The organism is Pseudarthrobacter sulfonivorans (assembly GCF_024391045.1).
In the GTDB taxonomy this organism is placed as follows: Bacteria; Actinomycetota; Actinomycetes; order Actinomycetales; family Micrococcaceae; genus Arthrobacter; species Arthrobacter sulfonivorans_B.
On record NZ_JANFCZ010000003.1, the window covers coordinates 1 to 57,407 of the forward strand.

General features: G+C 62.9%; 52 protein-coding genes, 1 other RNA gene and 1 riboswitch (1 of these 54 running past the window's edge). Of the genes, 28 read left to right on the plus strand and 25 right to left on the minus strand.

The genetic code is table 11. The annotated features are described in order from the left end of the window. Positions 1–1,196: 1,196 nt before the first annotated feature. Positions 1,197–3,224: an FG-GAP-like repeat-containing protein gene (locus tag NQJ30_RS02725; RefSeq protein ID WP_255768200.1), complete on the plus strand. Its 2,028-nt coding sequence runs from the start codon at positions 1,197–1,199 to the stop codon at positions 3,222–3,224. Positions 3,225–3,500: 276 nt separating this feature from the next. Here the strand turns inward: NQJ30_RS02725 and NQJ30_RS02730 are convergent, their stop codons facing one another. The 4 genes from NQJ30_RS02730 to NQJ30_RS02745 form a co-directional block, all read right to left on the minus strand. Beyond that, on the minus strand, positions 3,501–4,361 hold the full coding sequence (locus tag NQJ30_RS02730) for a glycosyltransferase family 2 protein (RefSeq protein ID WP_255768201.1): 861 nt from the start codon (positions 4,359–4,361) through the stop codon (positions 3,501–3,503). Beyond that, entirely contained in the window at positions 4,358–4,858 is a 501-nt protein-coding gene (locus NQJ30_RS02735) for a GtrA family protein (RefSeq protein ID WP_255768202.1), read from the minus strand. Before NQJ30_RS02735 ends, NQJ30_RS02730 begins: the two co-directional genes overlap by 4 nt. Positions 4,859–4,985: 127 nt before the next feature. Beyond that, entirely contained in the window at positions 4,986–5,942 is a 957-nt protein-coding gene (locus tag NQJ30_RS02740; protein ID WP_255768203.1) for an NAD-dependent epimerase/dehydratase family protein, read from the minus strand. Beyond that, complete coding sequence (locus tag NQJ30_RS02745) at positions 5,932–7,017, minus strand: glycosyltransferase (protein ID WP_308215146.1); 1,086 nt, start codon at positions 7,015–7,017, stop codon at positions 5,932–5,934. Before NQJ30_RS02745 ends, NQJ30_RS02740 begins: the two co-directional genes overlap by 11 nt. 120 nt (positions 7,018–7,137) lie before the next feature. Here NQJ30_RS02745 and NQJ30_RS02750 point away from each other — a divergent pair, with 120 nt between their 5' ends. The 4 genes from NQJ30_RS02750 to NQJ30_RS02765 all read left to right on the plus strand — a co-directional run bounded on the left by NQJ30_RS02750 (position 7,138) and on the right by NQJ30_RS02765 (position 12,662). Further along, entirely contained in the window at positions 7,138–9,441 is a 2,304-nt protein-coding gene (locus NQJ30_RS02750; RefSeq protein WP_255768205.1) for a hypothetical protein, read from the plus strand. A gap of 61 nt (positions 9,442–9,502) precedes the next feature. After that, positions 9,503–10,204: a glycosyltransferase family 2 protein gene (locus NQJ30_RS02755; RefSeq protein WP_255768206.1), complete on the plus strand. Its 702-nt coding sequence runs from the start codon at positions 9,503–9,505 to the stop codon at positions 10,202–10,204. Between the two features lie 2 nt (positions 10,205–10,206). Further along, positions 10,207–10,644, plus strand: a complete 438-nt coding sequence (locus NQJ30_RS02760; protein ID WP_255768207.1) for a DUF2304 domain-containing protein — start codon at positions 10,207–10,209, stop codon at positions 10,642–10,644. A 68-nt stretch (positions 10,645–10,712) separates the two neighbouring features. Continuing rightward, a complete protein-coding gene (locus tag NQJ30_RS02765; protein WP_255768209.1) occupies positions 10,713–12,662 on the plus strand; it encodes a DUF7657 domain-containing protein in 1,950 nt (649 codons plus the stop codon). A 39-nt stretch (positions 12,663–12,701) separates the two neighbouring features. On the opposite strand, the gene NQJ30_RS02770 is transcribed toward NQJ30_RS02765, so the two are convergent. Continuing rightward, positions 12,702–14,162, minus strand: a complete 1,461-nt coding sequence (locus NQJ30_RS02770; RefSeq protein ID WP_255768403.1) for a DUF2142 domain-containing protein — start codon at positions 14,160–14,162, stop codon at positions 12,702–12,704. Positions 14,163–14,278: 116 nt separating this feature from the next. After that, positions 14,279–15,148, minus strand: coding sequence for a glucose-1-phosphate thymidylyltransferase RfbA (gene rfbA, locus NQJ30_RS02775; protein WP_255768210.1), 870 nt, complete (start codon positions 15,146–15,148; stop codon positions 14,279–14,281). A 57-nt stretch (positions 15,149–15,205) separates the two neighbouring features. Between rfbA and rfbB the strand changes: the two genes are divergently transcribed. Then, positions 15,206–16,204, plus strand: coding sequence for a dTDP-glucose 4,6-dehydratase (gene rfbB, locus NQJ30_RS02780; protein WP_255768211.1), 999 nt, complete (start codon positions 15,206–15,208; stop codon positions 16,202–16,204). A 2-nt stretch (positions 16,205–16,206) separates the two neighbouring features. Beyond that, positions 16,207–17,610: a sugar nucleotide-binding protein gene (locus NQJ30_RS02785; protein ID WP_255768212.1), complete on the plus strand. Its 1,404-nt coding sequence runs from the start codon at positions 16,207–16,209 to the stop codon at positions 17,608–17,610. Positions 17,611–17,811: 201 nt separating this feature from the next. Here NQJ30_RS02785 and NQJ30_RS02790 read toward each other — a convergent pair whose 3' ends face one another. The 3 genes from NQJ30_RS02790 to NQJ30_RS02800 all read right to left on the minus strand — a co-directional run bounded on the left by NQJ30_RS02790 (position 17,812) and on the right by NQJ30_RS02800 (position 22,466). Continuing rightward, the gene (locus NQJ30_RS02790) at positions 17,812–18,375 is read right to left on the minus strand and encodes a GtrA family protein (protein ID WP_255768213.1); all 564 of its coding nucleotides are present in this window, start codon (positions 18,373–18,375) and stop codon (positions 17,812–17,814) included. After that, on the minus strand, positions 18,372–19,952 hold the full coding sequence (locus tag NQJ30_RS02795; protein ID WP_255768404.1) for a DUF2142 domain-containing protein: 1,581 nt from the start codon (positions 19,950–19,952) through the stop codon (positions 18,372–18,374). The genes NQJ30_RS02790 and NQJ30_RS02795 overlap by 4 nt, the downstream gene beginning before the upstream one ends. A 240-nt stretch (positions 19,953–20,192) precedes the next feature. Next, a complete protein-coding gene (locus tag NQJ30_RS02800; protein ID WP_255768214.1) occupies positions 20,193–22,466 on the minus strand; it encodes a GH25 family lysozyme in 2,274 nt (757 codons plus the stop codon). Between the two features lie 695 nt (positions 22,467–23,161). Here NQJ30_RS02800 and NQJ30_RS02805 point away from each other — a divergent pair. From NQJ30_RS02805 to NQJ30_RS02870, 14 genes are all read left to right on the plus strand, one after another. Further along, positions 23,162–24,385: a CpaF family protein gene (locus tag NQJ30_RS02805; protein ID WP_255768215.1), complete on the plus strand. Its 1,224-nt coding sequence runs from the start codon at positions 23,162–23,164 to the stop codon at positions 24,383–24,385. Further along, complete coding sequence (locus NQJ30_RS02810) at positions 24,385–25,239, plus strand: type II secretion system F family protein (protein WP_255768216.1); 855 nt, start codon at positions 24,385–24,387, stop codon at positions 25,237–25,239. Before NQJ30_RS02805 ends, NQJ30_RS02810 begins: the two co-directional genes overlap by 1 nt. Further along, positions 25,236–26,177, plus strand: a complete 942-nt coding sequence (locus NQJ30_RS02815) for a type II secretion system F family protein (protein ID WP_255768217.1) — start codon at positions 25,236–25,238, stop codon at positions 26,175–26,177. The genes NQJ30_RS02810 and NQJ30_RS02815 overlap by 4 nt, the downstream gene beginning before the upstream one ends. A gap of 80 nt (positions 26,178–26,257) precedes the next feature. Continuing rightward, the gene (locus tag NQJ30_RS02820) at positions 26,258–26,575 is read left to right on the plus strand and encodes a hypothetical protein (RefSeq protein ID WP_255768218.1); all 318 of its coding nucleotides are present in this window, start codon (positions 26,258–26,260) and stop codon (positions 26,573–26,575) included. 90 nt (positions 26,576–26,665) lie between these two features. Beyond that, positions 26,666–27,010: a TadE family protein gene (locus tag NQJ30_RS02825; protein ID WP_255768405.1), complete on the plus strand. Its 345-nt coding sequence runs from the start codon at positions 26,666–26,668 to the stop codon at positions 27,008–27,010. Between the two features lie 172 nt (positions 27,011–27,182). Further along, positions 27,183–27,572 (plus strand): hypothetical protein, encoded by a 390-nt coding sequence (locus NQJ30_RS02830; protein ID WP_308215143.1) that lies wholly within the window; start codon positions 27,183–27,185, stop codon positions 27,570–27,572. Between the two features lie 49 nt (positions 27,573–27,621). After that, a complete protein-coding gene (locus NQJ30_RS02835) occupies positions 27,622–28,068 on the plus strand; it encodes a pilus assembly protein TadG-related protein (RefSeq protein WP_255768219.1) in 447 nt (148 codons plus the stop codon). 62 nt (positions 28,069–28,130) lie between these two features. Further along, positions 28,131–29,246, plus strand: a complete 1,116-nt coding sequence (gene prfB / locus NQJ30_RS02840) for a peptide chain release factor 2 (RefSeq protein ID WP_255768220.1) — start codon at positions 28,131–28,133, stop codon at positions 29,244–29,246. Positions 29,247–29,438: 192 nt separating this feature from the next. Further along, positions 29,439–30,230, plus strand: coding sequence for a cell division ATP-binding protein FtsE (gene ftsE, locus NQJ30_RS02845; protein WP_255768221.1), 792 nt, complete (start codon positions 29,439–29,441; stop codon positions 30,228–30,230). After that, entirely contained in the window at positions 30,227–31,141 is a 915-nt protein-coding gene (gene ftsX, locus NQJ30_RS02850) for a permease-like cell division protein FtsX (protein WP_255768222.1), read from the plus strand. Before ftsE ends, ftsX begins: the two co-directional genes overlap by 4 nt. Before the next feature lie 29 nt (positions 31,142–31,170). Then, complete coding sequence (locus NQJ30_RS02855; protein WP_255768223.1) at positions 31,171–32,628, plus strand: peptidoglycan DD-metalloendopeptidase family protein; 1,458 nt, start codon at positions 31,171–31,173, stop codon at positions 32,626–32,628. Between the two features lie 87 nt (positions 32,629–32,715). Next, positions 32,716–33,186, plus strand: coding sequence for an SsrA-binding protein SmpB (smpB, locus tag NQJ30_RS02860; protein ID WP_255768224.1), 471 nt, complete (start codon positions 32,716–32,718; stop codon positions 33,184–33,186). Between the two features lie 100 nt (positions 33,187–33,286). Beyond that, positions 33,287–33,658, plus strand: a transfer-messenger RNA (tmRNA) gene (ssrA, locus tag NQJ30_RS02865). A gap of 244 nt (positions 33,659–33,902) precedes the next feature. Beyond that, the gene (locus NQJ30_RS02870) at positions 33,903–34,883 is read left to right on the plus strand and encodes a S1C family serine protease (protein ID WP_255768225.1); all 981 of its coding nucleotides are present in this window, start codon (positions 33,903–33,905) and stop codon (positions 34,881–34,883) included. Positions 34,884–34,885: 2 nt separating this feature from the next. Here the strand turns inward: NQJ30_RS02870 and NQJ30_RS02875 are convergent, their stop codons facing one another. The 6 genes from NQJ30_RS02875 to NQJ30_RS02900 all read right to left on the minus strand — a co-directional run bounded on the left by NQJ30_RS02875 (position 34,886) and on the right by NQJ30_RS02900 (position 37,876). Next, positions 34,886–35,023 (minus strand): hypothetical protein, encoded by a 138-nt coding sequence (locus tag NQJ30_RS02875; RefSeq protein WP_255768226.1) that lies wholly within the window; start codon positions 35,021–35,023, stop codon positions 34,886–34,888. 81 nt (positions 35,024–35,104) lie between these two features. Continuing rightward, positions 35,105–35,473, minus strand: coding sequence for a hypothetical protein (locus NQJ30_RS02880; RefSeq protein ID WP_255768227.1), 369 nt, complete (start codon positions 35,471–35,473; stop codon positions 35,105–35,107). A gap of 64 nt (positions 35,474–35,537) precedes the next feature. Continuing rightward, the gene (locus tag NQJ30_RS02885; protein WP_255768228.1) at positions 35,538–35,924 is read right to left on the minus strand and encodes a fluoride efflux transporter FluC; all 387 of its coding nucleotides are present in this window, start codon (positions 35,922–35,924) and stop codon (positions 35,538–35,540) included. A gap of 34 nt (positions 35,925–35,958) precedes the next feature. Further along, complete coding sequence (locus tag NQJ30_RS02890; protein ID WP_255768229.1) at positions 35,959–36,357, minus strand: fluoride efflux transporter FluC; 399 nt, start codon at positions 36,355–36,357, stop codon at positions 35,959–35,961. Between the two features lie 15 nt (positions 36,358–36,372). Beyond that, the gene (locus tag NQJ30_RS02895; protein WP_255768230.1) at positions 36,373–37,086 is read right to left on the minus strand and encodes a metal-dependent transcriptional regulator; all 714 of its coding nucleotides are present in this window, start codon (positions 37,084–37,086) and stop codon (positions 36,373–36,375) included. Positions 37,087–37,117: 31 nt separating this feature from the next. Continuing rightward, a complete protein-coding gene (locus NQJ30_RS02900; protein WP_255768231.1) occupies positions 37,118–37,876 on the minus strand; it encodes a class I SAM-dependent methyltransferase in 759 nt (252 codons plus the stop codon). Positions 37,877–37,972: 96 nt separating this feature from the next. Between NQJ30_RS02900 and NQJ30_RS02905 the strand changes: the two genes are divergently transcribed. Then, complete coding sequence (locus NQJ30_RS02905; protein ID WP_255768232.1) at positions 37,973–39,367, plus strand: MFS transporter; 1,395 nt, start codon at positions 37,973–37,975, stop codon at positions 39,365–39,367. 8 nt (positions 39,368–39,375) lie between these two features. Here the strand turns inward: NQJ30_RS02905 and NQJ30_RS02910 are convergent, their stop codons facing one another. From NQJ30_RS02910 to NQJ30_RS02930, 5 genes are all read right to left on the minus strand, one after another. After that, a complete protein-coding gene (locus tag NQJ30_RS02910; RefSeq protein WP_255768233.1) occupies positions 39,376–40,797 on the minus strand; it encodes an aminotransferase class V-fold PLP-dependent enzyme in 1,422 nt (473 codons plus the stop codon). Positions 40,798–40,832: 35 nt separating this feature from the next. Then, positions 40,833–40,946: riboswitch (SAM riboswitch) on the minus strand. Between the two features lie 160 nt (positions 40,947–41,106). Beyond that, the gene (gene hisN, locus NQJ30_RS02915) at positions 41,107–41,919 is read right to left on the minus strand and encodes a histidinol-phosphatase (protein WP_255768234.1); all 813 of its coding nucleotides are present in this window, start codon (positions 41,917–41,919) and stop codon (positions 41,107–41,109) included. A gap of 54 nt (positions 41,920–41,973) precedes the next feature. Next, positions 41,974–43,089, minus strand: a complete 1,116-nt coding sequence (gene rsgA / locus NQJ30_RS02920; protein WP_255768235.1) for a ribosome small subunit-dependent GTPase A — start codon at positions 43,087–43,089, stop codon at positions 41,974–41,976. Next, positions 43,073–44,464 (minus strand): 3-phosphoshikimate 1-carboxyvinyltransferase, encoded by a 1,392-nt coding sequence (aroA, locus tag NQJ30_RS02925; RefSeq protein WP_255768237.1) that lies wholly within the window; start codon positions 44,462–44,464, stop codon positions 43,073–43,075. Before aroA ends, rsgA begins: the two co-directional genes overlap by 17 nt. Positions 44,465–44,470: 6 nt before the next feature. Continuing rightward, complete coding sequence (locus NQJ30_RS02930) at positions 44,471–45,004, minus strand: DoxX family protein (RefSeq protein ID WP_255768238.1); 534 nt, start codon at positions 45,002–45,004, stop codon at positions 44,471–44,473. Positions 45,005–45,326: 322 nt separating this feature from the next. On the opposite strand from NQJ30_RS02930, the gene NQJ30_RS02935 reads away from it, so the two are divergent. Beyond that, a complete protein-coding gene (locus tag NQJ30_RS02935) occupies positions 45,327–46,157 on the plus strand; it encodes a sigma-70 family RNA polymerase sigma factor (protein WP_255768239.1) in 831 nt (276 codons plus the stop codon). Then, positions 46,154–46,414, plus strand: a complete 261-nt coding sequence (gene rsrA / locus NQJ30_RS02940; RefSeq protein WP_255768240.1) for a mycothiol system anti-sigma-R factor — start codon at positions 46,154–46,156, stop codon at positions 46,412–46,414. The genes NQJ30_RS02935 and rsrA overlap by 4 nt, the downstream gene beginning before the upstream one ends. A 141-nt stretch (positions 46,415–46,555) precedes the next feature. Here rsrA and NQJ30_RS19105 read toward each other — a convergent pair whose 3' ends face one another. From NQJ30_RS19105 to NQJ30_RS02960, 5 genes are all read right to left on the minus strand, one after another. Next, the gene (locus NQJ30_RS19105; protein WP_369299106.1) at positions 46,556–46,630 is read right to left on the minus strand and encodes a 50S ribosomal protein bL37; all 75 of its coding nucleotides are present in this window, start codon (positions 46,628–46,630) and stop codon (positions 46,556–46,558) included. A gap of 112 nt (positions 46,631–46,742) precedes the next feature. Continuing rightward, positions 46,743–47,357, minus strand: coding sequence for a PadR family transcriptional regulator (locus tag NQJ30_RS02945; protein WP_255768241.1), 615 nt, complete (start codon positions 47,355–47,357; stop codon positions 46,743–46,745). Next, entirely contained in the window at positions 47,357–48,199 is an 843-nt protein-coding gene (locus NQJ30_RS02950) for a DUF4097 family beta strand repeat-containing protein (RefSeq protein ID WP_255768242.1), read from the minus strand. The genes NQJ30_RS02945 and NQJ30_RS02950 overlap by 1 nt, the downstream gene beginning before the upstream one ends. Positions 48,200–48,371: 172 nt before the next feature. Beyond that, complete coding sequence (locus tag NQJ30_RS02955) at positions 48,372–48,971, minus strand: GDSL-type esterase/lipase family protein (protein ID WP_255768243.1); 600 nt, start codon at positions 48,969–48,971, stop codon at positions 48,372–48,374. Positions 48,972–49,091: 120 nt separating this feature from the next. Beyond that, positions 49,092–52,889 carry a multifunctional oxoglutarate decarboxylase/oxoglutarate dehydrogenase thiamine pyrophosphate-binding subunit/dihydrolipoyllysine-residue succinyltransferase subunit gene (locus NQJ30_RS02960; protein ID WP_255768244.1) on the minus strand — a complete coding sequence of 1,266 codons (3,798 nt, stop codon included), beginning with the start codon at positions 52,887–52,889 and terminating at the stop codon, positions 49,092–49,094. A 472-nt stretch (positions 52,890–53,361) separates the two neighbouring features. Here NQJ30_RS02960 and NQJ30_RS02965 point away from each other — a divergent pair, with 472 nt between their 5' ends. From NQJ30_RS02965 to NQJ30_RS02980, 4 genes are all read left to right on the plus strand, one after another. Next, complete coding sequence (locus NQJ30_RS02965) at positions 53,362–54,693, plus strand: hemolysin family protein (RefSeq protein WP_255768245.1); 1,332 nt, start codon at positions 53,362–53,364, stop codon at positions 54,691–54,693. Continuing rightward, positions 54,690–55,760 carry a hemolysin family protein gene (locus NQJ30_RS02970; RefSeq protein WP_255768246.1) on the plus strand — a complete coding sequence of 357 codons (1,071 nt, stop codon included), beginning with the start codon at positions 54,690–54,692 and terminating at the stop codon, positions 55,758–55,760. The genes NQJ30_RS02965 and NQJ30_RS02970 overlap by 4 nt, the downstream gene beginning before the upstream one ends. Positions 55,761–55,902: 142 nt before the next feature. After that, a complete protein-coding gene (locus NQJ30_RS02975; protein WP_255768247.1) occupies positions 55,903–56,889 on the plus strand; it encodes a metal ABC transporter solute-binding protein, Zn/Mn family in 987 nt (328 codons plus the stop codon). Continuing rightward, a protein-coding gene (locus NQJ30_RS02980) for a metal ABC transporter ATP-binding protein (RefSeq protein ID WP_255768248.1) crosses the window boundary here: on the plus strand, positions 56,886–57,407 show its 5' portion. It continues 306 nt past the right edge of the window; the window shows 522 of its 828 coding nt (coding positions 1–522); the start codon lies at positions 56,886–56,888; its stop codon lies off the right edge, out of view. The genes NQJ30_RS02975 and NQJ30_RS02980 overlap by 4 nt, the downstream gene beginning before the upstream one ends.

The window sequence follows — 57,407 nt, forward strand, 5'->3', positions numbered from 1 at the left end:
CAATGTGATCACCTTCCATAAAGGTCAATGGCCTCATATTCAGTTAACGTTATGGCCCTATTTTCGGTTGGCGTCAACACGGCGTCGCGGGCCGCGACGTGCTTGGCAGCAGTGTTATGCGAGCAGCCTGTGAGCTCCGCCTTGGCGCGCAAACGATCCGGCCAGATCGTAGGCAGCAAGAATCTCCATGATTTCTTCATCATGCTTCCTACAGCGCTTCTTCCCGAGCGACTTGGTGCGTCTAGACACCATCACTAAATCCCGGGGAGGAGTCCGCGGTGCTTAAGAAGCGACAGGTCCACTATGGAAGTGGGCCGATCTCATGCAAGCAATGTGCCATCCGGGGGGCCAGCAAAGCTGCGCTGTGTTCCCGATATCAGCGAACCGCTGTAGGCTCTGCCGACCCGTCGCTGGGCCCCACAGGTATTCTTTGCACACTACGCGCCCGGCCGTAAGGCCCGTCAGCTTGACTACTTGATTCACTTTGCGAGTACTCAGGGCAGGAATCTCTCCTACGTGCCTTCGATTGACCAGCTACCTGTCTTTTCCATCGATGCCACATTCGGGTAGCTACCCGGCTTGAAGGCCGTTTGTCACAGTGTCAGTCTGGTTACCAAAGTCGGCTCAGCCAAGATCGACCCGCAGCTTGGTCCACAGCGAAGCGCACGAGGGCAGTTGATTGGGGGGAACATCGTGGGGACAACCCCTGAATTATCACGCCCAGCCCTTCTGGGCGCCTTCAGAATATGCGGTGTCCGGCGGAACAGACTCTGGTTCGCTGTCAACTTGAGCATGCACAAGCCGTTGCGGGTCACAGCAGTTCAGGTCAGGATCTTGGACTCCCCATGGCCATACGCCGAGTCTGAAGTGATCTGGGGAACCTGGAACTCGTCAGGTTGGAACCTTCCAAATTGCGCCAGTCGGCATGGAACGCACCCTCCACTCCTAACCAGGACCAGAGGACCGTCACCCCCTACGTTGTCGCCGCCCGGCTGCAGCGCATCGAAGAAAGGGGTCGTCGGAGTCCAGCCGGTCATGCCAGAGGTTCAGGTAGTGGCACTCCCCTCACCCCACTCGGCTGTGTCGCCCGGCGCCGTCGGTCATCCGAAAGAACGGAGAAACTCATGACAGGAACTAGAACTAGCTTGGCGCGGGGGCGCAGCAAGCTAGTGACCATTGGGGTGACATTGGCGGCCATGGCCGCCGCAATGCTCACGCCTGGAGTGGCCAACGCGGTCACGGACAACCCCGCACCAGCGCCGCTCGTGTCCTTCACATTCGACGACGCCCAGGCCAGCGCGATTACGGCGGCGGCCCCCGTACTTCAGAAGTACGGGCTGACCGGTACGAGCTACGTGGCCACAGGCTGCGTCGGCATGACCACGGTGCCGAACACCTGCCGGGCCAACACCGATGTCCCCTACATGACGTGGGCCCAGATCACGCAGTTGCAGAACACCTACGGCTGGGAAATCGCGTCGCATACGGTTGACCATCAGTGCCTCGTAAGTGTCGGCAACGATTGCCAAGCGACCAAGCTGACGGCGGCACAGGTGGACGCCGAACTGGCTGACAGCAAAGCCGCACTGGCGGCGCAGGGTTTCAACGCGACTGCCTTCGCTGCGCCTTACGGCGACTACGACATGTCTACGGTCGCCGAGGTGGCCAAGTACTACACCTCGATGCGCGGCTTCGCTGATGTTGGCAACAACCCTTGGCCGCTCGGCGACCTCCTGCTGCACAATACGCCAGCCGTTGAGGTGACCACTCCGGTGGCCACGCTAAAGGCGAAGGTCGACGAGGCGATATTGAACAAGACCTGGGCAATCTTCACGTTCCACGACATCAGGACGAGCCCGAGCCAGACCCCTGACGACTACCAGTACGGCACTGCCGAGCTCGACCAGCTGGCCGCGTACGTCAAGACCAAGGTGGACGCCGGCCAGATCAAGAACGTCAACATCAGCAAAGGCCTCGTAACAGGGACGCCGAACCTGATGCCTAATCCGACGTTCAACAACGGACTCGGGGACGGCTGGCGCACGGACGCCCCGACGGCGGTCACGGTCGACTCCGGCAACAACGGCAGCTACCCGGACTCGGCGAAGTCCATCAAGCTCGTCTCCGGTGGTGCCACGGCCGTGCACCTGTTCTCACCGCTGGTCCCCGTTTCATCGACCACAAGCTATTTGTATAAGGCGTTCCTCAACGTAGCGGCGATCACCACCGGCGAGGTTAACTTCTACGTCGACGAGTACAACTCGGCAGGCACGTGGATCTCGGGGCAGTGGAAGAAAGTGGAGAATGCCCGGTGGGTGGAATCGATGAACTTCGCCTACACCCCGACCTCGTCCACAGTCGCCTCGGCCAGCATGCAGGTTGCGGTATCCGGCACGGGCGTCACGGCCTACGTGGACAACGTGCAGATGCTTACGTCCGCTGCTGGTACCACCCCGCCGCCCGCTGCAAAACGGTTGAATGATTTCAACGGTGATGGGAAAACGGACCTTATCGCACGGGACGCCGCCGGGGAACTCTGGTTGTATCCCGGTACAGGAACCGGGGACTGGTTCAAGCGGATCGACCTTGGAGCCGGGTGGAATGTGATGTCCGCGATTGTCAGCACCGGGGACTTTAACGGTGACGGAAAAGCCGACGTGATCGCCCGGGATAAGTCTGGTGAACTGTGGCTCTACCCGGGGAACGGGACCGGAGACTGGTCAACTCGCCAAAACCTCGGGGGCGGGTGGAACGTGATGACTTCCATTGTCGGTCCCGGGGACTTCGATGGAGACGGCAAGCCGGACCTAATCGCACGGGATTCCTCGGGTGAGCTCTGGCTATATCCGAACAACGGCGCCGGTGACTGGTTCAAACGCGTCGATCTTGGGTCGGGGTGGAACATCATGACCTCGATCGCCGCCCCAGGCGACTTCAACAACGATGGAAAGGTAGATCTCGTGGCCCGTGACAGCAGCGGCGAGTTCTGGCTCTACCCCGGCAACGGCAAGAACGAGTGGCTCAAACGAGTCGACCTCGGCGGCGGCTGGAACACCATGACCGCGATTACTGCACCGGGAGACATGAACAGCGACGGACTGCCGGACGTGATCGCCCGCGACAGCACCGGCGAGTTGTGGCTGTACCCGAACAACGGAACCGGCGACTGGTTCAAACGGATCGATCTGGGCTCCGGCTGGAACCCGATGACCGCTATCCTCTGACCAGAGCGAGGCGATGGACCCCGCAGCCGCGGCGGCCTCGTGTGAGCCGGGGTGATCTGCAGGAAGCTGCAGATCACCCCGGCTCATTTAAGTGCTCAAAATCACTACGTGCAAAGGAAGGGCGGACTCCCGGCGTTCCCTCGCTGGCACCAGGGTACTGGAGACACCGCCGGACGTCGTCACCAAGTGAGCTACGTAGAAATTCGTCAGGCATCACAGCCGAACTATAGGGCATCCCCAGTGGCATCCCTGGCCAAATAAATGAGCCAAATGAGGTTAGACGGTGCTCTCCACGGCGTGTTGATGACCCATGCGTCGGTTCAGACGGACATAGGCAAGTCGGCGAGCATATGACATCGCGATGGCCTTTGCATTGCCAACAGCCACGTCGAGCGGACTTAGCAACGAAGGGTCATCGTTGCGGAGTTGCTTATGAAATGCGATTGCCTGGTCGGACTGTTGACGCGCGAGCCGAACACTCCATTGGCTGGCACTGATCCTGAAGGAGGCAAGGGTTTCCTTCAGCGCCACGAAGTCGCCGTGCCGGCAGATACGCACCAGAGTCGCTTCATCAATGAGATAGGGGTGCGAGTTATCCCACCAGCCTTCTTGGGCCAGCACTTCGCGCTTGAACAGCGAGCACGCAGGTTCGCCAAAAATATTTGAGCCGGCAAGAACAGTTGCCCGAATGGCTTGGCGGCCGGAGATGCGGCCATTCACACCTTGCAGGCCGCGCCCTTTCAGGAAGAGCCTGCCGTCGGCATCGACCAAGTCACGGTGAGACGACACCATGACGGTACCGACGTTATCTTCCAGGGCCTTGACCTGAAGTTCCAGTGCATCTGGTGAGATGAGGTCATCACCACAAACCAGCTTCAGGTATTCACCGGTGGCCGCCTTGCTAACGCGATTCCAGTTGGCCTGAGCACCGCCGCCGGCAGGTGTAGGAGTCAGCACCCGAACCTTGGCATTGCCTGCAAACCGGGCAATGACGTCAGCTGTTCCGTCGATCGAGGAGTGGTCGGCAATGACCACCTCGTAGTCATCAAATGTCTGATTTAGCACCGAGTTCAGGGTCTCCTCGATGTACTGGACGTTGTTATACGCCGGGATGACGATCGAGACTTTGGGGCTCATGGGGTGCTTTCCTCAGTGGCTTTCTTCTTGGGGGTCACGGGTTCGGGGCTTCGACGGAAGGAGAAATATTTGTGGCCGAAGTAGTTGATTATTACCGTGACGCAGGTGATGGCGATTTGGGATGGAATCTGGGGGTACCCGAGCACCTCGTGTGCCACAAACAGCAGCGCCATGTTCGTGAAGAACATCGTCAGATTGACCAGAGTAAACCTTCCGAGGTCCAGCCAAAAATGGCCCTCAACTCGGAACACCAGCTTCCGGTACACGAAAAATACGGAGACAAGGGACACGACGAATGCGATGCTCAGTACGGCGGGCGAAGGCAATCCCGGGTACAGCCAGGCAATAACAATGAAGAGGGCGGTGCTGAAGGCCGTGTTGGCCCCGCCCACAAGGATAAATGCCACGCGTTCGTCCTTGATGATCCGCAAGAGGGGGCCGGGGGGGCCGCTCGGGATACCCTTGACAGCCTCGTCAGGCGCTTCAGGCTGCTTCATGGGACCCACCTACTCTCTGAATTTCGGGGCGATAAACCGGCAAAGACACACTCTAGACTACCGAAGTGCGACATGCCGGGCATAATGCGGTCGCCGGACCGGTGATGGGGTAGTGGTGAGCGATCGGTCAGAGGTGCCCCTCAAGGGCCAGTCGCTGAACCTCCTGCACCGTGGTGTTGATTCCCACGGCCAGTGGTGTGACGGGATGTGCGTCGAGTTCCGGCCATACAACGGATTTCATGCGAAGGTCGTGCGCCTGTGCTTTGGCGAAAGGGGATGCGCCCAGCACGATTAGTGGGCGGCGTTTGAAAATGGCACGACAAGCGCCTATTAGGTTTCCGATGGTGTCGGCCCGCTGCGAGGCAAGAATTTTCACCACAGTCTCACCGGGGCCGATGTCCGGACGCTCAAGGCGATCCAATCCATCGGCAATGAGCCGGCTCGCGTCGTCGATAAATAGGTAGTCCCGTAGGGTGTCGAGGGAGACATAAACCGAGACAGGCGCTCCAGTGAGATGGGCCTTCGCAAATACCGAAATTAGGCCTTGGGGCTTCTTCAGGTTCTGGCCTGGACCGTAAAGGTTACTGACGCGGCCAATCAGCGTGCGGACCCCGGTGCGCCGACCGAAGTCCGCCACTGCAGCTTCGGCGCGGAGCTTAGCCAAACCATATGGCGCAAGGGGTTGGACGGGACTTCGTTCGGTGAAGGGAGGACCACTGGAGCCGGCGTAGACTGCGCCAGCGGAGGAGGCCAAGAACATCGCGCCGTTCTGCCCGCCATCGGCGCAGAGCGTTGCCTGGAAGACCTCAAGTGCTTGCGTAAACATGGCAAGTTCCGCCGAGAGGGCATCCGGTGAAGTGCCTGTGACTCCGGCGCCTGCGCACCAGACAATTGTCCAACGGCCTGAGGCCGCTGACTCTCGAAGCGCCTTGGCGCCCGCTTGGAATGCCCTGAGCGCACCATCGGAGTCAGACCAGGGAATCTTACTTGTCAGAACCGGCAGACCCCGCGCCTGGAGTTCTCGTACGACGCCTTTGCCGAGAAGGCCCCCGGCGCCGATCACCCACGTGGACCTAGCCTGCATCAGTAACCGGGCCGGAGTGCAGCTTGGCCGGCGAGGCGGGTATGGTCTTGCCGAGTGGACCCAGGGCAGGGTCACTCACAATCAGGTAGGCGGGCTTTCCCATGGCCATATTAACATTTACGCCTACGTACTCCGCGATGACGCCCAAAGCAAAGAGGATGGCTCCGGTACTGACCAACAGGACGACCATTGTTGACGTCCAGCCTTGCTGCCCGGCTCCGTGGCCGGTGATATATGCGATCACGAAGTAAATGGCGAGTCCAACGCCAGCAAGAGCGAAGAGGGCGCCGACCAGGCTAACCAGGCGTAGCCCACGCGTCCCGCTCGAGATGACCATCCGCCAGAAGTGGGAGAGTAGAGAACGCAGGCGGTAGCCCGAGCGGCGGTCTCCCTCCTCACGCAGCATTACTGGGCAGGTTGCAGTTTTGTCGGCTATCCAGCCCATAGCCACGTCAAGATAAACGCCGTGGCCTGCGTAGGCAGCTACTGAGCGTGCGACTTCACCGGTAACCAGCCGGAAACTCTGGTAGCTCGTGGCGTCATCACTTGAAAGCAAGAAACGGACGGTTCGCTTGGCACTTTTGGAGGCCACGTTCCGCAGGAAACCGTGAGGTGCCGCGTTGCTGGGCATGGCGTACGTAACCGCGGCATTCTCGGCCATGGCTGTATCGAGCAGGTCTTCGATGGCAGCCGGGTCATGCTGCCCGTCCTCGTCCATGGTTACAACCCAATCGCCTCCCGCCGAGGCCATGCCGGCTAGGGTGGCGGCATGCTGCCCGAAGTTCCGGCTGAGCCAGACGCCTCGGACTATGTCGATAGAACTCGTGAGGGAGCGGATGACGGCGGCTGAATTGTCAGGGCCGTGATCAAAGACCAAAAGGACTTCCGAGATTTGGTAATCATGGCCGCCCTTCGTGGTTGACACTCGTTGGTATGGCAGGAGCTCGTTGACGACTCCAACCAGAGTCTTCTCGCCTTGGTACACGGGGATAACGATGGATATGCGATGGGGCGTCGAGCTAGTCTCTGGTTGAGGGAGTGTCATACTAAGAGATTCTAGCGGCTCCCATCCCATCAACGCCGCAGGCGGTTCCCCTTCCGCCCGGACCTCAAGGCCCGTCAGTGGCATGAGGGCTGAGAAAGTTCGCTCAGGTAATATGAGTCTGTCCCTCGCAAGCCAACCTGCGGCGGTCGCATGCCCAAACTGAAGGAACCCGAATTGCAGCCTTTCCTCCCGTCCTCGTCAAACAACAGGAAATGGCTATTGTTGACGGCTGGTTCGGTCGTCGTATTGAGTCTTATCCCACTGATTTTCTACAGCCGATTCTATTTCCAGGACGACACTGAGAATGGCGCCTACGGTGTGTGGTACCACCTTGGAGAAAGCCTGATTCAAGGCAAAATTCCGGTCCTGAACCCTTCAGTTTGGTCCAGCGGCAATTACATTGCCGAGGGGCAATGGGGCACTTGGAACCCACTGGTCATGCTTTTTGGCTTGCTTGCCTACATCAGCCCGAACACTGTCGTGCTGACAACCGTCCTCAAGATCGCCATGTTGGTAACCGCTGGCATGGGAACTTTTGTTCTGGCGCGAAGTTATTCGCTGTCCCCGGAGTGGGCGTTCATCGTCGGTATTGCGGTTCCACTAAATGGTTTTACGATGTACTTCGATGCGCCGTCCTGGGTGACAGGGGCACTTGTGTGGGCCATCTTCCCCTTCTTCTGGGCCGAACTCCGACAGCTCATGGCAGGCAAGAGGAACCCGTTCTGGGCATTCATCACCGGGTACCTGATAGTGACGGTTGGATACGTTGCGGGCACACTGGCCATAGGGTTCATCCTGCTCGCAGTAGGCATCGAGACTCTAATTCGCAAAGCATGGCGTCCGGCCATCCGAATCGCGCTGACCGGACTTTCCATGGCTCTTGTTGCAGTGGTTGTCTTCCTGCCTGGCGTCCTGACTGCGGCTGTTACGACTCGTGGAACAACGGGCATCTGGAACGACGATTACATGAGCATCGACTTCAACAGCCTGCTGATCGCGCCGATTGCTACCGCGTACCCCCAGCTTCTGTCCTGGTGGTGGTCAGGAACAGCTGCGACAAGCCCTGCGGCCTACATCGCCTGGTTCCTCCCGGCCATCGCGTTCGTGAGCTGGAGCAGATTCAAGCAGATCGCCCCTGAACTACGTGACCTTTTCCTTTTTCTGACGGCATCGGTGGCTTTTGTTCTGCTGCCGACGACCATCGGGCCTCTCCGCTACCCCGCCCGCTTCATGCCTTACGTGGCCACAGGTGCAGTTTTACTCGTGATCGTCTCCCTTGCCCGGGCCCGGCGAAGCAACATCGGGCGCCCCTCTCTGTATTTTGCAGTCGGACTAGTGATGTTGGGGTTCTACCTCGGGTGGGCGCAGGTTCCCGCCCGGTTTTCGTCGATTTTCGTTGCAGCAGTGGTTGTAATCGCGGCGTTGATCGCCCTCTGGTGGCTCCTTAACCATCCTGAGGTGCAATCTCACCGCTGGAACAGGGCTGGCTTGAGCGCTATGTCGCTGATTGCTATCGGCGCGCTGCTGGCAACAACAGGGACGACACTCCTACAGCATCGAACTTCCCCCAAGAGCTCGCTGTCGATTGCCAACCAACCCTCAGATGTGTCCACCTATAAGGGCGTGCTCAGCGGTGTAAAGAATGACGTACTCGTTGTCGGCGACGCACTTGACTATCCTCAGGAAAAGGCGACCTGGGAACAAACCCTCATGGCTAATGCCTGGTACCTCAGCGACGCCAGCGTTTTGAACCGCTACCAACTGGTTGGCTTCTCAACTTTCAATGATCTTCTTTGTCTGCGCTACTTAGGCGGTACGTGCCCCGAGCTGGCGGAGAGGCTATTTGAGACCAGAGCCGAGACGGGCTTGAAGCTTGTTGACGAGTTGCAGATAGATAACGTGCAAATTCTCAAGGAATCGTTTGACAAGCCCCAAGTGGGCATGGCATCGAATAACTACGTCTCCCGTGATGAAGAAGTCCGCATCCCTCCTTTGCCCACCGGTTGGCATGTCGCCAACGAAACCGAGGAAACTCTTTTGTGGAGCCGGGACGTTCCCATCGGACCGGCGGGTGGCGTGGCCTGGAGCCAATCCGGAACGCGCGTGAGTGAAGTTTCGAGGAGCGACACTCAGGTAGTCCTGAAGGTGGACGAAGTGCCAGCAGGAGGTGGCCATGTAGCACTTAGCCGGCTGCCATGGCCGGGCTACAGCGTCGAGGGGGCAGAACTTTCGAAACGGCCAGTTGGAGGTTACCTGTTAGGCCTGGAAATCCCTGCGAATTCGGACGGAAAACTTATCACCGTTAGCTTTGAGCCTCCAGGTTGGCGCATTGGAATTCCGGTCTGGGCCGTGGCAGTGGTTGGAATGCTGGTTTGGAGCCTGTTGGCTGTGCGACGCAAACGCAGGGATGCCAAAATACAGCCTGCGGACGGGCACCTTCAGGGGGTGATGTAGCGTTATGACTGAAGTTGGGAGCAACATGAGTTTTCCGTCCTTGACCAAAGTTTTGGTCATCATGCCGGCATGGAACGAACGCGAGTGTATTGGCAATACTGTCCGTGAGGTCATCGAACTGGAACGGAACTACGACGTTCTCGTCGTCGACGACGGATCGGAAGACGGCACCCCCGAACTTGCGGAAGCCGCGGGAGCCCACGTGCTTCGATTGCCATTCAACCTCGGAGTCGGGGGTGCAATGCGGGCTGGGTTCAAATATGCCCACCGAATGGGTTATGACGCCGTCGTCCAAGTTGATGCTGACGGGCAGCACGACCCTAAGGACATCCCGTCAGTAGTCGCCGGACTTGAACATTCTGATATTTCGATCGGTGCCCGGTTCGCGGACAAGGGGGAGTACACAGTCAGCGGGCCTAGGAAATGGGCGATGCGACTGCTGGCGGTCGTAATATCACGGATCGCCGGGACCGAGCTCACTGACGTGACATCCGGGTTTCGTGCCGCGAACACTCGCGCCATATCACAGTATCTGAAGCACTATCCTGCCGAGTACCTGGGCGACACTATCGATTCGCTCGTGGTGGCGATCCGCTCAGGCTGCGTTGTCTCGCAGACCGGGGTTGAGATGCGGCCCCGCCAAGGGGGACAGCCAAGCCACAACCCGGCGAAGTCAGCAATTTACCTGGTCCGGTCGATGCTTGCTCTGTTATTTGCCATGACCCGGGGCAAGGCCCGCTCCTCTCACGAAAGCGATAACTGACCGTGGAAAGCATTGCCGCTCTCATCTTCTCTCTGCTTGTCTTGGGAAGCGTCGTATTCCTGCTCCGCGGTAAGGGCCTACGGGAAAAGTACGCCTTCCTCTGGCTGCTTGTCGCCGTTGGGTGCCTTGTCCTCACTGCAATCCCGGGCATGCTGCGTGGAGTCACTTCCCTCATAGGGGTGCAGGTCCCGTCTAACCTGCTCTTTGCCGTGGGCATCATTTTCCTGACAGGCGTGGCATTGCACCTGTCATGGGAGGTGTCGGTGTTAGAGGAAGAAGCTCGCACTCTCTCGGAGGAAGCCGCAATTAACCGGGTACGTCTGGAGGAGCTGGAGCGTAAGATCGAGTTTTTGGCGGCCACTGTTGGCGATTCGGGCCGGGCAGCACCGACCGCTACGTCTACTACGCCCAGAGGGCAGTCACAACGCCGAACTGATTGATCTCCAGGATTTCAAGGACTAGAAGCCTCCCAGCATGGTGTGGAGCGTACGGAGGAACTTAGTTGAAAATGCGATTTTCCACGCCTATTGACGAGGCGGCCCGCAAATTCCAGCTGTGGATTTGTGTCAATGACCGTGCCTTGCGCCTCATCACGCTGCTGGTCTTCGTGGTCTTCGTTCTGTTCGGGATCACGACGTCGTCCGTCGGTATTTCAGAACTCCGGCAGGATCCGGCCAACCCGTTGGGATGGCAGTTCGGCACGTCCCGCGCCATCCGGTCGGATGAAATTCACGCGTTTTCGGCCATTGTCATCTCCATCCTGGCCACTCACGGCGCCCCAAGCCTGAGTCCGCTGGCCGCTCGGGCAGATCTCGTGCACCGGTTTCCGACCGACGGTTTCTTTGAGCAGTTCGTTTTTTTTGATTCGACCATGCTCCGTGCCGCCACGGTCATTCCAGAACAGATGCTCTTCGCCGCGCACTGGTGGCTGCCGTCGCTCATCCTGCTATTGGCCATGCCAACCTGGTTCCACCAGCTCGGACGCTCCCGCCGGTTCGGCTGGCTCGCCGCGGTACTGATCGTGCTTTCGCCGTCAAGCGCGTGGTGGTCGCTGATGCCGGTAGCGCTGATCGCCTACACGCTGGGTGGCTGTGTGCTGATGATTGCCGCGTTTGAGCGTTTCGCGAAGGGGCAGCGACTCGCTCCGGTATTGCAGGCCGTTGTCGGCGGTATCTTGATAGCGGGCCTTCCCACCTTTTATGCTCCGTGGTCGCTGCTGCTTGGACTGCCAGTCCTCATTGCCTCAACTTTGTGGATCCTGTTTCGCCGTGCCGGCTGGGCGCCCCGTTTAAAATCCACTCTTATCACAGGCGGTACGGCTGCACTGTTTGGCTTTGGAACCCTGCTTGAGAACAGGGAAGGGCTCCAGGCGCTGCTAAACACGGTCTATCCTGGCTCGCGGCGGGTGGAGTCAGACCCACAGCCCTTGGGCCGCCTTCTCGGTGCGCCAGCCCTCGGGCCGTTGCAATACGGTGATCCCGTAGGCATCAACGCTAGCGAATTGTCATCGTCGTTCACCGTTTTCTTCGTCTGGATCCTCGTGATCGTTCTGGCGGCACAATGGCGGTTTGCGTTTAGGGAAAACATCGTCGAATGGACGTTCGGGACGTGGTCTGCGTTATGGATTGTCTGGATTACGGTGGACCTTGGACCCGTCAGTCAAAAGTTTCCGCTGCTCAATCTCGTCACACCGCCGCGGGCAGGTCAGGTGGTGGGCGTGCTCGCGGTTATCCTCCTTGGCCTCCTGCTCAGCCGGTGGATGGCGCCTGTGTCCTGGCGTGTCCCCCTCGTGGCCGGTGCCACATGCGGCCTGGCCACAGGCTATGCGGCGTCCCTGCTGAAGGTGTCGGATTTGCCGTCGCTGTCACCCGCGCTCATACTCGTCGTATCGGTCGGAATCGCCGTCGTGGTTGCCGCCATCACGAAGTATCCGCAGCGACTTTGGCCACTGGCTCTCTGTATTGTGCTGGCGGCGCTGCCAGTGGCCCGGGCGAATCCGGTGCTGGCGGGGCTGGGCGATCTGCGCGCATCGGAGACCGCCCGGGCGATAGCTGCCCAAGCACCTGCAGCAAGATCTGAGGGAAAACTCTGGGCCGCGGATACGCCGTCGCTGAACACCCTCCTTCTGACCAACGGAATGCCTTCGCTCTCGGGGCTCCAGCGGTCCGGCCCGGACGTCGTGGCCTGGCAAAAGCTGGATCGCACATCGGAATTCGCCAACAAGTGGAACCGCGGGGGTGGCTACATCTTCTTCGCTTGGGCTCCCGGCCAGCCGACGTCGTACGAGACAAACGACTTCGACGCTGTCGGGGTGAGTATCGATCCCTGCACTCTCAAGGGCGCGTGGCAGAACCTGGACCGGATCGTCTCTTCCAGGCCGCTTGAGGCACCCTGCCTGACTTTGGACTCTGAACTCCAGTGGCAGGGCAAGGCTGCTTACATCTACGCGGTCCGCTGAGGTTGGGCGGCTTCACCGGAAACCGGTAATATAACGCCCTCAGGCGGAAGAAGCCACCGGCTCGGCCCCGCGCCGCTCCGCGCGGACAGCACGGCGTAGCAGCCAGAGCGCCAGGATCAGGATCCCTGCGAACCCGGCAAGGCACAGCAGCGTTCCGCCAGGGGGCTGCCACGACGGGGCAGTAACCATATCCAGCCACCGGCGGTCCACTGCCCACCCGGTCACATATCGCCTCAGCGTGTGCGCGAAGGTCCAGAATTGGAGGACCGCAACGAGGACCGCCGTCGCATTGAGGATCGCCATGGCCTGCGACGAGAACCCGCGGGCATCCATTCGGTCTAAAGCAAGGCCGCAGACCATCAGCAGCGGTACGAAGACGGCAAGGATGTATCGGCCCTGCCAGATGATCCCGATTGTAGCGACGGCCTGTGCTTGGAGGAGCGGCGGGAGTAACAGTAACGAGGCGAGCAGGAATATCGTTGCGGTCCGCGCGCGGCCTTTGGCCAGTACGAGGGCGGCCATCACGAGCAAAGTTCCGAGCCCCAGCCAGAGCACAAACGCGCCCATGGGTGCAGGGACTTCCAGCCAGCCAAACTGCCCTACATATCCGGTGGCGTAGTCAAACGTCCGGTCCAGCATGATCTCGGCTCCGGTAAGCGGAGACGATCCGGCAGCCTCGAACGGATTGCTGGAAAGGCTGTCATGCCGGGTTATCCAGTACAGCGCGAAGGCGCATGACAGACCAATCGCCGCGGATCCGGTCCACACCCAGGCGTTGCGGCTCAATGCCTTGATCTGCGGCCAAGTGCCCAGAATGCACGCGGTGGTGGCCATAAGCGCCAGCCAGAGGAGGGAGAGACCCTTCGTGTTGGCAAGCACGCAGGCGGCCGCCGTGATGACGGGCACGTAACGCCGGTAGGCTCCGGGGTCAGCGGAGCGTTCCAGAAGCAAGACAAGGTTGGCCAACAGAGCGGCAGACGTGGCGTACTCCAGGGAATTCGGATTCACGGTCCCATTAAGGAAAAGCACCATGGGTGTCATCGCGGCGGCAGTCGCTGCTACGGCCCATTTCCTGCGGCGTAACCGCGAGAGCGCCGAAAAGGCAGAGGCGAGGAACAAACAGCTGAGTAGGGCACTGACGAGGCGCATCCCGTACACAGCGGCGGCGCCGTTATTCAGCAGGGACGGCAGCCCAACGACAGCGTAGTAGAGCGGGTTGTAGTTGCCGGCGGAGGTTCGGGCGTCCACCAGTAAGCTCTTGTCCCCGCTGAAAGGCGGGACGCAGGAAGGAGTAATGTCTTTTTTCTGGGCGAAGCAGCCAAACGTGTCGTAGTAGCCGATGCCTGCCGGTACCGTGACGAGTTGGAAAGCACCGCCGTCGGGCATTTCACGGCCGGTCAGTTCACCACGTACGACAGCCGCCGCCTTGATGGCATGTGCAGGCTCGTCGGGCGCCCCCATCAACGGGGTCGCGAAGGTCCAAGCGCCGGAAAGACCCATCAGCACCAAAAAAATCCACCAGAACGTTCGACGTCGGCCTGTGCCTTTCAGGCGTTCAGCCGGGTGAGTGTCGTCCGCCCTTTCACGTTCCAATGTTCGAGCCACTGCCGCTTGGGTCAACGACCGTTTTCCAGCAGGCCAAGGAGGTAGCTTCCGTAACCACTCTTCATGAGCGGTTCGGCACGTTCCCGGAGCTCGTCGTCGCTGAGGAAGCCAAGGCGCCAGGAGATCTCTTCAGGGGCGCCGATCTTCAGGCCCTGACGGTTTTCCGTCGTCCGGACGAAGTTGGACGCGTCGTTCAGATCGTTGAACGTTCCGGTGTCCAGCCATGCCGTGCCGCGGGGAAGGATTTCAACGTGGAGCTTCTCGCGTTCGAGGTATGTCCGGTTGACGTCCGTAATCTCCAGCTCACCGCGAGCTGACGGTTTCAGGTTCCGGGCGATCTCAACGACGTCGTTGTCGTAGAAGTAGAGACCGGGCACGGCGTAGTGGCTCTTGGGCTTCGCAGGTTTCTCCTCCAGGGAAATGGCTTTGCCGCTGGAATCGAACTCGACCACACCATAAGATTTCGGGTCGGACACCCAATATCCAAAGACAGCGCCGCCATCGATGTTTTCGAAACGGCGCAGCTGGGTACCCATGCCGTGACCATAAAAGATGTTGTCGCCGAGAACCAGCGCCACGGGTTCATTCCCGATGTGCTCGGCTCCGAGCACGAACGCTTGGGCGAGGCCATCGGGGGAGGGCTGCTGCAGATAGCTGAGGTTCACACCAAATTGCGAGCCGTCTCCCAGGAGGCGCTGGAATTGTTCGGCGTCGTGGGGAGTGGTGATGATAAGGATGTCGCGGATGCCTGCCAGAATCAGCGTGGACAGCGGGTAATAGATCATGGGCTTGTCGAAGACCGGCATGAGCTGCTTGCTGACGCCGAGTGTAATGGGATGGAGCCTCGAGCCGGTACCGCCGGCCAAAATGATTCCGCGCATACAGGCCATCTTCTCTGCTAACTCCTGCATCGGCCAAATCCGGTAACCTTTGAAACTATGCAGCGACTACTAGTTACCGGCGGCGCCGGCTTTATCGGCTCCAATTTTGTCCACTACATAATGTCCCACACGGACAACTTCGTGACCGTGCTCGACAAGATGACGTACGCGGGCAATGCTGAGTCGCTCAAGCATCTTCCGGCCGACCGCTTTCGGTTCGTCAAGGGGGACATCTGCGACCAGCCGCTGGTCGATGATCTGGTGGCCACTCACGACGTGGTGGTTCATTACGCAGCGGAGTCGCACAACGACAACTCCCTGCATGACCCGCGGCCATTTCTGGACACCAACATCATCGGGACTTACACGCTCATCGAGGAGGCCCGGAAGCATGGCAAGCGCTTCCACCACATCTCCACCGACGAGGTCTACGGCGACCTGGACCTCGATGACCCGGAGCGGTTCACCGAGGACACCCCCTACAACCCGTCCAGCCCGTACTCCTCCACGAAGGCCGGGTCTGACCTGTTGGTCCGGGCGTGGGTGCGTTCGTTCGGTCTGCAGGCGACCATCAGCAACTGCTCGAACAATTACGGGCCGTACCAGCATGTGGAGAAGTTCATCCCGCGCCAAATCACCAATGTCATCGACGGGATCCGGCCCAAGCTCTACGGCAAGGGCGAAAACGTCCGGGACTGGATCCACGCCAATGATCACTCCTCCGCCGTCCTGGCGATCATCGACAAGGGCATCATCGGGGAGACCTACCTGATCGGCGCCGACGGCGAAAAGAACAACAAGGACGTCGTCGAGCTCATCCTGAAGCACATGGGCCAGCCCTCGGATGCATACGACCATGTGGTCGACCGGCCCGGTCACGATCTGCGCTACGCCATCGACTCCACGAAGCTCCGCGACGAGCTCGGCTGGCAGCCGCAGTTTTCGAACTTCGACGCAGGCATTGAGGACACCATCAATTGGTATCGGGCCAACGAGGACTGGTGGCGGCCCCAAAAGGCCGCCACGGAAGCCAAGTACAAGGAGCAGGGCCAGTAGGAATGGAGTTCCAGAAAAAGCTCTCCGTCACGGAGACCCCAATCCCGGGGGTACTCCTCTTCGACCTGCCGGTCCATGGAGACAATCGCGGCTGGTTCAAAGAGAACTGGCAGCGCGAAAGAATGCTGGCCGCCGGCCTCCCCGATTTCGGGCCGGTCCAGAACAACATCTCTTTCAATGACAAAGCCGGTACCACACGGGGAATCCATGCGGAACCTTGGGACAAGTTCGTCTCGGTGGCTTGTGGACGCATTTTCGGAGCCTGGGTGGATCTGCGGGAAGGCCCCACCTTCGGAGCGGTCTTCACCGCCGAGCTGGATGCTGGCAAAGCGATCTACATTCCACGCGGGGTCGCCAACTCGTACCAGACCCTTGAGGACAACACGTCGTACGTCTACTTGGTCAACGATCACTGGTCCGCGGATGCGGAGTACACATTCCTCAACCTCGCTGACGAGACTGTCCGAATTCCGTGGCCAATTCCACTGGACCGGGCCGAACTTTCAGAAAAGGACAGGGCGCACCCTCGGCTGAAAGACGTGGTGCCCATGCCGCCGCGGCGCACGTTGGTGCTGGGCGCCGGTGGACAGCTGGGCAAAGCCCTGCGGGCCGCGTATGCCGGCGATACGAATGTGGAGTTCGCGGACCGCGGCGACTTTGATGTCGCCGATCCTGCATCGTATGCCGCTCGAAACTGGCGGCGGTACTCCGTCATTATTAACGCGGCTGCCTACACCGCGGTAGACGAAGCGGAAACGGACGAAGGGCGCGGTGCGGCCTGGGCTCTCAACGTGGCTGCCGTCACAGAACTTTCGAGAGTTGCAGTGCGTTACGGAATCGTGCTGGTGCACATATCCAGTGATTACGTTTTTGACGGCACCTTGAAGAGCTACAGTGAGGACGAGAAACCGGCGCCCTTGGGAGTCTACGGCCAAACGAAGGCCGCGGGAGACGCCGTCGCCAGCGTTGTCCCCCGCCATTACATCGTCCGTACAAGCTGGGTTATCGGGGAGGGCAGCAATTTTGTGCGCACTATGACGGTGTTGGCGGCCAAAGGAGTCACCCCGACGGTCGTTGATGACCAGGTGGGCCGGCTAAGCTTCGCCGAGGACCTTGCCGCGGGCATCAAGCACCTCCTGAAGGTTAAGGCGCCTTTTGGCACCTATAACCTGACCAACGACGGCGCGCCCCAGTCGTGGGCGGACGTTGCCGCTGAGGTCTTTGAACTGGTGGGGGCCTCCCGCGGAGATGTCACCGGAGTCTCCACCGAAGAATATTTCCGGGGAAAGGCGGCGGCACCCCGGCCGCTCAACAGCGTCCTTGCTTTGGACAAGATCAAGGCGACCGGATTTGCGCCGGCAGACGCCTCACAGCGGCTGGTGGAATACGTACGCAACGGTCTATAGCGGAACGCCGTTGGAAAGACGGTACCGGTTCGCTGCCGCCGGTGCATCGGTACCGACGAACCTGAACTGGCGGCAGGTCGTTGCATCCGCACTACTTGTATTCAAGAGCTGCTCCACGGGAGTCTGAACGGATCTCTCAGTCCAACTTCCGGGAGCAGCAAAATTCTTGCGTCCAGGCCTGGGTGATTGGCCCACGCGCTTCTAGGCGGACTCTGCCTTGGTCCGTTCTGCCTTCCCGGTAGATGCGGGCTTGCCCGTCTCCTGGGCGTAGTGCTGGGCGTCGTCGCCCTCAGGAAGCAGATGCTTGTGCTCATGGGGGCTCTGGTGGGTCGATTTCCTTCCAAAGACCCAATGCTGGTACAGGTAGAAGTTCCAGATGGTCATGGCAGCTGTGGAAATGACTTTGCCGCCCATGTACCCCAGAATCGTTGGCGTCAGCAATTGCACGATGAGCACAGTTGCCAGGGTATTGGCGACCACCAGTATTCCGTATCGGATCATGCTGACATGGGTCCGATGTGAGGATTCGAATGAGAACTTCCGCTGCACCAGGAAATTGAAGATCAGGCTGCTGACGAAGGCCGTGGCGCTGGCAATACCGACCTCCCAGTGGAAAACCTCGTGCAGCAAAACGAGGAGGCCAAAATCGACACCGAACGAGAGCCCGCCTACGATCAGGTAACGGACGGCGCTGTGGCCAAAGATCTTACCCAGCAGCCCCCGGGTTACTTTCGCCGACGCCTCAGGGCGAACCGTCCGCCTCACGGCTTGGCCTGGCCTGCGGGCGCAAGTCGTTCGCTCGCGCCGGCTGTGGGTGCCGGACCAGGGTTGTGGGGACCCGTGGCCGCAACGGACGGGCCCAGGGGGTTGGCTTCTTGTCCCATTTGGTCGGTTTCCTTTGAGAACACTGCTCCAGCTGCCGAGTTGGAGCGAACATGGCGCAGCAGCAGGAACATGCCCAGCAATGTGCCCGCGGTAAAAACCGTAACGACGGGCAGGGTCCCCAGCGGGGGTTGCCACTGCGGGTTGCCGATCATGTCAATCCAACGAATGTCCATGGCCAGCCCAGTGCTATAGCGCCGCAGGACCCAGACGAACGTCAGGACTTGGCACAACGCGAGCAGGACAACGAGGGTGTTGAGGACGGGCACGGCGGGTGCGGGCCACGGCCTGCGATGCGCATTGTCCAGCGTGACTCCTGCGACCATGAGGCATGGAATGAAAATCGCCAAAATGTAACGTCCCTGCCACACCATTCCCTGTTCGGTGATGATAACCGCCTGCAGCAAAATAGGGAGGACAAGCAGAGCCGAAGAAGCGAAGATCGTGCCGACCCTGTAGCGGCCGCGGCCGTAGATGATTGCCGCGAGGGCCGCGGAGAAGAATACCGCGGTCCACAGGGCCATGACGCCGGTGGGTGCGTCCAGTTCGAGCCATCCGAATTGACCAATGTAGCCCTGCATGAAGAGGAACGTTCTGTCGATCATGATCTCAGCGCCGGCATCAAAGCCCAGCCCGGCGCCGTCGAACGGTTTGCTGTCGAGACTGTTGTGGCTGGCAACCCACCAAAGCGCATAGGCACACGATGCGCCGATCACCACAGCGCCTGCCCAAACTGCCGGACGCCGCAGCAGGGCCCTAAGTTCGGCCGCTGTGCCGAGGATGGCGACGACCAAAACGACGACGAGTAGCCAGAGCAGTGACAGGGCCTTGGTGTTGGCAAGCAGCGCTGCTGCGATTGTTGTAACGGCCACGGGCACAACAATGGAGCGTCCTCGGAGGGAACCCTTCAGTAGGAGAAGCAGGTTTGCCGCGATCGCTGCTGTGGTCCCGTATTCGAGGCTGTTCGGGTTGACGGACCCGTTGAGGAAAAGTGTCATGGGAGTAACACTGGCGGCCAGGGTAATAATTGCCCACTTGTACCGAGGCAATCGGGACAGTGCTGAAAATGCGAAGGCTAAGAAGATACTCGTAAGCAGTGCGCTCACCAGCCGCATACCGTAGACGGCTTTGAATCCGCTGGTGAGCAGCGAGGGCCACCCGACGGCAGCGTAGTAGACAGGGTTGTACAGGCCTGCAGTCGTCAGGCCCGACACTATCTCGGTCGGGTCGCCGGGGATCGCTGGCGAGCACTTCGGTGTTACCGCGAGGTTCCGCACAAAGCACGTGATTTGGTTGGTGTGCTCTATATAACGGGGCACCTGAACTGCAAGGAGGGGCCCGCCCTCGCCTGTCTGAGCACCGACAAGTTCGCCGCGCACCACGGCAGCAGCCTTAACAATGTGAGCCGGCTCGTCAGGGACTGATGAGAGCGGGGACGCCAGCGCCCAGCCGGAGCTCATCACGAAAATGACAAGTAGCGGCCACCAGAACCATCTGCCACCGGGGCGGCGGTCCGGTGAACTCACGATGGCGTGCTTCAAGGTGGGGGCTCCTCAGGGAATAGCGGTCGGCGCCCGTGCTGCTGACGGGTCTGCCTCAAGTCATGGCTCTAAGTAGTCTAAGCCAGTCCCCGCCGCCGCCTGCGCCGGGTCGCCCCCACGGAGGTTCCCCGGACCATCTGTCCGGGGAACCTCCGCGACTCAGGGCACTATTGCCAGGGTGCGGGGAAGGTAACCTTCGCTGGGCTTCATGCCGGTGCCTGAATAGGCCCAGAGGGAGCCGTCCGGCCGCCGTGCCACCAGATCCGGGTTGCCGTCGCTGGTGAGGTTCCAGCCATTGAGGATCCGGTCGTACACGTTCCAGCCGGTTCCGATTCGCACGGTGGCCCCGGGTGTACCAGTGCCGTCTCCGGGGTAGAGCCACAATGTGCCGTCGGGCATGCGGGCCATCAGGTCGTTCTTACCGTCCGCATTGAAGTCGCCGGCGCCGAAGAGCTGGTCGAAGGCGTCCCAACCATAGTCACCGACCTTGACAGCACCCTGATAGCCGCTGTTTATAGCATCGACTTTTCCAGTTCCTTTATACAGCCACAGAGATCCGTTGGGCTTCCGGGCGAGGAGGTCGTTTTTACCGTCGCCGTTGAGATCTCCGACGCCGGTGATCGTGTCGAAGGCGTCCCAGCCGGCCAAGCCAATCTTTATTGCGCCAGCGTAGCCGTTGCTGACCGAGTCCACGCGTCCAGTTCCCGGATACAGCCATAGCGTGCCGTCCGGCTTCCTGGCAACGAGGTCGTTCTTACCGTCGCCGTTGAAGTCGCCCACTCCGGCGAAGGCGTCGAAGGCCTCCCATCCGTAGTCACCGATCTTTTTCGGAGTTCCATAGGCTCCTATCCCATTGCCGGGGTAGAACCACAGGCTCCCGTCGGGTTTGCGGGCGAGTAGGTCTCCCTTTCCATCCCCGTTGAAGTCCTGGACCGACACAAGCGCGTTGAAGGCGCCCCAGCCGTATTCCCCGATCTTGCGGACGGCCTCGTAGCCCTGGTCTTTCATGGCGGTTCCAGCGTATAAGAAGACAGCGCCCGTGGGGTCGCTGGCCACGAAGTCAGCCATCCGGTCGCCGTTCACGTCTCCGGTCCCGACGATGTCGCTATAGATTTGCCAGCCTGTTCCGATCTGGCGTCCATTGACCATTACACCTCGACCAGCATTGGAATAGAACCAGAGGGAGCCGTCCGGCCGGCGGCCACCAAGATCATTGGTTCCGTCGCCGTCGAAGTCTTGGAACGCGACGAGCTGATCGAAGATCTGCCAGCCGAAGTCGATTTTACGGGCGCTTCCAGTCTGGCCAGTGCCCGTTCCCGAGTACAGATACAGGCTGCCATCAGGTGTGCGCGCGACTAGGTCTGCCTTTCCGTCGCCGTCGAAGTCGCGCACGCCCAATACAGAATCGAAGGCGTCCCACCCGTAGTCCCCGATTTTGACCGCCCGCGAGTACCCCTCGCTGGAGGAATTAACGATTCCGGTTCCGGCGTAGAACCATAGCGAGCCGTCCATCTTTCTCGCGACCAGATCGCTGCGCCCATCGCCGTTGTAGTCTCCTACACCCAAGACACGATCATATATTTGCCATCCGGAACCGATCACCCGGCCAGGTGAGTATCCGCCGGCCCCATTCCCCGCGTAGAACCACAACTGTCCGTCCGGCCGGCGGCTTATAAGATCGGCCTGGCCGTCACCATTGAAGTCGCCAGGTGCGATCGTTATGCGGGAACTATCGGATGGTTCGGGCGCAGGGCTTCCACCGGCAAAACGACGGAGGCCCTCGAGGTCACCGTTCCATACGTTTGAGTCACCCGCGAACGGACCGGTGCTGCTGTACTGCCAGATGCTGTAATTGCTCCAGCTGCCGGTCGGAACCGCGCCCGCATTGTTCGAGGGATTCATAGGATAAGACGCGACCCAAAGCGGGTAGTCTCCGAATCCAGAAGGATTGCCGAGGCACTGATTCCACCAGCTCGTGTTGGTGTAGATGACAGGAAGGCGGCCCGTCAGAGACTGCATTGTGCTTCCGAAATCGCGGACCCAGGTACTGAGCTGAGACGGGGACATGTCATAGCAGGTATTTCCCGGCCACCAGCCTGGGATGTCGGTGCGCCCCGCGTAGGGGTTGAACTCGAAATCGAGCACTGGCGGGAGCGTGTACCCGTCGGCCGTCCAGCCCCCACCATTCTGAACAAAGTAGCGGGCCTGCTCGGATCCTGAAGACCAGTTGGGGATTGCGAAATGATAGGCACCGCGGAACATGCCGACATTCCGGGAACCCTGATACTGCGAGCTGAATAGATCGTTCGTCAGGTAGCTGCCTTCGCTGGCCTTGACATAGGCGAACCTGGACCCCATGTTCCACTGCTGCTGCCAGTCGACATTGGGCTGGTGCCCGCTGACGTCCTGGCCCTGAACTCCGAACGTGGGCATCCATGTGCCCTCGGTGCCTAACGACTCCGTTGTCAGCATCCGCACGCTGGCCGAAGGGGAAGACGCTGTCACACGGGCAGAGCGCTGCCCCATCTCTGCGCCTGCTCCCACCGCGGCCGCCATGGACTCGTTGGATGCTGCAGGCAGGGGAGCGGCTGGTGCCGCAACTGCCGGCGCAGCCGGGACAGTAGATTCCGAAGTCACTGGCGAGGAGGATGCTACCGACTCAGGGACCGCCGTCGAAGGCGCCGGGGTCGGCGCAGCGACGGCTGTCGTCGACCCATCAGATGTGGGGGTAGGGCTGGGTTCCAGAGCAAAGGCGGCGCCTGCCAGGCCGGGGCCCGCCACAAGAGCGGCAGCCAGGACTGCTGTCCCCAGGACATGCAGCAGGGGACGGTGATTGTTAGGCTGGTTCCGCTTCATTTAGGCTCCGGGGACAGTAGAGCGCCGTTTTAAGCGCATCACTAGGGGTTGCAGTTCGTGAGACGGCGAACTGGGAATATCGGGCATTAACGCGCCTACCCTAACACTGCAGTGTCTGGTGCAACCAGTGTTCAGGGTGTTGCCAATGTGAAAGGTTTGACCCTTGTTATCCACAACCCTGCACATTTGACTTGGCTGCATGCTTCCGCCTGCCTAGGCTGTACCTCAGTTGAACTGCCTCCACCGGGGGCGGCAGTTGTATTGGGGAACTTATGGATGCCGTGCGCATCGTGGAAGACGAAGTCCGCGAGCTGATCCGACGTCGGGGCCTGGACCCTCTGCGGCAGGCCGGGGAAGTGCGCCGCCTTGTGGAGGCGGCTGTCAGTGACTACGACGAGCGGGCCCTCATGGGACCGCTGCCGCCGATAGGTCCGCTCGAGACCGCACGCAGGTTTGTTTTCGATGCCGTGGCCGGCTTCGGGGTCCTCCAACCGCTCCTGGACGACCCCTCCGTCGAAGAGGTCTGGATCAATGCGCCTAACGAAATCTATGTGGCGCGGAACGGCGAGTCGGAACTAACATCGCTCAGCCTCACGGACCAGCAGGTGCGCGACCTTGTGGAGCGAATGCTGAAGAGTTCGGGCCGGCGACTGGACATGTCATCCCCCTTTGTCGACGCCGCACTCCCTGATGGTTCCAGACTTCACGTTGTCATCCCGGACGTCACCCGCCACCACTGGGCAGTTAACATCCGAAAGTTTGTGGTGAAGGCCAGCAGACTGGAGCACCTGGTTGAGCTGGGTACTCTGACTCCACAGGCCGCCCGATTCCTTGGTGCGGCCGTTTCCAGCGGACTGAACATCCTGGTCTCCGGTGCCACCCAAGCGGGCAAGACCACCATGCTCAACTGCCTGGCTGCGAGCATTGGCAGCCGCGAACGGGTCATCACCGTTGAGGAAATTTTCGAACTTCAGTTTCCGCTCCGGGACGTGGTGGGACTGCAATGCCGGCAGCCCAACCTCGAGGGTGAGGGCGAGATTCCACTGCGCAGACTCGTGAAGGAAGCGCTTCGGATGCGCCCGGACCGGCTGGTGGTTGGGGAAGTTCGTGAAGCCGAGAGCCTGGACATGCTGATTGCTTTAAATAGCGGTTTGCCAGGGATGTGCACCGTCCATGCAAATTCAGCACACGACGCCGTCACCAAGATCTGTACGCTGCCGTTGCTTGCGGGCGACAACATCTCATCGGCCTTCGTCGTGCCTACGGTGGCGTCGTGTATAGACCTGGTGGTCCACTGCAGCCGGCACGCCAATGGTCGCCGGCAGGTCACCGAGATCCTCTCGCTCGGCCGGCGCGTGGAGAACGGCATCATCGAATCCTCCATGGTCTTCGCAATGGCCGACGGCCAGTTGCAGCCGAGAGCCAACAGCATGCCGTCGGCGGAGAAGTTTGCCGGGGCAGGGTACGACGTCGCGGCGCTGCTGGAGCCGCGCTGATGGCGCCGCTGCTCGGGGTACTTGCCGGAACGGGCTTCTTCCTCATCTGGTGGTCGTTCTGGGAAAAGCCGACGCCGGTTAGCCGCCGCCCCAGGGCCAGCCGCATTGAGGACCTGCTGGCCGCCGCGGGAATCGAGAAAGTAACGGCCGCCGGGCTTGTGGCTTCCTGCCTGGGTCTCGGCCTGTTCGTGGTGCTGGTCTTCTTTGTGATCTCGGGGTCCTGGCCCATGTCCGTGTGCTTCGGGTTGTTCGGCGCTTGGCTTCCCGTCAGCATTGTGCGCTGGCGGGCCAGCAGGAGGACGGCTGTGTTGCGCCAACTCTGGCCGGACGTGGTAGATCACCTTCGGTCGGCCATCCGCGCCGGCCTCTCCCTGCCGGAGGCTCTAATCCAGTTGGGGGAGAAGGGGCCGGAAGAACTCCGGCACGTGTTCCGGGACTTCGGTGCGGATTACCGAGCGGGTGGCCAATTTGATGCATCGCTCAACAAGCTCAAAAACCGGCTCGCGGATCCCGTCGCGGACCGGATCATCGAGGCCCTCCGCCTGACCCGTGAAGTGGGTGGCTCCGACTTGGGCAAGCTCCTCGGAACCCTGGCCGAATTCCTGCGTGAGAACGCCCGCACGCGCAGCGAGCTGGAAGCCCGGCAGTCCTGGACCGTTAATGCCGCTCGGCTGGCGGTTGCGGCGCCCTGGATAGTGATGCTCCTGCTGGCCACCCGTCCCGAAGCCGTGGACGCATACAACACCCCCATAGGTGCCGGCGTCCTGCTGGGAGGGCTGGTGGTCTCCCTTGTCTGTTATTCGATCATGCTGCGCATCGGCGCTCTGCCGCAGGACGAAAGGGTGCTCCGATGAGCGGAACCTCAGCGGCCGCCGTTATCTTCGGCATCGTCCTCGGCGTGGGCCTGTGGCTGTTGTTCGTCAGGCTCCCCTTCATGCGTCCACTCAGCTTTGCCGAACGCATTGAGCCGCAGCTGAAGTCGCAGAACCTGGAATCCCGGCTGCTGCGAGTCAGTGGACAGAACGCCACGCCCTTCGGGCCTCTGGAACGAATTGTGCGTCCCTTGCTTCATGACGGCCTCAGCGCCCTCGGCAGGCTCAACCTTGGTTCTAAGGCGCTGACCCGCCGGCTGGCGCAGGCGGGAATCAACAAATCACCCGTGGATTTCCGCGCGGAGCAGCTGCTGTGGGCTGTCGCCGGATTCGTCACATCATTGGCACTGGTGGTGCTGAGCGCAGTGGCCGGCCGCTTCACTCCGTTCCTTGCCGTGGTGGCCGTGCTGGGCAGCGCACTCGGCGGATTTCTCTTCCGCGACTTCTGGCTGGGCGTCCAGATCAGCAAGCGTGAAACCAGGATGATGGCTGAGTTTCCCAGCCTGGCCGAACTGATGGCTCTGGCCGTCGGCGCCGGCGAAAGCGCTACCGGAGCGCTGGACCGGGTATGCCGCAGCGCCAACGGCGAGCTGGCCAAGGAATTTTCCAAGATCCTTGCTGAAACCAGAGCCGGGAAACCCTTGGTGGAAGCGCTGCAGGAGTTCTCGGCACGGACAGACCTCGGCCCGCTCCTCCGATTTGTGGACGGCATCATCGTCGCCGTCGAACGCGGCACACCCTTGGCGGATGTCCTGAGGGCCCAGGCTCGCGATGTCCGGGACACGGCCAAACGGGACCTGATGGAATCGGCGGGCAAAAAGGAAATCGCCATGATGGTGCCCCTTGTCTTCGGTGTCCTTCCTTTAACGGTGGTGTTCGCCGTGTTCCCCGGCATTGCCGCCATCAGCATTGGCCTGTAGCCGTGACTTTCCCGCAGCTGTCACATACCCAACGACGTTTACCCTCTCGACCGCCGTACTACCTACTGAATGGAATCGAAATGAAGAATCTGGGAATCTCGACCAGCCTTTGCCTCGCTTTACTGGCAGGCCTCTGGGCATGGGCAGGCACTCCGGCACTGGGACGAAGTCGTCGTCTGGCCGATGTCGGCGTCGCGGCGTCCGGTGGTCGGGAGGTTGCCGACCACGGCCACGTCCCGGGCACGTCGCCACGTCCGGACCACCCCGAACGTGGCGACGTGCCCGGCTGGGTAATGATCACGCTCATGACTGCCGTCCTCGTCGCGGCACTGCTCGCACTGGCCGGGCCGGCTCTGGAAGCGATGTTCAACCAGGCCATGGAGAAGGTGGGAAGCTAGGGCATGCCGGAGGCTGGCCAGTGCCGCTCCGGTCGGTACTCTCCCGGCGCAGGCGAGGATTGGCGCAGAGAGGAACGGGGGTCCGCCGTGGTGGACTTTGTGCTGGTGGGCGGCCTGCTCACCATGTTCTTCCTGGCCATCATCCAACTGACACTGGTCCTGCACGTCCGTAACACGCTCATTGATGCGGCTGCTTCGGGCGCACGCTACGGAACGCTCGCCGACCGGGGTGCCCCAGATGCGGAGGAACGTGCTGCCAACTTGATCGGAGTTGCACTGAACGCTGAGTTCGCGCAGGACATCAGCACCGCCGAGGTGACGTTCCAGGGACTGCGCACGCTGGAGGTCACCATCAAGGCGCCCATGCCCGTCATCGGGCTCATTGGGCCACGGGACCTCCTGGAGGTGAAGGGCCATGCTGCCATCCAGCCCTGACACGCCGCCTGCCCACGTCGATATCCAGCCCTCCCGCAGCGTTGCGTGTCGCCGGCTTCGGGCCCGCCTCGTGAATCGACTCAACGAGGCTCTGTGCAGGCAGCAAGGTGCTCCGCACTTTCGGAGGTCACAGCCCAATGCGACCGAACATAGCGAAGCGGGTAGCGCGGTCGTGGAGTTCACATTCCTGGCGCTACTTCTGATGGTCCCGCTGGTGTACTTCATCATCACCATTGGCCAGATCCAGGGCGGGTCATTTGCGGTCGTGGGGGCCGCAGACCAGGCGGCGAAAGTATTCGTCGCCCAGCCCGATCCGGTCTCCGGCCAAGCAGCAGCCGAACGGGCAGCCCTTATAGCCCTTGCGGACTTTGGCCATGACGGCGGTACCGCCCAGGTCTCCACACGCTGCGATCCCGCCGACTGTCTGGCCGCGGGAACGGCTGTCACTGTCACCGTGAACCTCACCGTGCCGCTTCCATTCGTGCCCTTCAAGGATGACTTCAGGCTGCAGGCCAGCGAAGTTGAGGCTTCATCCACCCAGTTGGTCGGCCGGTTCAGGTGAGCGCCGGATGAACTGTCCTGAAGTCCTTACAGCGGCACGCAAAGATCCAATGAGCCCCGAGCGCCCGGCAGAAGACGGCCAGATGATGGTGATGATCGTTGGCTACGCCGCGCTCGCCCTGCTTGTGGTCACCGTGGTCATCGGCATCTCCAGCGTCTACCTCGAGCACAAGCGGCTGTTGTCCCTCGCCGACGGTGCGTCGCTCGCCGCCGCTGACAGCTACACCCTGGGGGAAGTAGCGGGGCCGGCCGGTAGCCCCTCCGCCGTCCTCGGGTCCGAACGCGTCCGCAACGTGGCTGCGGACTTCGTCGCCCGGAGCCCGGCGTCGGCCCGGTTCGACCAGCTGGCTGTGTCGCAGGGGACCGGCAGCCCGGACGGTTCCACCGCCGTCGTGGTTCTCAGCTCGGTGGTGCACCCGCCTGTTGTGAACTTCCTGGTGCCGGACGGGATCCGGATCGAAGCAGCATCCACCGCCCGGTCACGGCTCACGCGCTGAGGTGCCACCGCGGATCAGAAGGAGCCCGGGCCTCCGGCCGGATAGCGTAGGCTTAAACAACCATGGCCAATATTGATTTTTCCGCAGAAATCCGCGCCCTTCGCGCCACGTACCACTCCATCGAGCGCGTCAGCGATGTCGAGGCACTGAAGGAAGACATCGCCGAACTGAGCGAACGGGCCGGCGAGCCGGACCTGTGGGACGACCCCGCCGCGGCCCAGAAAATTACCTCCAGGCTCTCGCACCGCCAGTCCGAACTGGAACGGCTGAACAAGCTCGCGGCGCGGATCGACGACCTGGAAGTCCTGGTGGAACTCGGCCAGGACGAAGACGACGCCGACTCCATGGGCGAAGCCGCCGCCGAACTTGAATCAATCCAAAAGTCACTGAAGGACCTGGAAGTAGTCACCCTGCTTTCCGGAGAGTACGACGAACGCGAAGCCGTGGTGTCCATCAGGGCCGGCGCCGGCGGCGTCGATGCAGCCGACTTCGCCGAAATGCTGATGCGCATGTATCTCCGCTGGGCCGAACGCCACGGGTACCCCACCACGGTGATGGACACGTCCTACGCCGAGGAGGCGGGCCTCAAGTCGGCAACTTTCGAAGTCAAGGCCCCCTATGCCTTCGGAACCCTGAGCGTCGAAGCCGGAACGCACCGCCTGGTGCGGATCAGCCCCTTTGACAACCAAGGTCGCCGCCAGACGTCCTTCGCCGCGGTCGAGGTCATCCCTCTGATTGAGTCGACGGACTCCATCGACATTCCGGACAACGAAATCCGCGTGGACGTGTTCCGTTCCTCGGGCCCCGGCGGTCAGTCAGTCAACACCACTGACTCCGCCGTACGCCTCACGCACATCCCCACCGGCACCGTGGTGTCCATGCAAAACGAAAAGTCGCAGCTCCAGAACCGGGCCGCTGCCATGCGCGTTCTGCAGTCCCGCCTCCTGCTGCTGAAGAAGGAACAGGAGGACGCCGAGAAGAAGGCCTTCGCCGGCGACGTCAAGGCTTCCTGGGGCGACCAAATGCGCTCCTACGTCCTGAACCCGTACCAGATGGTCAAGGACCTTCGCACCGAACACGAAGTCGGCAACACCTCTGCAGTGTTCGACGGCGAGATCGACGACTTCATCGACGCCGGCATCCGCTGGCGGACCGACAACCGCAACGCCGAGAAGTAACACCCCTCCGGTGGCCACAGGGGGCGGGGCCCGGAACCCTGATCCCGCGACACACCCCTGAAACCGCTGAAATCCAGCAAAGAGACTGCGTATAGTCGAGGGGCCGGGGCCTCTTATTCCCCTAAACGAATGCCCGCGCGCCGGCTGCAGATCTGGGCTGCATCAGTAGTGCCATGCAGGGTAATTAGGGCCATGATCCGATTCGATAATGTCACCAAGGTCTATGACCAGACGGCCCGGCCTGCGCTGGACGATGTCAGCCTCGAGATAGACCGTGGTGAATTTGCCTTCCTCGTGGGCGCCTCCGGATCCGGAAAGTCCACCTTCCTCCGGCTGGTCCTCAAGGAGGACCGTGCCTCGTCCGGCGCCGTCTACGTCGCCGGCCAGAATGTTGCCAAGATTTCCAGCTGGCGCGTTCCCCGGCTGCGCCGCGGAATCGGCGTCGTCTTCCAGGACTTCCGCCTCCTCCCGCAGAAGAACGTTTTTGCCAACGTCGCCTTCGCCATGCAGGTCATCGGCAAGAGTCGAAGCGTTATCCGCGACACTGTGCCCGAAGTCCTTAAAACGGTGGGCCTGGAAGGCAAGGAAAACCGCCTTCCGCACGAACTTTCCGGCGGTGAGCAGCAACGCGTGGCCATTGCCCGCGCCGTGGTCAACCGCCCGGGGATCCTCCTCGCCGACGAGCCCACCGGCAACCTCGATCCCACCACCTCGATGGGCATCATGGGTGTGCTGGACAAGATCAACCAGAACGGCACCACAGTGGTCATGGCCACGCACGACGACGACATCGTCAACGAAATGCGTAAACGCGTGGTTGAGCTCAAGAACGGTGTTGTGATCCGCGATGAAGCCAAGGCGCTGTACACGTCCATGATTCCTGTGGTGGGCCAGTCGCGCCGGCTGCGCGACGCCAGCGGCCGGGACGAGGAGGCGCCCACCCCGGGTGACCGCCAGCCTGGCGAAGGGGAGGGACAGCGATGAGGCTCGCGTTCATCCTCGGTGAGATCGGAAGTGGCCTGCGCCGCAACGTCTCCATGGTGGTTTCGGTCATCCTGGTCACCTTTGTCTCCCTGACGTTCGTCGGTGCCGCCGGCATGCTGCAGCTTCAGATAAACCAGATGAAGGGCTATTGGTACGACAAAGTCCAGGTGGCAATCTTCCTCTGCAGTGACGGTTCGACGGCGGCTGGTTGCGCCACGGGGCCCGTCACCCCCGAGCAGCAGGACAACCTGAAGACCCTGCTGGAGTCCCCGGCGGTGGCCCAGTACGTCAATGACTTCCAGTTTGAGTCCAAGGAAGAGGCGTACAAGCACTTCAAGGACCAGTTCTCCAACTCTCCGATCGTCGATTCAGTCACGCCGGACCAGCTTCCCGCTTCCTTCCGCATCAACATGAAGGATCCGGAAAAGTACCAGATCATCAGCGAGACCTTCTCTTCGCAGCCGGGTGTCGAAACGGTCATTGACCAGCGCCAGCTTCTGGAGCGGCTGTTCTCGGCCATGAATGCGGCATCGCTCGTGGCTGTGACCATCGCAGGCGTCATGATCGTCTGTGCCATCCTCCTGATCGCCACGACCATCCGGCTGTCGGCCTTCAGCCGCCGCCGGGAAACCGGAATCATGCGCCTCGTGGGGGCATCCAAGATGGTTATCCAACTGCCCTTCATCCTCGAGGGCGTGATAGCCGCGGTCATTGGCGCTGCGCTGGCCTCGGGAACACTGTGGGCCGTCGCGCACTTCTTCCTCGGCGAATACCTGTCGAAGCAGTACCCGGACACGGCCTTCATCTCGCCCGGGCAAACCCTTATTCTTGCGCCTGCCTTGCTGATCCTTGGCGGATCTTTGGCAGGAATTTCGTCGCTCTTGACCTTGCGCAGATATTTGAAGGTTTAGGCTCTGTGCAAACCAACCTAGGAATCCTGATGAACGCATTGCACCGACCTGCGCCCCGCCAACGGGCGGAACGCCCGGCACAGCAGCGCCCGGCAACCGGACACCTGGCAGCTGCCCGTCGCCGCACCGGCCTGATTAGCGGCGTCATGGTTCTTATCCTCGCTGCGAGCCTGGGTGCTTCGGCCCCCGCAGCGTACGCCGACGAGCTGGACGACAAGCGCGCCGCCCTCGAAGCCGAAGCGGCCCGGGTGCAGCAGTCGCTGGAGTTCGTGGATTCCCGCATTGCGAAGGCCGCCGGCGACCTGGTCATCTACCAGGGACAGTTGCCCGGAGCCCAGCAGGCGCTCCTGGAAGCCCAGGGACGCGTGGCCGGTGCCGTCAAGGAGGTCGAGGCCCTGACTGCCCGGGTAGACCTTGCGCAGCAGAACAAAGCCAAAATCACCCAGCAGCTTGAGGCTGATAAGCAGAAGATCTCCGACACCAAGAAGCTGATCGGCCAGATCGCCACCCAGGCTTACAAGTCCGGCGGTGTTCCCTCTAACCTGAGCCTGTTCTTCGGTGCAAACAACGGCGGCAGCCTCACCCAGACCATGGACCTCGCGGACCAGGCCATGCGCAGCCAGAACGCCGCCATGGACAAGCTGTCCCAGCAGAGCGCCACCAACGTGAACTCCCAGGCCAGGCTCGAAGCCGTGGAAGCCGAGATCAAGGACCTCAAGGTCAAGGCGGACGCTGCCCTGGAACGGGAAAAAGCCGCCCGCGACGAGGCCGAAGCCAAGAAGGCACAAGTCGATCAACTGATAGCAGACACCACTCGACTGGACGCCGAACTGCAGGCAGCCAAGCCGGGTATCCAAAGCCAGATGGCGGCCGTTGAGGCCAGCCAGAATGCCGTGGCCAACGAGATCGCCGACCGCGACCGCAGGCTCCGCGAAGCCTGGGAAGCCGAGCAGCGCCGGATCGCCGAAGCTGCCGCGGCGGCTGCCGCCGCCCGGGCCGCTGCACAGGGACAGGCCCCGCCCCCGCAGGTACCGTACGCGCCGGTGACCGGGTCGCCGTCGGCCTTTGGCTTGCGGCACCCGTTCGCGGGTGACGTGCCCATCACCTCGGGCTTCGGCTGGCGCTCAACCCCGCCAGGCACCATCGACTTCTACGGGCAGGGCGGTTACGTCCACACCGGCATCGACTTCGGCGCTGCCTGCGGCACTCCCGTTTACGCTGCGGCGGCAGGCGAGGTCTTCTCCTCCGGCTGGAACTCCGCGGACGGCGGCGGCTGGCGGGTGAAGATCTCCCACGGGGTGGTTCAGGGCAACTCCCTGACTACGATCTACTACCACAACAGCAGCATCGTCGTCTCGAACGGCCAGCAGGTATCCCAGGGCCAGCTCATCGCTTACTCGGGCAGCACCGGTAACTCGACCGGCTGCCACGCGCACTTTGAAACGTGGCTCAACGGGGTGGCCGTCGACCCCATGCGGCTGCTGTAACGCCGGTCCGCGCCTGCCGTACACTGGTATGACTCCGCGCCGGACCGGCCGGAGTCAACCAGGATCCAAGAACTGAGGAGTTTCACCGTGCCCAAAGAAAGTGGCCGTAAAGTGGTGGCCACCAACCGCAAGGCCCGGCATGACTATCTCGTGCTTGACACGTATGAGGCCGGCATTGCCCTGATGGGCACGGAAGTGAAGTCCCTGCGCGAAGGCCACGCCTCCATGGTGGATGGCTTCTGCACCTTCTACAACGACGAGTTGTGGATGGAGGGCATCCATATCCCCGAGTACAACCAGGGCAGCTGGACCAACCACGCAGCCCGGCGCCGGCGCAAGCTGCTGCTGCACCGCGAGGAACTCATCAAAATCTCCCACAAGGTCAGGGAATCGGGTTTTACCATCGTGCCCTTGCAGCTGTACTTCGTGGATGGCCGGGCCAAAGTGGAGATCGGCGTCGCCCGCGGTAAGCGCGAATACGACAAGCGGCAGACGCTGCGGGAACAGCAGGACAACCGCGAAGCGCTGCGTGCCATGCGCGAACGCAACCGCCGGTAAGGTCCGCCCGGCTGGAATGATTTCCGCTGGTGATGCGTTATGATTGGTAGTCCGGCAGGGATGGTGTTCACACCGCTCAGCCGGTTTGGTAACAAAATACGGGGATGATCGGTTTCGACGATGTTAGTCGCGACAGGTGAAGCGGGCCGAGGATGCAGAATTATCTCGTAAACGCTGTCTGCAAAACAATAAGTGCCAAATCTAACGATCGCACTGACTTCGCTCTTGCTGCCTAAGCAGTAAGACAGTCCGTCAGCCCGAGGTTGCTATTGCCCCGGAACCTGGCGTCATTTAGATAGCCACTGCTGTTTACCCCCGTCATCGGGGTGAGCGGGACTCTTAGATGACTGGGCCCGGATCGGCCAGCTGTTTGCAGCGTGGCCGGGGCCGAGAAAATCCGACGCAAACTGCGCCCGGAGAAGCCCTGACAACACGACATCGGACGGGGGTTCAATTCCCCCCATCTCCACATTTTGAAATGTCGCAAGACATGCCAAGAGACCCGGACCCTGCGTCCGGGTCTCTTGGCATTTAAAGCCGTTCGGAACGACCTGCGGTCCGAACGGCAACCCCGCCCGCCGCCGTCGCACGTTCCTGTTCACCGACGGCGTACCCGGCGCGGGACTACGCGCCGCCATGCCGCGGTTGTCCAGAATAGGATCCCGGCAGCACCAAACCCGGCGGCCGGAACCACAAAGGCAGCTTGGAGGTGTGCCATGGAACGGGCCCGGAACCCCAGCCAGGAAGATGACGACGGCGGAGCGTTGGATTCGTATTCGGAAACAGTGATGCGGGTGGCTGAGACCGTCACTCCACACGTAGCTGCCATCGAAATGACCGGCAAGCGAAGGAACGGCAGCTTCCGTCTGGGCGCCGGGTCCGCCGTTCTGTTCACCGAGGACGGCTATCTGCTGACGAATTCACATGTGGTGGCCGGGACGAGCCAGGGCCACGCGGCTTTTGCTGACGGCAGCCGGACCGAACTTGAACTGGTGGGAGTGGATCCGTTGTCCGACCTTGCCGTGGTCCGCGGCCGGGCTCCGAAGGTGGCCCCGGCACAGTTCGGCGATGCAGAAACCCTGCGGGTGGGCCAGCTGGTTATCGCCGTCGGAAATCCCTTGGGCCTGGCGGGGTCAGTCACCGCGGGCGTGGTCAGCGGCTTGGGCCGCGCCATTCCCGTCTGGCAGGGCGGAAACAGGAGGGTGATCGAAGACGTCATCCAGACTGACGCGGCGCTCAATTCCGGCAGCTCCGGCGGGGCACTTGCTGATTCGCACGGCCGGATTGTGGGCATCAATACCGCGGTGGCCGGCGCCGGGCTGGGGCTGGCGGTGCCCATCAACACCACTACGCGGCGAATTATCTCGGCGTTGCTGAAGGACGGTCGCGTCCGGCGCGCTTACCTCGGCGTGGTCAGTACTCCCAGCAGGCTGGGCGCCAGTGACGTGATCAGGACCGGGCGCCGCGACGGACTCAGGGTAGTGGAAGTGCTGGCCGGTTCGCCTGCAGACAGGGCCGGTCTGCGGGCCGGTGACTTCATCATGACAGCCGGTACCCGCCCCGTCAGCAACGCTGAAAGCCTGCAGAAGCTGCTGTTCGCCGACGCGATTGGCAAGCCCCTGCCGGTCAGCGTGCTGAGGGACGGCAAAGAACTGGACCTTGTGGCCTTACCGGAAGAAATGGCCGACGACGGCTAGGGCTACCGGCGTTTCTTCAGGTGTGCCACGGGATCCTGGGCCCCTTCAAGGGGACTCTTGGCCTTCTTCTCGGCCCGTTTTTCCTTGATCGTCTTAACAGGCTTTTTGTTCATCGACTGGTGTGGTGTTTTGTCCGGCATGGCGTGCTCCTTATGACGCGGGACGGGCTGCGTCCCACTTCGTAAATTACGCCTGTTCCGCCCGGAAGGAAATGCCCCCGATCAGGCCGGGGCAGCGACGTCGGCGATACCCACAAAGCGGGTGCCAACGCCGTCGAATTCGCTCCTGATGAAGCCTTCCTGAAGCGGCGGAACGTCGGCAGGGGCATGGTGTTCGCACACAACATACGTGAACTCCGGCCACCATTTCTTGGGCCGGGCCGCTTCCTCATATCCGCAGACGGCGCATTCCAGATGCACCCACACGGGGCGTTTGCCGGTTCGGTTGGCCCGCGACTGAACCAGCCATGCCGGCGGGTTGTCCAGGATTTCGCCCAGCTCGGCCTCGGAAAGGCGTTTGGGAATTCCGTGGCGCTGGGCCATTTCCATCGGTACATCAAGGGCAATTGCCGCGTCGCGTCTGCTAATCATCAGAATCAACGATACGGGACCGAACCAAACCGGACCCCTCCAGTACGGCAGGGACCCGCCCCACCTACGATGCCAGCGCTATGCCGATCGCCGCCGCGGTGAAGCCCGCTCCCAGGTTGACGCCGACGTTGAGGGCGGCGGCACCGAAGCGCGATTCACTCAGGAGCCGCACCGTCGCCGTCGTCCAGGAACTGAACGTGGTCAGCCCGCCGGCAAAACCGGTCGCGACGGCGGTCTGCCACTCGGGTGCCAGGCCGAGCCTTCCGGTGATACCGATGGACAGCCCAATAATGAGGCAGCCGGTGACATTGACTACCAGCGTGGCCCACGGCCAGTGCCGGGGTGTGCCGGCGGTGCCAGGCCGCGAGGTGCGGTGTGCGAACCAGCTGTCGATGGCGAAACGCAGCAGGGCGCCCGCTACACCGAATACTCCCACGAGGGCGGCTGCCATCACTTGGCTGCCCCCGTCACCGGACTGCGGCCTTTCACGATGCCAACCGGTCTGCCACGAGCCGCCCCGTCCGCCACCCGGCGGCGGCAGCCCCCAAGCCGAGCAGCAGCGACATCCCCAGATAAACCAGCCACACCGGGTGTTCCGCGGCCCGGGCCAGATGGTCGATTGAGAAAATCACTGCCGAGAAGGTGGTGAAGGAGCCGAGCAGTCCCGGGCCCAGGCCGGCGCGGACCCAAAAAGCGGTGTGCGGGCGGGCGATCCACACGGTGGTGAGGGCGGCCAGGACAAAACTCCCGGCCACGTTGATGCCCAGTGTTGTCCACGGTACGGCCGCGGCGGTGTCCGGGAACGCGAGGCCCAGGCCGTACCGGAGCTCCGTCCCGGCCAGCCCTCCGACGGCGACGGCCAGCCAGGCCCGCCAGTCAGGCATCCCGCCGTGCCTCATTCACCGGTCGCCGAGAATGCAGCCGGGGTGGGGCCGGACGGTCTGCACCCAGAGCGCGGCCGTGATTTCGTCCGCGAGATCGTAGTCCCGGGTCCTGCCCGCGTTACTGATCCGCACCACCAAAGCACCGCCGAACGGCTTGCGGCCCAGGACCTCCACTTCGGCGTCGAGATCAATTTCTTCCGCAGCGAGGTACCGCAGCAGGTCCGGGTTCTCGTCGCTGATCCGCGTGATCCGGCCGGTGTGGCCCTGATCAAGCTCGCCGAGCAGGTGCGCCTCCGGCATCAGGACGGCACCGTCCGCCGTTGGGATCGGATCCCCGTGCGGGTCACGCTCAGGGTTGCCCAGTTTGGCCGCCATACGCTCGATGAAGGTATCCGACACAGCGTGTTCCAGCAGTTCGGCTTCGTCGTGGACTTCGTCCCAGCTGTATCCGAGCTCCTGCACGAGGTATGTCTCAATGAGGCGGTGACGGCGCACCATGGACAGGGCCAGTCGGATCCCGTCCGCAGTGAGGGTGACGGCGCTGTAGGGTTTGTGGTCCACCAGGCCCTGGTCCTTGAGTTTGCGGACCATCTCCGAGACCGAGGAGTTGGCCACGCCCAGGCGCTGAGCCAGCTGCGTGGACGTGATGGGCTTGTCCTGCCACTCGGTGAAGCTGTAGATGACCTTGACGTAGTCCTCGATCGAGGAAGAGGGGGCGCTGGTCTTCACGACGTCAAGCCTACCCGGTGGCCTGCAGCCGTCACGCCTTCACCGCACGCCAGGTCAGGGTGAGGTACGGGAGGGTGATGTCCTCGACAGTGCCGTGCCCAAGGTGCTCGTGCAGGTACCAGTCCAAATTGGCCAGGACCTTTTGCCGCGTGGCCGCGCCGGCACGGAGATAGTAGCTGCGCGACTTGGTCAGCTCCATGATGTTCTCGGTCCCGAGGCGGTCCTCCCAGGGGGTCACGTGGCTCTCCAAGCCGGCGAATTCGGGGCCCACCAGCGGCCGGAAACCGGGTTTATAGACGTCCCCCGCGTGCATTATCCGTGACAGCCTGTGCACCCAGGGAACCGACGTGTCCAGCTGGTTCCAGATCAGCCCCAGCGTTCCGCCCGGCCGCAGGATCCGTGCGAGTTCGGTGCTGGCCGGCAGCGGATCGCACCAGTGCCATGCCTGGGCAACGCTTACGAGGTCGAACGCCGCGTCTCGAAGGCCTGTCGCCTCTGCGGTTCCCTGCGTCGCCGCGACCTCCGGATAGTGCGCCCGCAGCTGTTCGAGCATGTCAGCGGAAGGGTCGACAGCGGCGACGGTGAGGCCGTGCGCCAGCAGGAGCGCGGCGAATTTCCCGGTCCCGGCGCCCACGTCCACGGCGTCGCGGGCCGCTGCCGGGACCAGCCAGTTCACAGAATCGGCCGGGTAGCCCGGGCGTACGCGCTGATAGTGTGCGCCGCCGTCCTGGAAGCTCTGTCCGAGTTCCAGTCGTCGTCCGTGGTCGAGCCTGGGGCCACCCCGTGCCACGTGTGGCCTCCTTCAGCTGAATTCCATGGGTATCCTCCGAATTTACCTGATACCGGGGAACTGCCCGCAGCCGGGCGGGCGGTGTTTACTGGAGGAGTGAGCTTCCCTCCGACGACACGTGCCCAGAGACTCGTCCTTTGGATCTCGATTCTCGCCTCCTTCGTTTCCTTCCTGGACAGCAGCGTCATCAACGTGGCCCTCCCGGCCATATCCCGCGACCTGGGCGGCGGACTGACAACCCAGCAATGGGTGGTGGACGCCTACCTCATCACTCTCGGCTCGCTCATCCTGCTGGCGGGCTCCCTCTCCGACGTTCTCGGACGCATCCTCATCCTGCGCGCCGGACTGCTTGGTTTCGGAGTGACGTCACTGATGTGCGCGTTCGCCCCCACCGCCGAGGTTCTGATCATTTCCCGGGCCCTGCAGGGCATTGCCGGGGCCCTGCTCGTGCCCAGTTCGCTGGCCCTCATCACGTCGCACTTTGACGGGGCGTCCCGGGCCAAAGCCATTGGGCAGTGGACCGCCGGCACCACCGTGGCCTTCATCGCCGGGCCGCTTGTGGGTGGCGTCCTGGTGGATTCCGTCGGGTGGAGGTGGGTATTTGGCATCAATGCTGTGCCGATTGCGGCGACGGTGTGGCTTCTGGCCGTGCTTCGTGCCGCCGACGTCCGCGAGGCAGGCGTGCGCATCGACTATCCCGGAGCCGTGCTCTGCGTGCTAGGACTGGCCGGGCCCGTCTATGCCCTGATCGAGCAGGGCACGCAAGGGTGGGCCAGTCCGGGGATCCTGCTGCCATTGATCCTGGGCGTCGCCTGTTTTGCGGCGTTTATCTGGCGGCAGGCAACAGCGAAGCAGCCGCTGATGCCATTGAGTCTCTTCGCCGTCAGGAACTTTGCGGCAGGCAACATTGCCACCATGTTCATCTATGCCGCGCTCTCCATCGGCGGATTCATCATTGTGCTCTTCCTGCAGCAGGTGGCCGGATTCCCGGCAACATTTGCCGCCCTCGCCCTGTTGCCGGTGAGCCTGCTGAACATCTTCCTGTCGTCCTGGTTCGGTTCACTGGCCGGCCGCTACGGCCCGCGCTGGTTCATGGCCCTGGGCCCGGCCGGCGCGGGCCTCGGCTACTTCCTGATGCTGACATCGCAAACACCCGTCAATTACTGGAATCAACTCCTGCCGGGCATCATCCTCTTCGGGGTAGGACTTTCGGCAACCGTTGCTCCACTGACCGCGGCGATACTGGGCTCGATTTCTGAACAGCAATCCGGAATCGGCTCGGCGGTCAACAATGCGGTAGCCCGCGTAGCGGGCCTGGTCGGCATCGCCTTCGTGGGACTCATCGCCGGGAACCAGCTCAACCTGGACGGATTCCACCGGGTGCTGATCGCCACCGGCATCCTCCTGGTCATCGGTGGCGTCGTCTCGGCTCTGGGCATCCGGAACCCGGCCCGGGACGTGGCACCCAGACAGAGGACCGCCCGCGCTTAGCCGGGACCTTAGTCGTCGAGGCAGGGGGCAGCCCCGGCGGTGCCGGGCGTGTTCGGTGCCCAGTCCGGGTACGTGCGGGTGTCATTGGCTGGAACCCAGCGGCCCGAATCCACCACGTAGTCCCAGCCCAGCCCCGTACGGCGCAGCTGTTCGAGGCCGGCGAGCAGCCGTTCGGCGTCCTCCAACCGGGAACCCACACCAAAGCTGGCGCGCAACGAACCGGACGGGAGGCCGAGGCGCTTCAGCAGCGGGTGAGCGCAAAACCGGCCGTCGCGCAGGCCTACACCGTGCTCCGCCGAAAGGTACGCGGCCACCAGCCCGGCGTCGTACCCGGCCACCGAGAAGTTGACCACACCGATGGTTCCGGTGCCGGGGTCGGCGTCCGCGAAGATCTGGTGCACCGTGACGCCCTCGAGCTTTTGGAGGCCCTCCACCAGGTAGGACCGGATGGCAGACTCGTGGGCATGCCAGAGGTCCTGGTCCAGGGACGCTATGACCTGGGTGGCGCGGGCCAGCGTGGCTGCACCCAGGACGTTGGGGGAGCCGCCCTCGTGGCGGGCCGGACCAGTGGCCCAGCTGACGCCGTCGAGCTTTGCCTCCTTGACGGCCCCGCCGCCTGCCAGGTGCGGGGTGCCGGCGTCGAGCCAGTCCGTGCGGCCCACCAGCACACCGGCGCCAAACGGCGCGTAGAGCTTGTGGCCGGAGAAGGCGAGGTAGTCGACGTCGTCGGCGCTGATGTTGATGCGGCGGTGCGGTGCGAGCTGGGCGGCGTCCACCACGATCCTGGCGCCGTGTTCGTGGGCCAGCGCGGCCAGTGCCCGGATGGGGAGGATCTCGCCGGTGACGTTGGAGGCACCGGTGACGGCGAGCAGGCTGACGTGGCCCTCCTGAAGTTCGGCCAGCAGGGCTGCGATGGTGCCGGCGATGGTGGGAGCGGCCACCACGCTGCGGTGCGGTACGCCCTGCCACGGCAGGAGGTTGGCGTGGTGCTCGATGTCCAGGTACAGGACGTCGCCGGCGGGCCGGCCCTCGGTGTGCGGCAGGCAACCCGCCAGCAGATTCAGTGAGTCAGTGGTGTTGCGGGTGAAGATGACCGAGTCATCAGGCCGGCCGCCCACGAAATCCCGCACGATGTTCCGCGCGTTCTCATAGACGGACGTGCTGATCTGTGACGCATAGCCCGCGCCCCGGTGAACGCTGGCGTAGAACGGCAGGATCTCGTTGAGGTAGGCCGACACCACGGAGAGGGCCGGAGCTGAGGCGCCGTAATCGAGGTTGGCGTACCGGACATGGCCGCCCTGGATCAGCGGTGCCTGGATTTCAGCGCCGGTGACAGCGGAGAGCGGACGTCCTGCGATAGCGGCAAGGTCGCCGGCGAGCACATCGGCGGGGTTGTTTCGGACGGCGGGGGAGACAGTGGCAGTTGTCACGGAGACCTCACTTTAAAAGGACTCCCGGCTCCGGGAATCCGCGCTTGCCGGGTCCATTGAGGACCGGCCTGGTCGTCACCCGGGGCACCCCGCCGCGAATGGAGGGTTGCCGGCCAGCAAACCGGGGTTTAGCGCTGGCACTCGTGACCTGTTAAAAAGCGTAGGACATCGCCGCGACAGCGGAAAAGCCCGGCGGAAATGTTAAGCCGTTTGTTACGCACGCTTGAGGAATGGGAGTTTTATCGAACTAACAACGGCTGGCGCCCTCAAAAGGGGGCGCCAGCCGTCGGAAATTCGGAATTACGGGATCTACAGGAGATCGTCCAGATCCGGGTTCAGCCGCTTGAGTACCTCGGAGTGCAGGATGGAGTTGGTGGCAAGGGCGTTGCCGCCGAACGGTCCGTCCTGGCCTTCGAGAGACGTGAAACGTCCGCCGGCTTCCACCACGATAGGGACCAGCGCAGCCATGTCGTACAGGTTCAGCTCGGGCTCGCAGGCAATGTCGACGGAGCCTTCAGCCACCATGCAATAGGACCAGAAGTCCCCGTACGCCCGGGTGCGCCAGACGTCCTCGGTCAGGCCCAGGAACTCATTTAGGTTGCCGCGTTCCTTCCAGCCGCCCAGGCTGGAGTAGGACAGCGACGCATCGGCGAGATTGGACACATTCGAGACCCGCAGCCGGGTTGCTGCCGCTAAGGACTTGCCCATGTAGGCGCCGGCTCCCTTGGCGGCCCACCAGCGTTTGCCCAAAGCCGGCGCGCTGACGACGCCCACCACGGGCTCGCCCTCGTCAACGAGCGCGATCAGGGTGGCCCACACAGGCACGCCGCGAACAAAGTTCTTTGTGCCGTCGATCGGATCTATGATCCAGCGCCGGGACCCGTGGCCCGAGCTGCCGAATTCCTCGCCCAGGACAGCGTCCCGGGGGCGTGAACGGGACAGCTGGCCGCGGATGGCCTCTTCTGCCGACTTGTCCGCATCCGTGACCGGCGTCAGGTCAGGCTTGGTCTCGATGTGCAGGTCCAGCGCCTTGAAACGGCTCATGGTCTGGTCATCAACGGAATCGGCCAGCACGTGGGCCAGGCGCAGGTCATCGTTGTAGCTCGAAGCGGGTTGGATCATGCTTCCAAACTACCGTCTATCGGCCTTAGGGTCGGGGATCTCGGCTCCAGGAGGCTAGCTGATGCTGCCCAGTTCTTTGGTTTCCTGGCCTTCCAGGCGCGGGTCGGTGCCCAGCAGCCGCCGGAGGGAGGCGAGCCGGGCCGGGCCGGTGGGACCGGCATGCCCTTCGGCTACCCACGAGTCCAGCCCGCAGTTGACGGCTGCGGCGTTGTGTTTGCAGCCCCGCTCACAGGCATCCGTACCGGGCTCCAGGTCCGGGAAGGACCGCAGGATCCGGTCGGCATCCACGTGGGCGAGGCCGAACGAGCGGATGCCAGGGGTGTCGATGATCCAGCTTCCGGCCGGAGCGCCCGCCAGTTTCAAGGCAATGGCCGACGACGACGTGTGGCGGCCGCGGCCCGTCACCGCATTCACGCCGCCGGTAGCCCGTTCGGCTCCGGTGAGTGCGTTGACCATGGTGGACTTGCCCACACCGGAATGCCCGAGCATCACGGTGACTTTGCCGTCCAGGTAGGCGCGGAGCTGCGCAACGGCGTCACCGTCCAGCCGGGCCGACAGGCCGTCGTCTGAGCGCGCATCAATGCCCGAGGCGGCGGAATCGGCTGTCCGGCTGATGATGACCGGAAAGTCGAGGTGCTCATAGTTCGCCAACAGTTCCGCGGGATCCTTGACGTCCGCCTTGGTGACGAGCAGCAGCGGCTCAATGCCGGCGTCGTACGCTGCCACCAGTGCGCGGTCGATGAATCCGGTGCGGGGCTCCGGGTTGGCGGCTGCCACCACCACCACCAGCTGGTCTGCGTTGGCCACCACCGCCCGCTCGATGGGATCAGTGTCATCGGCGCTGCGTCGCAGCAGGGTGCGGCGGTCCTGGATCCGCACCAGCCGTGCCAGGGTGTCCGGGTCCCCGGAGACGTCTCCGACGAGCGAGACGAAGTCGCCGGCCACCACGGGGGAGCGGCGCAGTTCCCGGGCGCGGGCGGCGATGATGGTCCGTTCATTCCCGGAGTCCTCGCCAACGACCGCGGTGTAGCGGCCGCGATCAACGGTGATGATCCGGCCCGTGACGGCGTCGTCGTGGCTGGGACGGTCCTTGGTGCGCGGCCTGGATCCCTTTTTGCTGGGCCGGATCCGGACATCGGACTCATCCCAGGAATCAGTGCTGCGGGCCACCGCTGGAACCTTTCATGCAGTTGGCGGGGTCTGAGCTTTGGGCCACCATGTCGGCCCACATCTGCGGGAACTCGGGCATAGTCTTGGCGGTGGTGCCGATGTCCTGCACCTCGAGGCCAGGCACTGCCAGCCCCAGGATGGCCCCGGCGGTAGCCATCCGGTGATCGGCATAGCTGTGCACGACGCCGGCGTGCAGCTTGGCCGGGCGGATCACCAGACCGTCGGTGGTCTCCTCGGCGTCGCCGCCGAGGCGGTTGATTTCCGTGACGAGCGCTGCCAGCCGGTCCGTCTCGTGGCCGCGCAGGTGGGCGATGCCCGTGAGTCGGGAAGGACCTGTGGCCAGCGCGCAGAGTGCTGCCACGGTGGGGGCGAGTTCGCTGGTTTCGTCGAAATCCGCGCCCTTGATTTCGGCTCCGCCGGTAACCGTCAGGACTCCGTCAACGAGGCTGACATCCGCGCCCATGTTGGCCAGGATGGTGCGCCACTGGTCTCCCACCTGGGTGGTTTGGGCGGGCCAGTTCGGGATCCGCACCGTGCCTTTCGTGGCGAGGGCGGCCGCCAGGAATGGCCCCGCGTTGGACAGGTCCTGCTCGATGCGCTGGTCAAACGCACGGATAGGTCCCGGGGCCACAACCCAGTGGTTGGGCGTGGAATCGTCAACGGACACCCCGGCGCCCCGCAGCACGGCCACCGTCATGTTGATGTGGTCCAGGCTGGGGACGGGGTTGCCCACGTGTTCCAGATGAAGGCCTTCGATGAACCGCGCGCCCACCAGCAGCAGGGCCGACACGAACTGCGACGACCCGCTGGCATCGATCACCAGGTGCCCGCCGCGGACTTCCCCCGTGCCTTCAACGGTGAACGGCAGCGCGGAGGGGGCCCCGCCGTCGTCCGTTGTCAGGGTGACGCCGAGCCCCCTGAGCGCCCCGATGATGGCGCCCATGGGGCGCTTCCGGGCATGCGGGTCACCGTCGAAAACGCTCGCACCTTTCCGCAGCGCCGCCAGCGGCGGGACAAAACGCATGACCGTTCCGGCCAGGCCGCAATCGATGTGCGTGCGTGATGCCTCCGCATTCTGGCTCAGTGGCGTAACTTCAAGGTCCGGCCCGTAAGCGCCGTCCCCGGGCACCTCCTTGACGGTGGCGCCCAGCTGCCGGAGCGCGTCGATCATCAGGGCAGAGTCTCGGGAATGCAGGGGCGCCCGGAGCCGGGAAGGCCCGTCGGCGAGTGCGGCCAGGACAAGGAACCTGTTGGTGAGGGACTTTGAACCCGGCACCGTGACCGTGGCATTGATGGGACGGCCGGCAAACGGGGCAGGCCAGTTCGGGATGGGATCGCCGGAATCGGGGAGTGCTGGCGGGGTGGAACCGGTCATGCGGCCTTATGCCCCCGTTGCGTGCACTGCACGGCGAACAGCTTTGTCCGCTTTGTGGAGCTTCTTGCCGGTGGTCTTCCGTGCCCCCGCAGCAGTCCTCCGGGCGTCAGCTGCGATGTGCTCGGCACGCCAGGCGAGGCCGGGTTTCCCGGCGGTGTCCACCGAGGCCAGCAGGGCGCCTCCGCTGAGGGAAACGTTCTTCAGCAGCTGGTTTCGGCGGGCCTGGCGGCCTTGCTTGGTGCTGATATCGGCGCTGCGCCACTCCACGAAAGTGTTCAGGAGGGATATGACCGTCAGCACGGTGGCCGAAAGGCGGCTGAACTTGCCAAGCCCGAACAGGACGCCGGCACCCACCTGGGTTCCTCCGATCACCCTGGCCAGCATCTTCTCGTCAGCCTGGAAAGGCAGCGAGGCGGCGGCCTTCTGCAGGAGCGGAGAGAGCTGCTGCGCGGTGTCATCGGCGTTCTTCAGCTTGTCCAGTCCTGCGAAAACGAAACTGGAGGCCAGCATGGGCCGGGCAAGGGTGCGGACAAAGGACATGAATTTCCTCCTGGCTGGACGAACCGCGTCGGATGCGGCGGAGTCCGTCCTAGTCTTGCACTTTTGAGGAATATTTGCCCGCCACCAAAGGTTATGGATTGCAGGTCCGTCGAACACCGGCGGCAGTAGGTTTAGCTGGCCAGATACGTTGCCGGGAGCGCTGGCCTATCTCAAGCTGGCTTGGAAGAGAACGGAGTGGCCCTTGAGGTTGCTGAAAGACGGGCTGGAGCCATCCGGTCCCCTCACGCTGCAGGCTCTGGAATCAGATCCTCCGGAGTACGGAAGGCCGCGCCCCAAGGCCGTCACAGTAGACTTGGGCGCAATGAGTACCGTGGATCCGGCCGTTGAGGCCATGTATAGGGCAACGCCGAGCGGCGCCAAAACCAGCGGCGACGCGAGTGCCGGTTCGCCCGTGTCTGCAGGGGAGCCGCAGGCGGCTGAGTCGGCACCTGAGACGGCAGGGCCGGAAGTGGCCCCGGCGGCAGGGCCCGGCGAGGTTGAGCCGGGTTCGGATGAGCAGGCCGTGGACGTCGCCACTGAGTCAACCGAGGACCGCCGCATCCGCTTTGAGCGCGATGCCATGCAGTATGTGGACCAGCTCTACTCGGCCGCCATGCGCATGGCGAGGAATCCAGCTGATGCAGAGGATCTGGTCCAGGAGGCTTACACCAAGGCGTTCTCCGCCTTCCATCAGTACAAGCCGGGCACCAACCTCAAGGCGTGGCTGTACCGGATCCTCACCAACACGTACATCAACCTGTACCGCAAGCGGCAGCGCGAACCGCTGCAGTCCAACTCGGACACCATCGAGGACTGGCAGCTGGCCAGGGCGGAATCGCACACCTCACGCGGGTTGCGGTCGGCGGAAGCTGAGGCACTGGACCATCTGCCGGACTCTGACGTCAAGCGGGCACTGCAGTCCATCCCCGAGGAGTTCCGGCTCGCGGTGTACTTTGCTGACGTCGAAGGCTTCGCGTACAAGGAAATTTCGGACATCATGAACACGCCCATCGGCACGGTGATGTCCCGGCTCCACCGCGGCCGGAAAATGTTGCGGGACCTGCTGGCGGACTATGCCGCCGACCGAGGATTCAAAGGCGCCGTCGAATCACAGGACACGGCCGCGAACACACAACAGGAGAACAGGAAATGAGCGACTGCCAAGGATTGGGTGACTGCGACGACACGCGGATGCAACGCATCTACGAGTACCTCGATGGAGCCTTGACCCGCGAGGACATTACTGAAATCAAGCACCACCTTGATGACTGTCCTGAATGCACCGAGCAGTATGACTTGGAGTGTGTTATCCGCAACATGGTCAAGCGCTCCTGTACCGAAGCCGCTCCGGACAACCTGAAGAACGCCATCCTGGACCGGATCCACTCCATCCGCCCGGTGGATGCCTGATTCGTGCGTGACTGATTCGCAGACAGCGGCGGCCTTTAGCTGCGGTTTTGCCTGAACCCGATAGCAGGTGAAAGACGAAGGACCCCGGAAGCCAGGTGGCTACCGGGGTCCTTCGCTTAAACCGTTACTCCAAGCATTGGCTTAGGTGTTGGGGCGCTTCCCGTGGTTAGCGCCGCCACGCTTACGGTCACGACGTTTACGTGCACGCTTGCTCATAGCTGGCCTCCTTAAATGTTGGTACTCAAAAGAGCTGCCCTCAAGTCTCCCACACCATGGGACACGCCGCGAAACCCGAAACGCTTCCCCGTCAACATGGGTGACCTGCGTTTCAGCCCGGCAGGGAGTTGCGGATGGAAATGCGCGCCTGATCGAGCACCGTCCTGACAGTTTCCAAGGTGACAGCACTGATTGGTTGCCTGCTGGCCTGAAGGCGAAGCTCCACACGGAGATCGTCCCGGAACGCCTGGAGCAGCATCTCGGCTTCTTTGAGCTCGCGGATCCCCTCGGATGTGTGGCGGCTGCCAGCCTTCCTGAAGTCGGCGGCCCGGGCCGTGGTCCGCGCGGCCTCGGCAGTGGCGGCCAAGTCTGCGCGCAGTCCGCGCATGTTGGCCCGGATGTCCGCCCGGAGGTTGTCCGCCAACCTCCGCACTGACGCTGAGATGTCATTTTCGACGCCGGCGAGTTCGTCTCGGCGCTTGTTCAGTTCCGCAATCCCCGCCGCAGTGATGCGGTAGTTGGTGCGACGGCCTGCTGTTTCGGTGGCAACCAGGCCTTCTTCCTCGAGTTTCCCCAGGCGCGGGTAGATGGTTCCGGCGCTGGGGGAGTAGGTGCCGCCGAACCGCTCGCTGAGCGCCTTGATCAGTTCATAACCGTGCTTGGGGCCGGATTCCAGCAGGGCGAGCAGGTAGAGCCGCAGCGCACCATGGGCGAATACCGGGGGCATTAGTGTCCGGCTTCCGGACGGTGCGCGTCGTCGTTCCGTGCGGGCTGCCCATGGAAAATGGACGTCTTTCCGGACACTGAGTTGGTGCGGACCAGCATCAGTTTGCGGTCTGGACCTGCAATGGTTTCCACCTTGCCGCCGGGCTGGGAGTACTGGCGATCGTCGATCACCACCATCCCGCTGGCGGATTTCGCCACGATGTCCACGCCGACGTCGTGCGGTAGCCGGATGGTGACATCGCCCGAAACGGAGTTGGCGCCGAAATCGTTCGTGAAGCTGAGCAGGTCGAAGCTCATGTCCCCGCTGACGGTATTCGCGCGGATGTTCGTGAACCGGCCGGAGGCCGTTACCTCGCCGGAGACACTCTTGGCGGTAAGGACGCCGTCGTGGTTTCGCGCAATGACCTCGCCGCTGACGGTGTTGACGTGCAGCTGACCGGACGTCCCGTCCGCCATGACCGAACCCGAGACAGTGTTCAGGCGGGTGTGCCCGCTGGTGCCGGACACCAGGCCGTCGCCGCTCACGGTGCCGGCCTCCACCTCAAGGCTTGCGGGCACCGCGATGCTGATGACTGCGGAGTTGTTGCTGTTGTGGTTCACCGTGCCCATCAGGTTCTTAAACCATCCCTGGGGGCCGTGCAGCTGATGGCGGACTTCGAGCCTACCGTCCGTCAGGGATACGGCAACAGGATCGCCCTGGACGTCACTGATCTCCAGCCGGACAACGGTGTCCGCGTGGGTGACGATGTCGAACCGGCCGCGGACCATGCCCAGCTTCAGGGACGTGACTTCGTCAACATCGATGACCTGGGGACCCGTGACGGTCCAGTTGTTCTCTGACATGTGTCCTCCAAAACCGCGATATATCGTGATTGATGACCCCACGCTACAACCGGGCACGCCGGATGGTCAAGATATATCGCGAATTCGAAGCCGCCGCCGGGGAGTTGCCGCCGGGGACGCAGAGCGAGAGCGTTCGGGAAAAGACCGCGTTAAGTGAGAGAGCGTTGCCGGGCTACTCGGGGGTGTCGATCTTGAGCCACTGGAACCAGCCCCGGTGCAGGACCAGCCAGGCCATCAGGCCATAACCGGCCTGGCCCGGGGTCCCGCTGTTGGCCGCGAGGTCCTGGCGCCACTGCTCGTGGTTCAGGAGCGGCGAAAACGTGTCCACATAAAGATGCTTGCGCCTCGTGGTCACGTCCGCGAATGCCGTGTTCAATTCGGCGAGGCGGCGGTTCTGGGCAGGATCCAGGGTAGGCGGCGGACCCACCACGAAAACTTCGATCCTGTTCTGCGAGGCGGTATCGAGGATGTTGGCGAGGTTCAGGCGGCTGCGGGCCGTGGAGAGGCCGAATTCGATGTCCCGTCCCGAGAGACCGATCACCAGCCGGTTCTCATGCTGGTCGCCGAACCGCCGGCCGGCTTCTTCCAGCCACCGGGCGGCCAGTCCTTCCGTTCCCTCCTGGGGACAGGGGAGGGCGTAGCTTTCCATGGCCACGCCGTCCTGCGGAGTCCGGGCCAGTACACGGCCCAGCCAGCCAAGCGCCCTCGGATCGCCAAGTCCGGCCAGCAGTTCGTCTCCAACAGCTGCGATCCGCAGCTTCCTGTCTTCCACAAGTCCCTCTTTACGTCCGTGCCAGCTGTTGCCAGCCGGCGTGGCTATGGTTCATCCCATTAAACAGAACTGCCCGGCCGGAGTCTGGTATTTCGACGTCCGGCCGGGCAGCCCGCTGTATTACTTCCGTGCAAATGCCAGCTTCAGGAGCGTGTCCTGCTCTTTCGCGTGGCGCTTCATCGATCCGGCAGCCGTGGCGGCCGAGGCGGGACGCGACACCAGGCGTACACGGCGGTCCAGCATCTCCGGGAGGTGCAGGCCCATGAACGGCCATGGTCCCTGGTTGGCGGGCTCGTCCTGCGCCCACACAACCTCGGCGTTCGGGTACTTGGCCAGTTCCGCGGCAATCTCCTCGTGCGGCAGCGGGTACAGCTGCTCCACGCGGATGATCGCGGTGGTCTTGTCATCGGTCTTCTGCCGGGTGGACAGAAGGTCGTAGTACAGGCGGCCGGAGACCAGGAGTACGCGTTCGACGGCGTTCGCGGCCAGCTGCTCATGGTCACCGATGACGGGGCGGAAGCCGCCGGTGGTGAAGTCCTCCACGGACGAGGCGGCTGCCTTCAGGCGCAGCAGTTGCTTCGGTGTGAAGATGATCAGCGGCTTGCGCGGGCGGCTGTACGCCTGGCGGCGCAGCAGGTGGAAGTGCGACGCTGCCGTGGTGGGGTTGGCGACGATCATGTTCTGTTCGGCGCACATCTGCAGGAAGCGTTCGATGCGGGCCGAGGAGTGGTCCGGGCCCTGGCCTTCGTAGCCGTGCGGCAGCATCAGGACGAGCGAGGAGCGCTGGCCCCACTTCTGCTCGGCCGAGGAGATGAACTCATCGATGATGGTCTGCGCGCCGTTGACGAAGTCACCGAACTGCGCCTCCCACAGCACGAGGGCATCGGGCCGCTCCACCGAGTAGCCGTATTCGAAGCCCATGGCCGCGTATTCGGACAGCAGGGAGTCGTAGATCCACAGCTTGGCCTGGTCGTCGGAGAGGTTGCCCAGGGGCAGCCACTCGTTGCCGTTGGCGCGGTCGTGGAACACGGCGTGGCGCTGCACGAACGTACCGCGGCGTGAGTCCTGGCCGGCGAGCCGGACCGGTACGCCTTCCATGATCAGTGAGCCAAAGGCGGCGATTTCGCCGAAGCCCCAGTCAATGCCGCCTTCACGGGACATCTGCTCGCGCTTTTCGAGCAGCTGCTTGAGTTTGGCATGGACCGTGAAGCCCTCGGGGATTTCGATGTGCGCATGGCCAATCCGCGCCAGGGTCTCGGACGAGATGGCCGTGGATGCCGGCGCGTTGATGCCCGAATCGGCCTGCTGGGCGATGGGACGCTCGATGTCCGAGACAGCTGCGGAATCCGCCGTGATGATGGGGATCGGGGAGGTCTGGGCCGCGTGAGTTTCGGCGAAGACCCGTTCCAGCCGTTCCTGGTAATCGCGGAGCAGCTGCTCTGCCTCTTCCTCGGTGATGTCGCCGCGGCCGATCAGGGCCTCGGTGTACAGCTTGCGGACGGAGCGCTTGGCTTCGATCAGGTTGTACATCATGGGCTGGGTCATCGAGGGGTCGTCGCCCTCGTTGTGGCCACGGCGGCGGTAGCACACCATGTCGATCACAACGTCCTTGTGGAAGCGCTGGCGGAACTCGTAGGCGAGCTGGCCAATGCGGACCACGGCCTCGGGATCGTCACCGTTCACGTGGAATACCGGTGCCTGGATCATCTTGGCGACGTCCGTGGAGTACGTGGACGAGCGCGAGGACGACGGGGCGGTGGTGAAGCCCACCTGGTTGTTGACCACCACGTGGATGGTGCCGCCGGTGCGGTAGCCGCGCAGCTGGGACAGGTTCAGCGTTTCGGCAACCACGCCCTGGCCCGCGAACGCAGCGTCGCCGTGGACCATGATGGGCAGGACCGGGAAGGCCTCGCCCTGGTCCAGGCGGTCCTGCTTGGCGCGGACAATGCCCTCAAGCACGGAATCAACGGCCTCGAGGTGGGACGGGTTCGCAGCCAGGTAAACCTTGGTCTCGTTGCCGTTCTCGGACGTGAAGGTGCCTTCGGTGCCGAGGTGGTACTTGACGTCGCCCGAGCCCTGCACGGAGCGGGGATCCTGGGTGCCTTCGAACTCACGGAACACCTGGGCGTAGGTCTTGCCGGCGATGTTGGTGAGGACGTTCAGCCGGCCGCGGTGGGCCATGCCGATGGCAACCTCATCCAGGCCGTCGTCAGCGGCCTCGGAAATGACGGCGTCCAGCAGCGGAATCAGCGATTCGCCGCCTTCGAGGGAGAAGCGCTTCTGGCCCACGAACTTGGTCTGCAGGAAGGTTTCGAACGCTTCGGCGGCATTGAGCCTGGACACGATGCGCAGCTGCTCTTCGCGGCTGGGCTTCGAGTACGGGTGCTCCAGCTGGTCCTGGAACCACTTGCGCTCTGCCGGCTCCTGGATGTGCATGTATTCGATGCCCGTGGTGCGGCAGTAGGCGTCCCGGAGCACCCCGAGGATGTCGCGGAATTTGAGCATGGGGGCACCACCGAAGCCGCCGGTGGGCCACTCGCGGTCCAGGTCCCAGAGGGTCAGCCCGTAGGTGAGGACATCGAGGTCAGGGTGCTTGCGCTGGCGGTACTCCAGGGGATCGGTGTCCGCCATCAGGTGGCCGCGCACGCGGAAGGCGTGGATCAGCTGCTGGATCCGGGCAACCTTGTTGATCTCGTCAGCAGGGTCCACCTGCAGGTCAGGGCTCCAGCGCACGGGCTCGTACGGGATGCGCAGGGATTCAAAGATTTCGTCGTAGAAGTTCTGGGCGCCCAGGAGCAGCTGGTGCACCAGCTTGAGGAACTCGCCGCTGCCGGCACCCTGGATGACGCGGTGGTCATAGGTGGAGGTCAGCGTGAGGACCTTGCTGATGGCGTTCTGCGCGATGATCTTTTCGCTCGCGCCCTGGAACTCGGCCGGGTAGTCCAGCGCGCCGACACCGATGATGGCGGCCTGGCCCTTGGAGAGGCGCGGCACGGAGTGGACGGTGCCGATGCCGCCCGGGTTGGTGAGGGATACCGTGGTGCCCGAGTGGTCATCAGCGGTCAATTTGCCCGCGCGGGCACGCTTGATCAGGTCCTCGTAGGTGTGCCAGAACTCGGAGAAGTTGAGGGTCTCCGCCTTCTTGATGTTGGGCACCATGAGCAGGCGGGTACCGTCCGGCTTGGGCATGTCAATGGCGATGCCGAAGTTGACGTGGGCCGGCTGGACGGCAACGGGCTTGCCGTCAACTTCGTCGTAGTAGACGTTCATGGACGGGAACTGCGAGAGCGCCCGGATGACGGCGTAGCCAATGAGGTGCGTGAAGGAGACCTTGCCGCCGCGCGCGCGGGCCAGGTTGGAGTTGATGACCACGCGGTTGTCGATCAGCAGCTTGGCCGGAATGGCACGAACGCTGGTGGCCGTGGGTACCTCGAGGCTGGTGATCATGTTGGTGGCGATCGCCTTGGCCGGCCCGCGGAGGACTGAGACCACGTCCTCTTCGGGGGCGGTGGGTGCCTTGACATTCTTGGGCAGCTGCGCGGGGATGGGCTGGACAGTGGCGCCGGGCTCGGTCGTCTTCGCGCCATCGCGGGCGACCGTAGCGGGGGCCTTCTTGGTCGGCGCCGGGGCGGCGGCCGGTGCTGCGGGCTGTGCCGCCGGCGCCGGTGCCGGGGCAGATGCAGCAGGTGCCGCAGCCGGAGCTACGGCAGGCATTTCACGAGTGGCGGGATTGGCTGCGGCGGCTGCCGGGCTCCCGTTGGAAGATGATTCGCTGCCCGAGTCGAAGGATTCAAACAAGGGCCACCACTTGGTGTCCACAGTGTTTCTGTCCTTTTGGTATTGCTCGTACAGTTCGTCAACGAGCCACTCGTTTCCGCCAAATTCCTCTGGTAGACGGTGGCTAGGCTGCTCTGGCACTTGAAATACGCCTCTTCCATGAGTTTGATGTCCCTCTGGCCGCCAAGTGCTTCAGCACAACAATCGAACCAGTTTCTGCGTCCTGAACCCGGACCTTTGCCAGTCTAATGAGCATTCCGTGTTAACTGCCAATAACGGTGACTCAAATCATGGAATGACATGGAGATCGCGAATTGTGGCGGACGGGAGCGGTCCACGGGCACACGGAAGGCGCAATCCGCTCCTGTAGACTGAACTTCTTATGGACAGTAAATCTAGGTGCCGGCCTGGGGGCTGTCAGCGGAGCATGAACCACAACTTCGCGCAGTCCACCCGAAGAGCCGGCAAACCCCGAACACGCGCCCATCACTCTCTCCCGGTCCATGCCGGCGGAGCCTTACTGGAAACAGGGTCCGCCTCGGCCGACCATCCTCCGCCGGGAAGTTTCCCCCGGATCCACGCCACGTCCCCCGGCCTTCGGGCGGGATGCTGAATGGAGTGGTTACTCCTCGCGGCAGGCCTCCTGCTGATCGCCGGCACCGGCTTCTTCGTCGCCGTCGAATTTTCCCTGATAGCGCTTGACCAGGCCACGGTGCAGAAAGCCATCGACAACGGTGACGCCGGTGCGGTGCCGCTGCTCAAATGCCTGAAATCCCTCTCAACCCAGCTATCCAGCTGCCAACTCGGCATCACCCTCACCACCCTCCTGACCGGCTATGTGATGGAACCGTCAGTGGGGCGGCTCCTCGAAGGACCGCTGGCCGCCGTCGGTGTTCCCCCGCTGGCTGCGGCTTCCGTTTCCCTGGTTATTGCCATGGGACTGGCCACCCTGCTGTCCATGCTCCTCGGTGAGCTGGTGCCGAAAAACATGGCCATCGCGCTGTCCTTCCAGGTGGGCAAGGCCTTGGCGCGTCCGCAGCTGATTTTTACCGCCATCTTCAAGCCCGCCATCGTGCTGCTGAACGGGTTTTCCAACAAGGTCCTGAACGTCTTCGGCCTTGAAGCCAAGGAAGAAATTTCCGGCGCCCGGACACCGGCCGAACTGGCCTCCCTCGTGCGGCGTTCTGCCGCCATGGGAACGCTCGATGCCGGGACCGCCAACTTTGTGGCGCGGACCCTGAACTTCTCGGCCCGGACGGCCGCCGATGTGATGACACCGCGCATCCGGGTGGAAACCATCGACGCCGACCAGCCGGTTGCGGACATCCTGGACGCCGCCCGGCGCACCGGGTATTCCCGCTTTCCCGTCATCGGCGACTCCGCAGACGACATTAGGGGCCTGGTCCACGTCAAGAAGGCAGTTGCCGTGCCGTGGGACCGGCGCGCCAACCTGGAAGCGGGCGCCATCATGACCGACGTCCTCAGGGTGCCGGAGACCATCCACCTCGATGCGCTCCTGGCGGAACTGAGGGAAGGAAACCTGCAACTCGCCGTCGTGCTTGATGAATACGGCGGAACCGCCGGAATCACCACCCTCGAAGACCTTGTGGAAGAAATCGTGGGCGAGGTGGCCGACGAGCATGACAAGGTGCGGCCAGGACTGCTTCAAAGCGCCTCCGGGGACTGGTATTTCCCCGGGCTGCTGCGCCCGGACGAACTTTTCGAACAGATTCCAGGACTCGCTGTCCCGGATGAGGCCGCTTACGAGACCGTGGGCGGGTATGTCATGAGTAAGCTGGGCCGCATCGCCGTCGTGGGGGACACCGTCCCGGTTGGCGGCGGAACGCTCAGCGTGACGCGCATGGACGGCAGGCGGATCGAACGGATCTGCTTCCATCCGGTAGCCCCGGAACCCGAGTCCACTGACGACAGGAAGAGCTCATGAGCGACTGGGCAGGCATCGCCTGGCTGGTGGTCCTCCTGCTGGGCAACGCGTTTTTTGTCGGCGCTGAGTTCGCGGTGATGTCAGCGAGGCGCAGCCAGATCGAACCCCTCGCCGATGCCGGTTCCAAACGGGCGCAGACCACGCTGCGGGCAATGGAAAATGTCTCGCTGATGCTGGCGTGTGCGCAGCTGGGTATTACCGTCTGCTCTCTGCTGATCCTCCAGGTGGCCGAACCGGCCATCCACCACCTCATGGCCGCCCCGCTGGAGGCTGTGGGACTGCCGGTGGAGTTTGCCGACGTCGTGGCGTTTGCCATCGCCCTGTTCGTCGTGACCTTCCTGCACGTGACGTTCGGTGAGATGGTGCCGAAGAACATCTCGGTATCGGTGGCGGACAAGGCGGCCTTGCTCCTCGCGCCGCCGCTGATATTCGTGGCGCGCCGGGTGAAACCCGTCATCGTCGCCCTGAACTGGTCCGCCAACCACATCCTCAAACTCCTGCGGATCGAACCCAAGGACGAGGTGAACTCGTCCTTCACGCTTGAAGAGGTCCAGTCGATCGTGCAGGAATCCACCCGTCACGGACTGGTGGATGACGATGCCGGACTCATTACGGGCGCCCTGGAGTTTTCCGAATACACGGCGGCGGACATCATGGTGCCGGTGGAGAAGCTGGTCATGCTGAAGGAGGCCACCACGCCGGTGGAGTTCGAAAAAGCTGTCAGCCGGACGGGCTTCTCCAGATTCCCGATGGTGGACGTGGATGGCATGCTGTCCGGCTACCTCCACGTGAAGGACGTGCTCTCCATTCCGGAGGAGGACTACCAGCACCCCATCGCCGAGTCGAGGATCCGCTCGCTGGCGAACCTCGCGCTGGACGACGAGGTGGAAACGGCCATGTCGGTCATGCAGCGCACAGGTTCGCACCTTGCCCGCGTTATCGGCGCGGACGGCCACACCCATGGAGTGCTGTTCCTGGAGGACGTGATTGAACAGCTTGTTGGTGAGATCCGGGACGCCACCCAGGCCACCGGAATCAGGCGGCTTGGCCAGCCCAACGGCAGCTAAACCGGGGCCTGGGCAGCTGTGCCAGCTTAGTCGGGCGGGGAACAGGCGTTCTCCGCCCGGCTGATCTAAATAGGAATCATTCCCAATTAGCGTTAGACTTTGGGGAGTCGCTAAAGTCCGTCCCCTTTGATCTGAGGTTTCCGTGCGTCACCCCGCAGCCATCCGAACATCCCTTGCCGCCCTCGCGGGCTTCAGCCTCCTGCTGACTGCGTGTGGCGCCGGTGGCGGTGCACCGTCGGCGTCGCCCGGAGCAGGGGGGTCGCCCGGGATCATCAACGTTGTGGCGTCCACCAATGTCTACGGGGACATCGCCAGTGTGATCGGCGGCGACAAAGTCAACGTCACAGCCATCATCACCAAGACCAGCCAGGACCCGCATTCCTACGAAGCCACAGCGCAGGACCGGCTGGCCGTCTCCAAAGCGGAACTGGTGATCGAGAACGGCGGCGGTTATGACGGCTTCCTCCACAAGATGGCCGACGACAGCAACATTGCGCACGGCAACATCCTGACCGCGGTGGACGTCGCCGGCCTGGCCCCGGAGGAGAGTCATGCCGCGACGGCCTCCGCCATCGATTCGCACGACCATCAGCACGGTGCGTTCAACGAACACGTCTGGTACAGCCTGGACGCCATGGGCAAGCTGGCCGATTCGGTGGCGGCCAAGCTGGGCGAACAGGAACCGGCATCAGCCGCACAGTTCACCGCCAACGCCGCAGCCTTCAAATCGGGCGTGGACGGACTGAACGCCAGGCTCGCTGCGTTGAGGGCAAAGTCGTCCGGCGCACCCGTGGCTGTGACAGAGCCGGTTCCGATGTACCTCCTCGAAGCCGCCGGGCTGGAAAACCTGACCCCGGAGGATTACACCGCTGCCATCGAGGAAGGATCCGACGTCCCGCCGGCAGTGCTGAAAGCCGCCACCGATCTGGCCGGATCCGGAAGCATCAGGTTCCTTGCCTACAACGAACAGACAGCGGGACCGCAAACCCAGGCACTCAAGAAAGCCGCCCAGGCGGCCGGGGTCCCCGTGGTTGATTTCAGCGAAACCCTGCCCGCGGGCAAGACGTACCTGCAATGGATGACGGACAATGTGGACAACATCAGCAAAGTTTTGGAGAAAAATAGTTGAAACCGGTGGTGAGCCTCCGCGGGGCGTCCCTGCAGTTCGGCAAGCGAACGCTCTGGGAGGGCCTCGACCTGGACATCCGGCCCGGCGAGTTCTTCGCCGTGCTGGGTCCGAACGGCAGCGGAAAGACCAGCTTCCTCAAGGTCCTGCTTGGACTGCAGAACCTGCAAGCCGGCACCGCAACGTTGGGCGACCGGCACGTGGAACGCGGGAGCAGCCTGATCGGCTACATCCCGCAACAGAAGTCGTTCGCTCCGGACACGCCCATGCGGGCCCGCGACCTGGTGGGACTCGGGGTGGACGGGCACCGCTGGGGCCTGCGGCTGGGCGTCTCCCGGATCAACCGCAGGATTGATGAACTCCTCGAACTCGTCGGCGCCACCGACTACGCAAAGGTTCCGGTGGGCCAGCTCTCCGGGGGCGAGCAGCAGCGCCTTCGGGTGGCCCAGGCCCTGGCCACCGATCCCAAGGTCCTCCTGTGCGACGAGCCTTTGCTCTCCCTGGACCTGCACCACCAGCAG

Coding starts and splice junctions, on each gene's coding strand:
- NQJ30_RS02725 (WP_255768200.1), top strand. CDS start 1,197: ATGGCCGCCGCAATGCTCACGCCTGGAGTGGCCAACGCGGTCACGGAC.
- NQJ30_RS02730 (WP_255768201.1), bottom strand. CDS start 4,361: ATGAGCCCCAAAGTCTCGATCGTCATCCCGGCGTATAACAACGTCCAG.
- NQJ30_RS02735 (WP_255768202.1), bottom strand. CDS start 4,858: ATGAAGCAGCCTGAAGCGCCTGACGAGGCTGTCAAGGGTATCCCGAGC.
- NQJ30_RS02740 (WP_255768203.1), bottom strand. CDS start 5,942: ATGCAGGCTAGGTCCACGTGGGTGATCGGCGCCGGGGGCCTTCTCGGC.
- NQJ30_RS02745 (WP_308215146.1), bottom strand. CDS start 7,017: ATGGGATGGGAGCCGCTAGAATCTCTTAGTATGACACTCCCTCAACCA.
- NQJ30_RS02750 (WP_255768205.1), top strand. CDS start 7,138: ATGCCCAAACTGAAGGAACCCGAATTGCAGCCTTTCCTCCCGTCCTCG.
- NQJ30_RS02755 (WP_255768206.1), top strand. CDS start 9,503: ATGCCGGCATGGAACGAACGCGAGTGTATTGGCAATACTGTCCGTGAG.
- NQJ30_RS02765 (WP_255768209.1), top strand. CDS start 10,713: ATGCGATTTTCCACGCCTATTGACGAGGCGGCCCGCAAATTCCAGCTG.
- NQJ30_RS02770 (WP_255768403.1), bottom strand. CDS start 14,162: ATGGGTCTTTCCGGCGCTTGGACCTTCGCGACCCCGTTGATGGGGGCG.
- rfbA (WP_255768210.1), bottom strand. CDS start 15,148: ATGCGCGGAATCATTTTGGCCGGCGGTACCGGCTCGAGGCTCCATCCC.
- rfbB (WP_255768211.1), top strand. CDS start 15,206: ATGCAGCGACTACTAGTTACCGGCGGCGCCGGCTTTATCGGCTCCAAT.
- NQJ30_RS02785 (WP_255768212.1), top strand. CDS start 16,207: ATGGAGTTCCAGAAAAAGCTCTCCGTCACGGAGACCCCAATCCCGGGG.
- NQJ30_RS02795 (WP_255768404.1), bottom strand. CDS start 19,952: ATGAGCTCCGGCTGGGCGCTGGCGTCCCCGCTCTCATCAGTCCCTGAC.
- NQJ30_RS02800 (WP_255768214.1), bottom strand. CDS start 22,466: ATGCCCACGTTCGGAGTTCAGGGCCAGGACGTCAGCGGGCACCAGCCC.
- NQJ30_RS02805 (WP_255768215.1), top strand. CDS start 23,162: ATGGATGCCGTGCGCATCGTGGAAGACGAAGTCCGCGAGCTGATCCGA.
- NQJ30_RS02810 (WP_255768216.1), top strand. CDS start 24,385: ATGGCGCCGCTGCTCGGGGTACTTGCCGGAACGGGCTTCTTCCTCATC.
- NQJ30_RS02815 (WP_255768217.1), top strand. CDS start 25,236: ATGAGCGGAACCTCAGCGGCCGCCGTTATCTTCGGCATCGTCCTCGGC.
- NQJ30_RS02820 (WP_255768218.1), top strand. CDS start 26,258: ATGAAGAATCTGGGAATCTCGACCAGCCTTTGCCTCGCTTTACTGGCA.
- NQJ30_RS02835 (WP_255768219.1), top strand. CDS start 27,622: ATGAGCCCCGAGCGCCCGGCAGAAGACGGCCAGATGATGGTGATGATC.
- prfB (WP_255768220.1), top strand. CDS start 28,131: ATGGCCAATATTGATTTTTCCGCAGAAATCCGCGCCCTTCGCGCCACG.
- ftsE (WP_255768221.1), top strand. CDS start 29,439: ATGATCCGATTCGATAATGTCACCAAGGTCTATGACCAGACGGCCCGG.
- ftsX (WP_255768222.1), top strand. CDS start 30,227: ATGAGGCTCGCGTTCATCCTCGGTGAGATCGGAAGTGGCCTGCGCCGC.
- NQJ30_RS02855 (WP_255768223.1), top strand. CDS start 31,171: ATGAACGCATTGCACCGACCTGCGCCCCGCCAACGGGCGGAACGCCCG.
- NQJ30_RS02870 (WP_255768225.1), top strand. CDS start 33,903: ATGGAACGGGCCCGGAACCCCAGCCAGGAAGATGACGACGGCGGAGCG.
- NQJ30_RS02875 (WP_255768226.1), bottom strand. CDS start 35,023: ATGCCGGACAAAACACCACACCAGTCGATGAACAAAAAGCCTGTTAAG.
- NQJ30_RS02880 (WP_255768227.1), bottom strand. CDS start 35,473: ATGATTAGCAGACGCGACGCGGCAATTGCCCTTGATGTACCGATGGAA.
- NQJ30_RS02885 (WP_255768228.1), bottom strand. CDS start 35,924: ATGGCAGCCGCCCTCGTGGGAGTATTCGGTGTAGCGGGCGCCCTGCTG.
- NQJ30_RS02890 (WP_255768229.1), bottom strand. CDS start 36,357: ATGCCTGACTGGCGGGCCTGGCTGGCCGTCGCCGTCGGAGGGCTGGCC.
- hisN (WP_255768234.1), bottom strand. CDS start 41,919: ATGATCCAACCCGCTTCGAGCTACAACGATGACCTGCGCCTGGCCCAC.
- aroA (WP_255768237.1), bottom strand. CDS start 44,464: ATGACCGGTTCCACCCCGCCAGCACTCCCCGATTCCGGCGATCCCATC.
- NQJ30_RS02930 (WP_255768238.1), bottom strand. CDS start 45,004: ATGTCCTTTGTCCGCACCCTTGCCCGGCCCATGCTGGCCTCCAGTTTC.
- NQJ30_RS02935 (WP_255768239.1), top strand. CDS start 45,327: ATGAGTACCGTGGATCCGGCCGTTGAGGCCATGTATAGGGCAACGCCG.
- rsrA (WP_255768240.1), top strand. CDS start 46,154: ATGAGCGACTGCCAAGGATTGGGTGACTGCGACGACACGCGGATGCAA.
- NQJ30_RS02945 (WP_255768241.1), bottom strand. CDS start 47,357: ATGCCCCCGGTATTCGCCCATGGTGCGCTGCGGCTCTACCTGCTCGCC.
- NQJ30_RS02950 (WP_255768242.1), bottom strand. CDS start 48,199: ATGTCAGAGAACAACTGGACCGTCACGGGTCCCCAGGTCATCGATGTT.
- NQJ30_RS02965 (WP_255768245.1), top strand. CDS start 53,362: ATGGAGTGGTTACTCCTCGCGGCAGGCCTCCTGCTGATCGCCGGCACC.
- NQJ30_RS02970 (WP_255768246.1), top strand. CDS start 54,690: ATGAGCGACTGGGCAGGCATCGCCTGGCTGGTGGTCCTCCTGCTGGGC.